The 56,229-nt window shown below is 69.9% G+C and carries 51 protein-coding genes and 1 pseudogene (1 of these 52 only partly in view); 21 read left to right on the plus strand and 31 right to left on the minus strand.

Going from position 1 to position 56,229, the window contains the following annotated elements; genetic code table 11:
* Positions 1-649 (plus strand): ABC transporter ATP-binding protein (locus MKK58_RS17245; protein ID WP_243913247.1); only part of this gene is annotated, 649 nt, incomplete at its 5' end.
* On the plus strand, positions 646-1,671 hold the full coding sequence (locus MKK58_RS17250) for an ABC transporter ATP-binding protein (RefSeq protein ID WP_243913249.1): 1,026 nt from the start codon (positions 646-648) through the stop codon (positions 1,669-1,671). The genes MKK58_RS17245 and MKK58_RS17250, both read left to right, overlap by 4 nt.
* Positions 1,672-1,815: 144 nt before the next feature.
* Here MKK58_RS17250 and MKK58_RS17255 read toward each other — a convergent pair whose 3' ends face one another.
* From MKK58_RS17255 to MKK58_RS17285, 7 genes are all read right to left on the minus strand, one after another.
* Positions 1,816-2,706, minus strand: coding sequence for an ABC transporter permease (locus MKK58_RS17255; protein ID WP_243913251.1), 891 nt, complete (start codon positions 2,704-2,706; stop codon positions 1,816-1,818).
* Between the two features lies 1 nt (position 2,707).
* Positions 2,708-3,655, minus strand: a complete 948-nt coding sequence (locus MKK58_RS17260; RefSeq protein ID WP_243913254.1) for an ABC transporter permease — start codon at positions 3,653-3,655, stop codon at positions 2,708-2,710.
* A gap of 244 nt (positions 3,656-3,899) precedes the next feature.
* A complete protein-coding gene (locus MKK58_RS17265) occupies positions 3,900-5,174 on the minus strand; it encodes a PotD/PotF family extracellular solute-binding protein (protein ID WP_243913256.1) in 1,275 nt (424 codons plus the stop codon).
* A gap of 29 nt (positions 5,175-5,203) precedes the next feature.
* On the minus strand, positions 5,204-6,196 hold the full coding sequence (locus tag MKK58_RS17270) for an ABC transporter ATP-binding protein (protein ID WP_243913258.1): 993 nt from the start codon (positions 6,194-6,196) through the stop codon (positions 5,204-5,206).
* A gap of 72 nt (positions 6,197-6,268) precedes the next feature.
* Positions 6,269-7,678: a dihydropyrimidinase gene (gene hydA / locus MKK58_RS17275; RefSeq protein WP_243913261.1), complete on the minus strand. Its 1,410-nt coding sequence runs from the start codon at positions 7,676-7,678 to the stop codon at positions 6,269-6,271.
* 4 nt (positions 7,679-7,682) lie between these two features.
* Entirely contained in the window at positions 7,683-8,789 is a 1,107-nt protein-coding gene (locus tag MKK58_RS17280; protein ID WP_243913263.1) for a ring-opening amidohydrolase, read from the minus strand.
* A 151-nt stretch (positions 8,790-8,940) separates the two neighbouring features.
* Positions 8,941-9,384 (minus strand): PACE efflux transporter, encoded by a 444-nt coding sequence (locus tag MKK58_RS17285; protein WP_243913265.1) that lies wholly within the window; start codon positions 9,382-9,384, stop codon positions 8,941-8,943.
* Between the two features lie 102 nt (positions 9,385-9,486).
* Here MKK58_RS17285 and MKK58_RS17290 point away from each other — a divergent pair.
* A pseudogene (locus MKK58_RS17290) lies at positions 9,487-10,395 on the plus strand (LysR family transcriptional regulator).
* A 40-nt stretch (positions 10,396-10,435) separates the two neighbouring features.
* Here the strand turns inward: MKK58_RS17290 and MKK58_RS17295 are convergent.
* From MKK58_RS17295 to urtA, 10 genes are all read right to left on the minus strand, one after another.
* On the minus strand, positions 10,436-13,357 hold the full coding sequence (locus MKK58_RS17295) for a hybrid sensor histidine kinase/response regulator (RefSeq protein ID WP_243913268.1): 2,922 nt from the start codon (positions 13,355-13,357) through the stop codon (positions 10,436-10,438).
* 177 nt (positions 13,358-13,534) lie between these two features.
* The gene (locus MKK58_RS17300) at positions 13,535-14,587 is read right to left on the minus strand and encodes an aliphatic amidase (RefSeq protein ID WP_243913271.1); all 1,053 of its coding nucleotides are present in this window, start codon (positions 14,585-14,587) and stop codon (positions 13,535-13,537) included.
* Positions 14,588-14,821: 234 nt separating this feature from the next.
* On the minus strand, positions 14,822-15,139 hold the full coding sequence (locus tag MKK58_RS17305; RefSeq protein WP_243913273.1) for an FmdB family zinc ribbon protein: 318 nt from the start codon (positions 15,137-15,139) through the stop codon (positions 14,822-14,824).
* Between the two features lie 2 nt (positions 15,140-15,141).
* A complete protein-coding gene (gene fmdA / locus MKK58_RS17310) occupies positions 15,142-16,371 on the minus strand; it encodes a formamidase (protein ID WP_243913274.1) in 1,230 nt (409 codons plus the stop codon).
* Positions 16,372-16,515: 144 nt separating this feature from the next.
* Positions 16,516-17,532 (minus strand): alpha/beta fold hydrolase, encoded by a 1,017-nt coding sequence (locus MKK58_RS17315; protein WP_243913275.1) that lies wholly within the window; start codon positions 17,530-17,532, stop codon positions 16,516-16,518.
* An 11-nt stretch (positions 17,533-17,543) separates the two neighbouring features.
* Positions 17,544-18,233 (minus strand): urea ABC transporter ATP-binding subunit UrtE, encoded by a 690-nt coding sequence (urtE, locus tag MKK58_RS17320; RefSeq protein ID WP_243913455.1) that lies wholly within the window; start codon positions 18,231-18,233, stop codon positions 17,544-17,546.
* 76 nt (positions 18,234-18,309) lie between these two features.
* Entirely contained in the window at positions 18,310-19,095 is a 786-nt protein-coding gene (urtD, locus tag MKK58_RS17325) for an urea ABC transporter ATP-binding protein UrtD (RefSeq protein ID WP_243913276.1), read from the minus strand.
* A gap of 8 nt (positions 19,096-19,103) precedes the next feature.
* Positions 19,104-20,216: an urea ABC transporter permease subunit UrtC gene (gene urtC / locus MKK58_RS17330; RefSeq protein WP_243913457.1), complete on the minus strand. Its 1,113-nt coding sequence runs from the start codon at positions 20,214-20,216 to the stop codon at positions 19,104-19,106.
* 55 nt (positions 20,217-20,271) lie between these two features.
* Positions 20,272-21,198: an urea ABC transporter permease subunit UrtB gene (urtB, locus tag MKK58_RS17335; RefSeq protein WP_243913277.1), complete on the minus strand. Its 927-nt coding sequence runs from the start codon at positions 21,196-21,198 to the stop codon at positions 20,272-20,274.
* A gap of 180 nt (positions 21,199-21,378) precedes the next feature.
* Positions 21,379-22,638, minus strand: coding sequence for an urea ABC transporter substrate-binding protein (urtA, locus tag MKK58_RS17340; RefSeq protein WP_243913278.1), 1,260 nt, complete (start codon positions 22,636-22,638; stop codon positions 21,379-21,381).
* Positions 22,639-22,950: 312 nt separating this feature from the next.
* Between urtA and MKK58_RS17345 the strand changes: the two genes are divergently transcribed.
* From MKK58_RS17345 to MKK58_RS17355, 3 genes are all read left to right on the plus strand, one after another.
* On the plus strand, positions 22,951-26,316 hold the full coding sequence (locus tag MKK58_RS17345) for an ATP-binding protein (protein ID WP_243913459.1): 3,366 nt from the start codon (positions 22,951-22,953) through the stop codon (positions 26,314-26,316).
* Positions 26,309-27,217 carry a response regulator transcription factor gene (locus MKK58_RS17350; protein WP_243913280.1) on the plus strand — a complete coding sequence of 303 codons (909 nt, stop codon included), beginning with the start codon at positions 26,309-26,311 and terminating at the stop codon, positions 27,215-27,217. Before MKK58_RS17345 ends, MKK58_RS17350 begins: the two co-directional genes overlap by 8 nt.
* Positions 27,218-27,339: 122 nt before the next feature.
* Entirely contained in the window at positions 27,340-27,510 is a 171-nt protein-coding gene (locus MKK58_RS17355; protein WP_243913282.1) for a hypothetical protein, read from the plus strand.
* A gap of 114 nt (positions 27,511-27,624) precedes the next feature.
* On the opposite strand, the gene MKK58_RS17360 is transcribed toward MKK58_RS17355, so the two are convergent.
* Complete coding sequence (locus MKK58_RS17360; RefSeq protein WP_279578429.1) at positions 27,625-29,094, minus strand: PAS domain-containing methyl-accepting chemotaxis protein; 1,470 nt, start codon at positions 29,092-29,094, stop codon at positions 27,625-27,627.
* Positions 29,095-29,569: 475 nt separating this feature from the next.
* Here MKK58_RS17360 and MKK58_RS17365 point away from each other — a divergent pair, with 475 nt between their 5' ends.
* The 3 genes from MKK58_RS17365 to MKK58_RS17375 all read left to right on the plus strand — a co-directional run bounded on the left by MKK58_RS17365 (position 29,570) and on the right by MKK58_RS17375 (position 33,064).
* Positions 29,570-30,805 (plus strand): major royal jelly family protein, encoded by a 1,236-nt coding sequence (locus tag MKK58_RS17365; RefSeq protein WP_243913461.1) that lies wholly within the window; start codon positions 29,570-29,572, stop codon positions 30,803-30,805.
* 61 nt (positions 30,806-30,866) lie between these two features.
* Complete coding sequence (locus MKK58_RS17370) at positions 30,867-31,853, plus strand: SMP-30/gluconolactonase/LRE family protein (RefSeq protein WP_243913286.1); 987 nt, start codon at positions 30,867-30,869, stop codon at positions 31,851-31,853.
* A 38-nt stretch (positions 31,854-31,891) separates the two neighbouring features.
* Complete coding sequence (locus tag MKK58_RS17375; protein WP_243913287.1) at positions 31,892-33,064, plus strand: SMP-30/gluconolactonase/LRE family protein; 1,173 nt, start codon at positions 31,892-31,894, stop codon at positions 33,062-33,064.
* A 4-nt stretch (positions 33,065-33,068) separates the two neighbouring features.
* Here the strand turns inward: MKK58_RS17375 and ccmB are convergent, their stop codons facing one another.
* From ccmB to MKK58_RS17395, 4 genes are read right to left on the minus strand one after another with little or no spacing between them, the layout of a single operon-like run.
* The gene (ccmB, locus tag MKK58_RS17380) at positions 33,069-33,734 is read right to left on the minus strand and encodes a heme exporter protein CcmB (protein WP_243913289.1); all 666 of its coding nucleotides are present in this window, start codon (positions 33,732-33,734) and stop codon (positions 33,069-33,071) included.
* Complete coding sequence (ccmA, locus tag MKK58_RS17385; protein ID WP_243913290.1) at positions 33,734-34,387, minus strand: heme ABC exporter ATP-binding protein CcmA; 654 nt, start codon at positions 34,385-34,387, stop codon at positions 33,734-33,736. The genes ccmB and ccmA overlap by 1 nt, the downstream gene beginning before the upstream one ends.
* 34 nt (positions 34,388-34,421) lie before the next feature.
* Positions 34,422-34,679 carry a type II toxin-antitoxin system RelE family toxin gene (locus MKK58_RS17390; protein ID WP_243913463.1) on the minus strand — a complete coding sequence of 86 codons (258 nt, stop codon included), beginning with the start codon at positions 34,677-34,679 and terminating at the stop codon, positions 34,422-34,424.
* Entirely contained in the window at positions 34,675-34,899 is a 225-nt protein-coding gene (locus MKK58_RS17395; RefSeq protein WP_243913292.1) for a TraY domain-containing protein, read from the minus strand. Before MKK58_RS17395 ends, MKK58_RS17390 begins: the two co-directional genes overlap by 5 nt.
* Before the next feature lie 301 nt (positions 34,900-35,200).
* Between MKK58_RS17395 and acnA the strand changes: the two genes are divergently transcribed.
* The 5 genes from acnA (at position 35,201) to MKK58_RS17420 (ending at position 43,217) form a co-directional block, all read left to right on the plus strand.
* Entirely contained in the window at positions 35,201-37,900 is a 2,700-nt protein-coding gene (gene acnA / locus MKK58_RS17400) for an aconitate hydratase AcnA (protein ID WP_243913294.1), read from the plus strand.
* A gap of 326 nt (positions 37,901-38,226) precedes the next feature.
* A complete protein-coding gene (locus MKK58_RS17405) occupies positions 38,227-39,540 on the plus strand; it encodes a dihydroorotase (protein ID WP_243913296.1) in 1,314 nt (437 codons plus the stop codon).
* The gene (gene plsY / locus MKK58_RS17410) at positions 39,537-40,145 is read left to right on the plus strand and encodes a glycerol-3-phosphate 1-O-acyltransferase PlsY (protein WP_409565264.1); all 609 of its coding nucleotides are present in this window, start codon (positions 39,537-39,539) and stop codon (positions 40,143-40,145) included. The genes MKK58_RS17405 and plsY overlap by 4 nt, the downstream gene beginning before the upstream one ends.
* A 33-nt stretch (positions 40,146-40,178) precedes the next feature.
* On the plus strand, positions 40,179-41,372 hold the full coding sequence (gene dprA, locus MKK58_RS17415) for a DNA-processing protein DprA (RefSeq protein WP_243913298.1): 1,194 nt from the start codon (positions 40,179-40,181) through the stop codon (positions 41,370-41,372).
* A 102-nt stretch (positions 41,373-41,474) separates the two neighbouring features.
* The gene (locus tag MKK58_RS17420; RefSeq protein ID WP_243913300.1) at positions 41,475-43,217 is read left to right on the plus strand and encodes a flagellin; all 1,743 of its coding nucleotides are present in this window, start codon (positions 41,475-41,477) and stop codon (positions 43,215-43,217) included.
* Between the two features lie 13 nt (positions 43,218-43,230).
* Here MKK58_RS17420 and ruvX read toward each other — a convergent pair whose 3' ends face one another.
* Positions 43,231-43,734, minus strand: a complete 504-nt coding sequence (ruvX, locus tag MKK58_RS17425; RefSeq protein ID WP_243913302.1) for a Holliday junction resolvase RuvX — start codon at positions 43,732-43,734, stop codon at positions 43,231-43,233.
* Between the two features lie 70 nt (positions 43,735-43,804).
* A complete protein-coding gene (locus tag MKK58_RS17430; RefSeq protein WP_243913304.1) occupies positions 43,805-44,350 on the minus strand; it encodes an SMI1/KNR4 family protein in 546 nt (181 codons plus the stop codon).
* Positions 44,351-44,463: 113 nt separating this feature from the next.
* Here MKK58_RS17430 and MKK58_RS17435 point away from each other — a divergent pair, with 113 nt between their 5' ends.
* From MKK58_RS17435 to MKK58_RS17465, 7 genes are all read left to right on the plus strand, one after another.
* The gene (locus tag MKK58_RS17435) at positions 44,464-44,637 is read left to right on the plus strand and encodes a hypothetical protein (protein ID WP_243913306.1); all 174 of its coding nucleotides are present in this window, start codon (positions 44,464-44,466) and stop codon (positions 44,635-44,637) included.
* A 133-nt stretch (positions 44,638-44,770) separates the two neighbouring features.
* Positions 44,771-45,058, plus strand: a complete 288-nt coding sequence (gatC, locus tag MKK58_RS17440) for an Asp-tRNA(Asn)/Glu-tRNA(Gln) amidotransferase subunit GatC (protein ID WP_243913308.1) — start codon at positions 44,771-44,773, stop codon at positions 45,056-45,058.
* Positions 45,059-45,177: 119 nt separating this feature from the next.
* Entirely contained in the window at positions 45,178-46,659 is a 1,482-nt protein-coding gene (gatA, locus tag MKK58_RS17445; protein WP_243913310.1) for an Asp-tRNA(Asn)/Glu-tRNA(Gln) amidotransferase subunit GatA, read from the plus strand.
* Positions 46,660-46,669: 10 nt separating this feature from the next.
* A complete protein-coding gene (locus MKK58_RS17450) occupies positions 46,670-46,969 on the plus strand; it encodes a hypothetical protein (RefSeq protein WP_243913312.1) in 300 nt (99 codons plus the stop codon).
* Between the two features lie 85 nt (positions 46,970-47,054).
* A complete protein-coding gene (gene gatB, locus MKK58_RS17455; RefSeq protein WP_243913314.1) occupies positions 47,055-48,527 on the plus strand; it encodes an Asp-tRNA(Asn)/Glu-tRNA(Gln) amidotransferase subunit GatB in 1,473 nt (490 codons plus the stop codon).
* Between the two features lie 63 nt (positions 48,528-48,590).
* Positions 48,591-49,067, plus strand: a complete 477-nt coding sequence (locus MKK58_RS17460) for a GrpB family protein (RefSeq protein WP_409565266.1) — start codon at positions 48,591-48,593, stop codon at positions 49,065-49,067.
* Between the two features lie 67 nt (positions 49,068-49,134).
* Positions 49,135-49,659 carry a GNAT family N-acetyltransferase gene (locus tag MKK58_RS17465; protein ID WP_243913318.1) on the plus strand — a complete coding sequence of 175 codons (525 nt, stop codon included), beginning with the start codon at positions 49,135-49,137 and terminating at the stop codon, positions 49,657-49,659.
* Between the two features lie 446 nt (positions 49,660-50,105).
* Here MKK58_RS17465 and MKK58_RS17470 read toward each other — a convergent pair whose 3' ends face one another.
* From MKK58_RS17470 to MKK58_RS17500, 7 genes are all read right to left on the minus strand, one after another.
* Entirely contained in the window at positions 50,106-50,879 is a 774-nt protein-coding gene (locus MKK58_RS17470; RefSeq protein ID WP_243913320.1) for a DUF1223 domain-containing protein, read from the minus strand.
* A 7-nt stretch (positions 50,880-50,886) separates the two neighbouring features.
* Entirely contained in the window at positions 50,887-51,894 is a 1,008-nt protein-coding gene (locus tag MKK58_RS17475) for a lipid A biosynthesis lauroyl acyltransferase (RefSeq protein ID WP_243913322.1), read from the minus strand.
* A gap of 91 nt (positions 51,895-51,985) precedes the next feature.
* On the minus strand, positions 51,986-53,008 hold the full coding sequence (locus MKK58_RS17480) for a zinc-binding dehydrogenase (RefSeq protein WP_243913324.1): 1,023 nt from the start codon (positions 53,006-53,008) through the stop codon (positions 51,986-51,988).
* A 109-nt stretch (positions 53,009-53,117) separates the two neighbouring features.
* The gene (locus MKK58_RS17485; protein WP_243913326.1) at positions 53,118-53,396 is read right to left on the minus strand and encodes an SH3 domain-containing protein; all 279 of its coding nucleotides are present in this window, start codon (positions 53,394-53,396) and stop codon (positions 53,118-53,120) included.
* Between the two features lie 14 nt (positions 53,397-53,410).
* Entirely contained in the window at positions 53,411-54,178 is a 768-nt protein-coding gene (locus MKK58_RS17490) for an SDR family oxidoreductase (RefSeq protein ID WP_243913328.1), read from the minus strand.
* Complete coding sequence (locus MKK58_RS17495) at positions 54,175-55,458, minus strand: beta-ketoacyl-ACP synthase (RefSeq protein ID WP_243913330.1); 1,284 nt, start codon at positions 55,456-55,458, stop codon at positions 54,175-54,177. The genes MKK58_RS17490 and MKK58_RS17495 overlap by 4 nt, the downstream gene beginning before the upstream one ends.
* 53 nt (positions 55,459-55,511) lie before the next feature.
* Positions 55,512-56,229 carry the 3' portion of a beta-ketoacyl-ACP synthase gene (locus tag MKK58_RS17500; RefSeq protein WP_243913332.1) on the minus strand. 422 nt of this gene lie beyond the right edge of the window, so 718 of the gene's 1,140 nt are visible here — the last part of the coding sequence; the start codon falls outside the window, past its right edge; its stop codon occupies positions 55,512-55,514.

Consider the following 56,229-nt stretch of genomic DNA (forward strand, 5'->3'; position numbering starts at 1 on the left):
GCACGGGGTCCCGAAGCGCCAGGCCATCGAGCGCGCCCGCTCCCTGCTCGCCCGGGTGGGGCTGGAGCCGGCGCGCTTCGCGGCGCGCTATCCGCACGAGCTGTCGGGCGGCCAGCGCCAGCGCGTCAACATCGCCCGGGCGCTGGCGCTCGAACCCCGTCTGGTGGTGCTCGACGAGGCGGTCTCGGCGCTGGACAAGTCGGTGGAGGCGCAGGTGCTGAACCTGCTCATGGACCTCAAGCAGGAGTTCAACCTCACCTACCTGTTCATCAGCCACGACCTCAACGTGGTGCGCTTCATCTGCGACCGGGTGGCGGTGATGTATCTCGGACAGGTGGTCGAGATCGGCCCCGCCGACACGGTCCTGGCCGCGCCGGCTCATCCCTACACGGCGGCCCTCCTGTCCTCGATGCCCTCGATGGACCCGGATGCGCGGACCGCGGTGGCGCCACTCGCCGGCGACCCGCCGAACCCGATCAACCCGCCCGCCGGCTGCCGCTTCCATCCGCGCTGCGCCCTGGTGGAGCCCGTCTGCCGGGACGCTGTCCCGCCCCTCGACGCCCTCGATGCGCACCACCGCGTCGCCTGCCTCGCCCGCCAGCCGGGCTCCGGCCATTCCCTGTCACCCAGCCTCACGGTGGCCGCATGAGCGCATCCGCACCCGAGCCGGCGGTCGCGATCCGGGGCCTGAGAGTCGTCTTCGGCGGCGTGGTCGAGGCCGTGGACGGGGTGGATCTCACCCTGGAGCGCGGTCAGGCGGTGGCGCTGATCGGCGAGTCCGGCTCCGGCAAGAGCGTCACCTTGCGGGCGATCATGCGCCTGAACCCGGAGCGCAAGACCCGGATCGGCGGCGAGATCCGGGTCGGCGGCGCGGACGTGATGGCGATGTCGCCCAAGGCCCTGCGGGCCCTGCGCGGCCGGGCCGTGGCGATGATCTTCCAGGAGCCGCTGCTCGCCCTCGATCCCGTCTACACCGTGGGCCGGCAGATCACCGAGGCGATCCGCCAGCACGAGCGGATCAGTGCCGGGGCGGCCCGCGAGCGCGCCCTGGCGCTGTTCGAGCGGGTGCGCATTCCGAGCCCGGAGCGGCGCCTCGACGCCTACCCGCACGAGATGTCGGGCGGCATGCGCCAGCGCGCCATGATCGCGCTGGCGCTGGCCTGCCGGCCGCAGGTGCTGCTCGCCGACGAGCCGACCACGGCGCTGGACGCCACGGTGCAGATCCAGATCCTGCTGCTGCTGCGCGAGTTGCAGGCCGAACTCGGCCTCTCGACCATCTTCGTCACCCACGATCTCGGCGCGGCGGTCGAGGTCGCCGACCGGATCGCGGTGATGTATGCCGGCCGCATCGTGGAGGAGGGCTCGGCCCGCGACGTGGTGCTCGACCCCCACCATCCCTACACGATCGGCCTCCTGCGCAGCCGCGCGGACGGGGCTCTGGCGAAGGGCACGCGGCTGAAGACGATTCCCGGCAGCCCCCCGGACCTCGCTAACCGCCCGCCGGGCTGCCCCTTCGCGCCGCGCTGCTTCCTGGCGGAGGAGCGCTGCCGGGTCGAGGCGCCGCCATACGTGGATGTCGCGCCCGGACACCGCGCCGCCTGCTGGCATACGGAAGCAGCGCATGCGGCGTTCCAGGCGGATAGGGCGCCAGTGATGGAAGCGGCCGTCTGAGCGCAGCGACCCTCCCCCCGCCGCGGGGGAGGGTGCCTGCGGAGCAGGCGGGAGAGGGGGAGACGCATCCGGATATGGCGCTCCCCTCATCCGACCCGCTGACGCGGGCCACCTTCTCCCGCAGAGGGGAGAAGGATTTCGGGCTCAGCCCAGCCGCAACCCGGCCTTCGCCTTGCGCTTCTGGAGATACAGGCTCGTCCCCAAAGCCAGCCCGATCACCGCGAGCGACATCCCCGTGGTGAGGGTGCCGAGCGCGTAGATCTCCGGCGTCGTGACGGTGGTGGTCAGGCCCTGCAATTCCAGCGGCAGGGTATTGCGGCCGCCGATGGCCTGGCTGGTGCGGGCGAGTTCGTCGAAGGACAGGGTGAAGCCGAACAGGGCGACGCCGACCAGCGACGGCCCGAGGATCGGCACCACCACGTGGCGCAGGGTCTGGGGCCCGGTGGCGCCGAGGTCGCGCGCGGCCTCCTCGTAGGCCGGATCGAACCGGTTGAAGACCGCGAACATGATGAGCAGGCCGAAGGGCAGGGTCCAGGTCAGGTGCGCGCCGAGCGCCGAGGTGTAGAGCCCCATCAGGGTGCCGTGCTCCTGCAGCCAGCCCCAGCCGGTCGCGGCGGCGGCCCAGTTCACGGCATCGTCAAGGAGCCGGAACTCCAGCCCAATGCCGAGGGAGACCACGATGGAGGGCACGATCAGGCTCGCGACCGCGATGGTGAACAGGGCGCCCTCGCCGCGGAAGCGCTTGCGGAAGGCCAATCCTGCGAAGAACGCGATGATGACGGTGAGGAGCATCACCACGAGGCCGAGGCGCAAGGATCGCCACAGCGCCCCCCAGATGTCGACGATGCCGAGGCCCGCCCAGAGCTTGCCGAACCAGTGCGTCGAGACCCCGTTCATCGGAAACGTCAGTCCGCCCTGCGGCCCCTGGAAGCTCAGCACCAGGATCGTCAGCGTCGGCCCGTACAGGAAGGCCACGAACAGGCAGAAGAACGCCGCGAGCGCGTAGAAGGCCGGGGAGCGGGGCCGGTCGCTCATCTCAGAGCTCCTTGCGCAGGTCGATGAGCCGGGTCATCGCCACGATCATCAGCATCACGGCGCCCAGCAGCACCACCGCGTTGGCGGCCGCCGCCGGGAGTTGCAGGGCCGACATCTGGACCTGGATGACCTTGCCGACCGAGGCGATCTGCTGGCCGCCCATGACGCCGACGGTGACGAAGTCGCCCATCACCAGGGTGATCACGAAGATCGACCCGATGGCGATGCCGGGTTTCGCCAGCGGCACCACCACGTTCCAGAGGGTCTGCCAGCCGGTGGCGCCGGAATCATAGGCCGCCTCGATCAGCGCACGGTCGATGCGCGCCATGCTGTTGAAGATCGGTACGATCATGAAGACCGTGTTCAGATGCACGAAGGCGAGCACCACCGAGAAGTCGGAATAGAGCAGGCCCTCGATCGGCGACTTGATCAGCCCCATCCCCATCAGGGTGTCGTTGACGAGGCCGTTGCGGCCGAGCAGCGGAATCCAGGAGATCATCCGGATCACGTTCGAGGTCCAGAACGGGATCGTGCAGACGAGGAACAGCGCCATCTGCATCGTGCGCGAACGGACGTGGAAGGCGACGAAATACGCCACCGTGAAGCCGATCACGAGGGTGAAGGCCCAGGTCAGCGCGCAGAACTTCAGGGTGGAGAGGTAGGTCCGCACGGTCGTGCAGGCGTCGGTCGTGTTCAGGCAGCCGTCGAACACGTCGATGTAGTTCTGCACCGTGAAGGACGGGATGATCTCGTACTCGTTGTACTCCCAGAAGCTGACGATCAGGGTCAGGCCCAGGGGCACCACGAAGAAGACGAGGAACACCAGCGCCATCGGCGCGGCCTGGAGATACGCGAGCGCCTGCCGGCGGCGGGTCTTGGCCGTGAGGCTGGCGGCGGGCGCCTTGACGGACGGTGCGTCCGCGATGGCAGGGAGAACGGCGTCGGTCATGGCTCACTCCGGCTGAGCGCAGAACCTCGCCCCGCTTGCGGGGAGAGGGGCGAGCCCCCCTTGCCGGGGGCGAGCCGAGCGGCAGCGAGGGTGAGGGGGCACCACCGGAGGCGGCACGACCGGAGATACCCCCTCACCATCGCCCTGCCGGGCTCGCCTCGCCTCCCGCCAAGGGGAGGACGAGGCCCTCTCCCCGCCGGGCGGGGAGAGGGGCACGCGCTCCGTGGGTGGCGCACCGCCCCGCTCACGCCGCGATGAACTCGTTCCATTTGCGGACCATGTAGGTGTTCTCGTCCATCACGGCGTTCCAGCAGGCGACCGCGCCCATGCGGGTCTCGAACGAGCCGCCGTCGCGGGTGGCGCCGGCCTTCTCCAGCACGCCGCCGTCGGGGCCCTTGATGTCCTTCTCGGCGGGCTTGCCCTCCATCCAGTAGGCCCACTCGTAGGGCTCCATGTGGGATTTCGCCGTCTCCAGCACCGCCGAGTAATAGCCCTGGCGGTTGAGGTAGGCGCCGGCCCAGCCGGAGAGGAACCAGTTGATGAAGTCATAGGCCGCATCGAGCTTGCGGCCCGTCAGGGTCTTGGGCAGGCCGAAGCCGGTGGCCCAGGCCCGGTAGCCCTCCTTGAGGGGCTGGTAGGTGCAGGCCACGCCCTGGCTGCGCACCTTGGTGACGGCGGGCGACCACATCGACTGGATCACGGTCTCACCGGACGCCATCAGGTTCACAGATTCGTTGAAGTCCTGCCAGAAGGCGCGGAACTGGCCGGCGCGCTTGGCCTCGATCAGGAGCTTGATGGTGCGGTCGATCTCCGCCTTCGTCATGTTGCCCTTGTCGGGATAGGTGTAGTCGCCGGTGGCCTCGATCACCATGGCGGCATCCATGATGCCGATGGAGGGGATGTTGAGGATCGAGGCCTTGCCCTTGAATTCGGGGTTCAGGAGCTCCTTCCAGCTCGTGATCGGGCGCTTGATCAGGTCCGGGCGGATGCCGAGCGTGTCGGCGTTGTAGGTGGTGGGGATCAGGGTGATCCACTCGGTGGCCGAACCGGCGAAGGTCTTCGAATTCTGTCCCTCGAGGTAGAAAACCTTCTTGGGCGCGGTGCCCTGGTCGCCGATCTTCTTGCCGGCGACCTCGCCCTTGGTGAAGACCGGGGTGATGTTGTCCGCCTGCTTGATCCGGCGCGCATCCATGCCCTGGATGTTGCCCGAGGGGATGAGCTTCTTGAGGCTGAAGAACTCGGTGTCGAGGAGGTCGAAGGAGTTCGGCTGGGTCACCACGCGCTTGGTCACCTCGTCGGTGACGACGGGGATGTACTCGATGGTGATGCCGAGATCCTCCTTCACCTTCCGGGCGATGTCGCCGGACTGGTTCACGGCGGTGCCGAGGTAGCGCAGGGTCACGGGCTCGGCGGCGATCACGTTGGGAAAGCCGGTGATCGGGCCGGCGCCCAGCGCCAGCCCGGTGGCACCCGCGCCCTGGAGCAGGGTGCGGCGGCTCAGCTTGATCGTGGTCGTCATACAGATTCCTCTACGCGGTCAAAAACGGATCAGGCGCTCAGGCGGTGGGCCGCGTCGGCATCCCAGCCGAGCGGCACGGTCTGGCCGAGGGCGAGGGGGGCGCCCGCATAGGCCGCGTCGTCGATCACCGCCGTCAGCGCGGTGGCGGGGCCTCCGCCGAGGCCGTCGGCCTCGAAGCCCACATGCACGCTGGTGCCCTGGTACTCGACGGAGACGACGCGGGCCGGCACCGCGCCGGACCCGGCCTGCGGGCCGAGGCGCATCCGATCGGCGCGCACGGCGATCTCGCTGGAATCTGGCAGGCGGATGATGTTGTGCCCGCCGATGAAGCGGGCGACGAAGGCGGTGGCGGGGCGCTCGAAGATCGTGCGGGGGTCGGCCGCCTGCTCGATGCGGCCCCCGTTCATCACCACCACGAGGTCGGAGAGCGCCATCGCCTCCTCCTGGCTGTGGGTGACGTGGATGAAGGTGATGCCGAGCTCGGACTGGAGCCGCTTCAGTTCGGTCCGCATCCGCACCCGCAGGAACGGATCGAGGGCGGAGAGCGGCTCGTCGAGGAGCAGGACCTTGGGTCCGGTGACCAGCGCGCGGGCGAGCGCCACGCGCTGCTGCTGGCCACCGGAGAGCTGCGCCGGCAAGCGCTCCGCCAGATGGGCCATCTGCACGAGGTCGAGCATGGCCAGCGCCTTGGCGCGGCGCTCGGCCTTCGGGATGCCCCGCATCTTCAGGCTGAAGGCGACGTTGTCGCGGCAATTCAGGTGGGGGAACAGGGCGTAGCTCTGGAACATCATCGCCGTGCCGCGCTCGGCCGGCGTGGCGTCGCCCACGGCGCGCGGGCCGATGACCACGTCGCCGGAGGACACCGTCTCGTGCCCGCCGATCATCCGGAGCGTCGTGGTCTTGCCGCAGCCCGAGGGGCCGAGCAGGCAGCAATAGGCGCCCGAGCGGACCTTGAGGTCGATGCCGTCCACGGCCGTGGTGTGGCCGTAGCGCTTGGTCAGGCGGATCAGCTCGACGTCCATGATTGTCTCCCTCCGGGGGACCAGCAAGGGCTGGGCCAGACGATATCCGATTCGCGCCGGAAATCCGCGTTCCTACGGGCTCACGGACCGGTCGATGACCTGTCCGTGGCCGAGCGGACCGACCACCCGGCCATCCTCGGCGACGGTCGCGCCCCGCGCGATCGTCATCACCGGCCAGCCCGTCACCGAAAACCCCTCCCAGGGCGTGTAATCCGCCCCGTGATGGAGGCCGGCCTGCCGGATGGTCTCGCGGCGGTTCGGGTCCCACAGCGTTAGGTCGGCGTCGAAGCCGATCCCGATCGAGCCCTTGCGCGGGTAGAGCCCGTAGAGCTTGGCGTGGTTCGTGGCGGTGAGTTCCACGAAGCGGTTGAGGGAGATGCGCCCCGCCGAGACGCCCTCCGAGAACAGGATCGGCAGACGGGTCTCGATGCCCGGGATGCCGTTGGGCACCCAGCGGAAGGAGGTCCGGCCCTTTGGGTTCAGCTTGCCGGCCGGATCGTCGTAGCGGAACGGGCAATGGTCCGAGGAGACCACGTCGAACAACCCGGTCTGGATGCCGCGCCAGATCGCGGCCTGGTTCGCGGCCTCGCGCGGCGGCGGCGAGCAGACGTACTTCGCCCCCGCCATCGGGTCGTCGGAGCCAAGGCCCTTCATGTGGTCGGCGGTGAGCGTCAGGTATTGCGGGCAGGTCTCGGCGTGGATCTTGAGACCGCGCTCCCGGCCCCAGGCGATCTGCTCCATGGCCTGCTCGCCCGAGACGTGGACGATGACGATCGGCAGGTCGACGAGTTCGGCGTGGCTGATCGCCCGGTGCGCCGCCTCGCGCTCGACCACCTGAGGCCGGGACAGGGCGTGGCCGAAGGGGCGGGTCTCGCCGGCCTTCTCGAGCTTCTCGGTCATGTACCGGATCGCGTCGTAGCCCTCCGCATGGACCATGACGCGGGCGCCTTCGCGGCGGGCGAGGTCGAACACGTCGAGGATCTGGCGGTCGTTCAGGACAAGATCGTCGTAGGTCATGAAGACCTTGAAGGACGTGTAGCCCTCGGCGATCAGGGCCGGCAGTTCCTGGCCGAGCACGGCCGGCGTCGGGTCGGAGACGATGAGGTGGATGGCGACATCGACGTGGCACTGCCCTTCCGCCAGCGCCCGGTAGGCATGCGTGGCTTCCCGCAGGGAGGCGCCGCGGGGCTGGAGCGCGAAGGGCATCACGCAGGTGTTGCCGCCGGCCGCCGCCGCCCGGGTCGCGGAGGCGAAGTCGTCCGCCATGACGATGCCGGGGCCCGAGGCCTGGGCGATGTGGACGTGGCTGTCGATCCCGCCGGGCAGCACTAGCAAGCCGGAGGCATCGAGGGTGCGGGCGGCATCGGTGATCCGCGCGCCGATGGCCGCGATGCGCCCGTCGCGGATGCCGAGATCGGCGGGAAACGTGTCGGTGGCGGTGACCAGGGTGCCGCCCCGGACGGCGAGGTCGAACTCCGGCATGCCGTCAATCCCTCACGCGGGCGATGATCGCCACGGGGCCGCCGCCGTCCGGCCCCTGATGCTCGGCGCCGCCGGAGACGAACAGGTCGGTGCGCCCGATCGCGGCGGCGGCGACCCCGCCCACGAGGGCGCGGGCGTGCCGGGTGGCGTTGATGTCGCTGTCGTCGTTCATGATGTGGCGCCGCCCTCGGATCAGCCCGTCATGCGAGGGCTCGGCCTTGGCGAGCAGCGCGACCACGCGCTCGGACGCCTCGGGGGCCAGCTGGCCGGAGCCGGGGAACCTGAGATCCGCCAGGGCCCCCTGGATCGCGAAAAAGTCGATGCCGTCGCGCATGACCCGGTGGGCGATGGCGAGCGGACCGGACCAGCCGGGCGCGTTGCCCAGCACGATGACCTCGTTGCGCATGAGTTCGATGCCCGCCGAGGCGCTGGCCCGCCCGGAATAGAGGTCGCGCCGTGCGCCGATGGCGGCGTCCGAGAGGTCCGCCTCCGCCACCTCGCCGAGCGCCAGGGCGATGCCGAGCGCCGAGGCCCCGCGCGACAGGCCCATGGAAGCGTAGGTGTCGTGGGTGGCCACAGGCTGTCCACGCTCGGCCGCCTCCTGGATGCGGGCGCTGGTGAGGAGGGGGCACTTCACCTGCACGAAATGGACGTCCGCGGAATCGTCGATGCCGGCCCGGGCCATAGCCTCGGCCACAGCCGCGGCGGTGGCTCGCACCTGTGCCATCCGGCCGATCGCCTCGGGCGGAAAATCGGCGGTGAAGGCGGTGCCGACCGCGAGCGCGGTTCCGCCCGGTGCGTCCGGACCGTCGCGGCGCGCCAGGACGAGGAGGTGGGGGGAGAGGCCGCCCTCGGTGCCGCCGGACATGACGAGGGCCACCCGTGCGCCGACCGAAGCCGGCGTGCAGCCCATCGCGCCCGCGAGCGCCGTCTCCAGCGCCATCACGGCGAGCTGGCGGGTGAAATCGTTGACGCAGCCGTTGCCCTCGGTCTTGCCGAAGATCGCCACGATCTCGTCGGCCGCCACGGCGCCGCCCGCGATGAGCGCCATCACCCCCGAGACGTCGGCGGGGTGCCGGGTCGGCACGCGGAAGGCGAGGCATTCGGGCATCGGGCTCTCGAACCAGGCGGGTCGGCGGGGAGGCGCACGCCCAGGCTTAGGCCGGGCGGGGGCCCCGCGCGAGTGCTGGATTCTGCACGCCGCGCTCCCGAACCGGCAACAGGGCCGCCCGACATGGAGGGCCGGAGGTCAAGCGCCCCGCTCAGCGGGACGCCTCCGCGGTGGCCACGCTCCAGCTCGGAAGGGGAAAGGTTCGGTCGTAGGCCAGATTGAACACGAAGGCGTAGGCCACGTAGAAGCCGGCGATCGCGAGATCCATGACGAAGGCCTCGACGAGGCCGATGCCGAGGAACCAGGCGATCGGCGGCAGCAGGATCACGAGCAGCCCGGCCTCGAAAAGCACGGCGTGCCCCACGCGCAGGAGGAGGCTCTTGCGCGTGTGCCCGGCCAGTCGCTGCATCGCTCGATCGAAGCCGAGGTTGTAGACGTAGTTCCAGACCGTCGCGACCAGGGCGCTCCCGACGCCGATCACGCCCATGTCGGAGGCAGGCAGCCCGAACAGCAGGCCCCCCAGTGGGATGATGAGCGCGAGCCCGATCAGCTCGAACAGGATGGCGTGGCGGATACGGTCGCGGGTGCTGCGCATGGTCTTGTCTCGGAACCTTGCCTGGGAACGTCAGAATGATCCGCGGCTTTCTATCTGCGATAACCGGGTCGGCAAGTTAGGAAGCATCTGGAATTCCGATAGATGGCCGTGTCACTCGACCAACTCCAGGCATTCGTCGCGGCTGCCGAAGCCGGCTCTTTCTCCGGTGCGGCCCGCAATCTGCGGAAGGCGCAGTCGGCCATCAGCACGCAGGTCGCAAATCTCGAGGCCGATCTCGGGCTGGCACTGTTCAGCCGGGAGGGCAGGAACCCGGTCCTCACCGCAGCGGGGGAGCGGCTCCTGCTGGAGGCGCGTGTCGTGCTCGACCGGCGGGAGCACCTGATCGGGGTAGCGAGCAGCCTCCAGCGGGGGATCGAGAACCGGCTCGTGGTGGCGATCGACGAACTCTACCCCGAGCATGCCCTCGGCGCCCTCTTCGCCGACTTCGCGAAGGCCTTCCCCTCCGTCGAGCTGGAACTGCTGTTCCCCTTGATGGAAGACGTCAGCCGCATGGTGCAGTCCGGAGCCGCCCATCTCGGCGTGATGTGGCGCCAGGAGGTCCTGCCGACCGAACTCGGTTTCCAGACCATCGGCTGGGTGCCCCTCAAGCTCGTTTGCGCGCGCGACCACCCGCTGGCGAAGGCCCGCGTGGCGTGGGAGGAGCTGAAGCGCCACCGCCAGATCCTCGTGGCGGCGCGCGGCGACGGGCCGGAGAAGCGGCGTCTGCGGGTGGCCGCCGAGGTGTGGTAGGTCGAGAGCCACTGGGTCATCCTGGAGATGGTGAAGCACGGGATCGGCTGGGCTTTCGTCACCGATCACGTGATCGCCGCGTCCCTCACGGCGCCCTACCTCGTCACGCCGGATCTTCAGTTCGATCAGGGCGACTGGCCCATCGCCCTCGAACTGGTCTGGCACAAGCAGCGGCCCTGCGGCCCCGCCGCGGCCTGGCTCCGCGAGCGCTTCGCGGCGGAGCGGATCGGCAACTTCCGGAGCGAGGATCGGCCGCGCTGAGGGGACACGCTTCGCGCGAGCGCCGCGCGGGCCGGCCGCCTCAGTCGGCGCCCTCGATCAGGCCGCGGATGCGGGTGGCGAGGGCCTCCAGCGCGAAGGGCTTGACCAGCACCTGCATGCCGGGGGCGAGGTGGCCGTGGTTGAGGGCGGCGTTCTCGGCGTAGCCGGTGATGAACAAAACCTTCAGGCCGGGCCGCGAGACCAGGGCCGCCTCCGCCATCTGCCGGCCGTTCATGCCGCCGGGCAGGCCGACATCGGTGACGAGGAGGTCGATCCGCACGTCCGATTGCAGCACCTTGAGGCCCGAGGCCCCGTCGGCCGCCTCGATGGCGGCGTAACCGAGATCCTCCAGCACCTCGGTGACGAGCATCCGCACCGTGGGCTCGTCGTCCACCACCAGCACGGTCTCGCCGAGCTTGGCCCGGGCCGCCTCCGACAGGTCCGGTACCGCCTCTGCGCCCTCCGCCTCACCGAGGTGGCGCGGCAGGTAGAGGCACACCATCGTGCCCTCGCCGGGCTCGGAATAGATCCGCACCTGGCCGTCCGACTGCTTGGCGAAGCCGTAGATCATGCTGAGGCCGAGACCCGTGCCTTCCCCGATGGGTTTCGTCGTGAAGAACGGATCGAAGGCCTTGGCGGCGACGTCCGGCGTCATGCCGGTTCCGTTGTCCGAGACGCAGAGGGAAACGTACTGGCCGGGCTCCAGGTCGCGCTCGCGGGCGCCGCGCGGGTCGAGCCAGCGGTTGCCGGTCTCCACCACGATGCGCCCGCCCTCCGGCATGGCGTCGCGGGCGTTGATGCAGAGGTTCAGGAGGGCGTTCTCGAGCTGGCTCGGGTCGACCAGGGTCGGCCACAGGCCGGCGGCACCCACCACCTCGACGGACACCGCCGGGCCGACCGTACGGCGCACCAGCTCCTCCATGCCCTCGACGAGGCGGTTCACGTCGGTGGGCTTCGGCGCCAGGGTCTGGCGGCGCGAGAAGGCGAGGAGCCGGTGCGTCAGGGCGGCGGCCCGGCGCGCCGCTCCCTGCGCCGCGCCGATGTAGCGTTCCAGGTCGCCGACCCGGCCCTGAAGCATCCGGGTCTGCATCAGTTCGAGGGATCCGACGATGCCCGCCAGCATGTTGTTGAAGTCGTGGGCGAGCCCGCCGGTCAGTTGCCCGACGGCCTCCATCTTCTGTGACTGGCGCAGGGCCTCCTCGGCCCGCATCAGCTCGGCCGTGCGCTCGGCGACGCGCTGCTCCAGGGTCTCGTTGAGGCTGCGCAACTGCTCGGTGACGCGCGCGCGCTCGGCCTCGCCGGCGCGGCGCTCCTCGATGTCGATGAGCACGCCGGGGAAGCGCAGGGGCGTGCCGTCCGGGCCGTGCTCGACCCGGCCGTTGGCCTCCAGCCAGTAGTAGCGGCCGTCGGCGCGACGGGTCCGGTACTGGTGCGCGTAGGCGCCCCCCCGGGCGATCGCGGCCTCGATCGCCGAAGCGAGGCCGGCGCGGTCGTCCGGATGCACGGTCTCCACCACCTGGGCGAGGCTCAGGCCCTCGCGCCCGGCCGCCGGATCGAGTCCGAAGCTGCGGGCGAAGGCCTCGTCGACGCTGAAGCGGTCGTTCTGCAGGTCCCAGATCCAGGTGCCGATGATGGCTCCGGCCGAAAGGGCGAGCTGCACGCGCTCGATGTTCTCCCGGGCCAGAGCCTCGCTGGCGCGTAAGGCGTCCTCCGCCCGGCGGCGGGCCGAGATATCCCGGAAGAGCACGGAGACCTGGCGCCGGCTCGCCGGTTCGATCCGGGCAGCGGAGACCTCGATGTACCGCCCGGCCAGCGGGAAGGCCCGCTCGAAGCGGATCGAGGTGCCCGTGCGCAGGACGCCGCCGTAGAGTTCGAGCCAGCCCTCGGCCTCCGCCGGCGCGAGGTCGCGCAGGGTGCGACCGACGATGCCCGGGATGCCGGTGTGGCGCTCGTAGCCGGGATTCGCCTCGACATGGACGTAGTCGCTCGCCGGTCCGTGCGGCCCGTCGAAGAACTCGATGATGCAGAAGCCGTCGTCGACGGCCTCGAACAGGGCGCGGTAGCGCGCCTCGCTGGTGGCCAGGGCGTCGCGGGCGGAGCGCTGCTCGGTGACGTCGCGGGCGATGCCGGAGAACCGGACGGGACGCCCCGCCCCGTCGCGCTCGATCTCGCCCCTCCGGGCGATCCAGCGCAACTCGCCCGTATCGGGGCGGCGGATGCGGTACTCGACGTCCCGCGGCGGCTCGCCCTGCCGTCGGCTCTCCGCGGTGGAGACGAGGTGCGCGTCCTCGGCGACGACCAGCCCCTCGAAGGCCGTGGCCGGGTAGGCGGCGGCCTCGGGGAGCCCGTAAAGGCGGCAGAACTCCGGCGTCGGATGGAGGACGCCGTCGTCGATGCCCACCGAGAACACGCCGATGCCGCCGGCCTCCTGGGCCCGTCGCAGGCGCATCTCCGCCTCCCGCAGGGCATCCCCGGCCCGGTGCTCCTCGGTGCGGTCGCTCAGGACCTTGACGTAGCCGATGTGGCCGCCCTCGCAATCCCGCAGGGGCATCATCTCGCCCGAGGCCCAGAACCGGGAGCCGTCCGCCCGCAGGTGCCAGCGCTCGTCCTCGGCGCGGCCCTGCGCCAGGGCCAGGCGCATCTCGGTGGCGGGCCGATCGATGGCGCGGTCCTCGGGGGTGAACAAAGCGGCGATGCTCCGTCCCCGGATCGCCGCGGCGGACCAGCCGAAGATGCGCTCCGCACCGGCATTCCAGTCGGTCACCGCCCCGTCGCGATCGGTCCCCACGATGGCAAAGCGCGTCGTGGCATCAAAGATCGCCTGCCGGTGCGGCACGGACTCATGTCGTGGCCCGCCCTCGCGCTCGCCGCCGGTCCGGTGGGCCTCGGCCCGCAGACGCGCGGCCTCCCGCTCCAGATCCTCGGCGCGGCGCAGGAGCGCGTCGGTCTCGGGTTGGCTCATGCCGTGACGTCCATCCTTTCCGGAGTCCGATCCGGGGCTGCGGGTCTCGCCATGTGCGGTAGAGGTGCCGCCTGCCCGGGTCAAACGAAGGATGGGGGGAGGGCGCGCCACAACGGCGAAGGCCGGCCCCGCCTTCACGGGACCGGCCTTCGACACGATAGCAGGGCCGACGCGCAGTCACCTCGGGTCGGGCGGCCCCTCGCCCTTGCCGACGAAGGGGATGCCCTCGATCGGGCATTCCTCGGTGCCGACGCCAGGCCGCGTGATGGCCCGCACGGCGTCGCGGGTGGCGTCGGGGTCCTCGATCCAGCGGCGGTAGAAGTCGTAGGGGCATTCCGACAGGCCGTGCCGGTTCTCCTTCGAAGCGATCATGCCGGTGTAGCCGCGGTGGAGCAGCTTGAAGAGGTGGTTCTCCGATTGCCCGTGGGCGCGCGCATCGCGGATCAGGAACTTCGACAGGGCGGCGTACTGGATCCCCATCTCTTCCTCGCCGCACTCGCCGAGGGTGCGCCCGTCGAAGCCGACGATGGCCGAGTGGCCGAAGTAGGAATAGACGCCGTCGAACCCCGCCGCGTTGGCCACCGCCACATAGGTGTTGTTGGCGAAGGCCATCGCCTTCGACATCAGGATCTGCTGCTCCTTGGCCGGATACATGTAGCCCTGGCAGCGGATGATCAGCTCGGCGCCCCGCATGGCGCAGTCGCGCCAGATCTCGGGATAGTTGCCGTCGTCGCAGATGATGAGGCTGATCTTCAGGCCCTTGGGGCCGTCGGAGACGTAGGTGCGGTCACCGGGGTACCAGCCCTCGATCGGGGTCCAGGGCATGATCTTGCGGTACTTCTGCACGATCTCGCCCTGGTCGTTCATCAGGATGAGGGTGTTGTAGGGCGCCTTGTTCGGGTGCTCCTCGTGGCGCTCGCCGGTGAGGGAGAACACGCCCCAGACCTTGGCCTTCCGGCAGGCGGCGGCGAAGATGTCGGTCTCAGCCCCGGGCACGGTAGAGGCGGTCTCGTACATCTCGGCCGCGTCGTACATGATCCCGTGGGTCGAGTATTCGGGGAAGATGACGAGGTCCATGCCGGGCAGGCCGGACTTCATGCCCACCACCATGTCGGCGATTCTCTGGGCGTTCTCCAGCACCTCCGCCTTCGTGTGGAGGCGCGGCATCTTGTAGTTCACCACCGCGACGCCGACGCTGTCGGCGCTGGACGAGATGTCTCCGTGCATCATGGCGTGATTCCTCCGGGTTTGTGTGGGTCCCCTCGCCCCGCCTGCGGGGAGAGGGCCGCGTCTCCCCCTCGTCGGGGAGCGCGGCGAGGCGGCAGCCGAAGGTGAGGGGGCGCCACCGAGGGAGTCTCATCGGTTCGCGCCCCCTCACCCTCGCTGCGGCTTCGCCTCCGCTTGCCACGGACCCGGCAAGGGGTCCGTGGCCCTCTCCCCGCAAGCGGGGAGAGGGGAAGTGGATCAGTGGCTGATCATCCACGGCCGCGCATTGGGAAAGCTCTTGGCGGCCCCGGGGTTGGATTTCGCCTTGGCGCCCGAGCAGCAACCGCAGCCGGCCCCGTGCGCGGACGACTTGCGGGGCGCGTGCTGGCTCCGCTCGTTCGTGGCGAAGGCCTTGCGCCGCCCCGCATCCATGGAGGCGAAGTTGGGCGCGGTGAGGAAGGCGCGCCCGCATTCCGACCCGCAACCGGGGCAGTCGTGCGGATCGCGGAACTGCGCCATGGGGCGCAAGACCGTGAACGGCCCGCAGGCCTCGCAAGCGTAATCGTAGACGGGCATGCTCAAAGGTCCGGAGAGAGCGGCATCTGGATCGAGCCGTCGATGAACTTCGTCGGCCCATCCGCTCCGGGATTGATGTCGAACTCGAAGATCTTCGTCGGAATCCAGAGGGTGGCGCAGGCGTTCGGGATGTCGACGACGCCGGAGATGTGGCCCTGGACCGGGGCCGTGCCGAGGATCGAGTAGGCCTGGGCGCCCGAGTAGCCGAACTTCTTCAGGTACTCGATGGCGTTGAGACAGGCCTGGCGGTAGGCCACCGTGACGTCGAGGTAATGCTGCTTGCCGTACTCGTCGACGGAGACGCCCTCGAAGATGAGGTGATCGTCGAACTTCGGCGTCACCGGCGACGGCTTGAAGATCGGATTCTTGATCCCGTACTTCGACATACCGTCCTTGATCAGGCTGACCTTGAGGTGGACCCAGCCCGCCATCTCGATGGCGCCGCAGAAGGTGATCTCGCCGTCGCCCTGGCTGAAATGCAGGTCGCCCATGGAGAGGCCCGCACCCGGCACGTAGACCGGGAAGTAGATCTTCGAGCCGCGCGACAGGTCCTTGATGTCGCAATTGCCGCCGTGCTCGCGCCCGGGCACCGTGCGGGCGCCCGTCGCGGCCGCCGCGTCACGCCCCTCGCCCTTGAGCCGGCCCATATGGGCGGTCGGCGCGAAGGGGAGGGTCGCGAGCGCCGGCACCCGGTTCGGGTCGGTGTCGAACAGCGCCTTCTCGCGGGTGTTCCAGGTCTCCAGCATCTTCGGATCGGGCAGGCAGCCGATCAGGCCGGGATGGATCAGGCCGGGGAAGCGCACACCGGGGATGTGGCGGGACTTGGTGAACATGCCCTCGAAGTCCCAGATCGACTTCTGGGCCAGGGGGAAGTGCTCGTCGAGGAAGCCGCCGCCGTTCTTCTTGGAGAAGAAGCCGTTGAAGCCCCACTGGCTCTCGGGCTTGGCGCCGATGTCGAGGAGGTCGACCACGAGGAGGTCGCCGGGCTCGGCGCCCTCGACGCCGATCGGGCCGGAGAGGAAGTGCACGATCGACAGGTCGATGTCGCGGACATCGTCGGCCGAGTCGTTGTTCTTGATGAAGCCGCCGGTCCAGTCGTAAGTCTCGACGATGAAGTCGTCGCCGGGCTTGACCATGGCCACCATCGGGATGTCGGGGTGCCAGCGGTTGTGCACCATGTCGTTGTCGTAGGCCGACTGCGTGAGATCGACCTTGATCAGGGTCTCTGCCATGGGTCTCTGCTCCCTTCCCTAGTTTCGGGACTTGCCCTGGACGTGAGGACGTCCGTCCCCGTTCGCGCCGACGGTCGGATCCGTCTGCGTGTGACGTGCCGGTGATGTGCGGGCCGAGCGCGGTGCGACCGGCCCGGGTCGCCGTCAGCTTGCGAGCAGCTCCTTCAGGGCCGCGTCGAGTGTGGCGATGTCGTCCGGGCTCGTGCCCGGGCCGCCCGCGAAGTGGCCCCACCAAGTGTCGATGACGCGCAACTCCGCATTCGGCATGGCCGCCGCCTCGATGGCGTTGTCCTCGGGGGGAAAATAAAGGTCGGTGGAGGCCGGCATCAGGATAGCCTTGGCGGTGATCGCGCCGAAGGCGGCCTTGAGGTCACCCTTGAAGACGTCGTTGGCGCTGATGTCGCCGTTCTGCCAGGTCCACAGCATCGCCAGGAGGTCGTTGGCGTCGCGGGTGTAGAACAGGCCTTCCCAGAACCCGACGAGGAAATCCTCGAGCGAGGCGTAGCCCATGTGGGTCTTGTCGGCCTCGATCCGGTAGAACGTCTGCGACAAACCCCAGCCGGCATAGACCCGGCCGAAGGCGCGCAGGCCCCGGTTCGGCGGGCTCGTGTACCAGCCCTCCGCGTAGGCGGCGTCGGCCTGAAGCGCGGCCTTGGCGCCCTCGAGAAAGACGAAGTTGTGCCGCGAGCACTTGGCCGAGCCCTGAAACGGGAGGATGCGGGGGACCATGTCGGGATAGAGTGCGCCCCAGTGGTAGGTCTGGAGGGCCCCCATCGACCAGCCGGTGACGAGCACCAGCTTCTCGATTCCGAAATGCTCGGTGACGAGGCGATGCTGGGCCGTGACATTGTCGTAGGCGGTGACGTTGGGAAAACGCGGCCCATTCCAGGGGGCCGGCGTGTTGCTCGGCGAGGACGAGAGCCCGTTGCCGAACATGTTCGGGATGATGATGAAGTACCGCTCCGGGTCGAGGGCCTTGCCGGGGCCGATCAGCCACTCGTTCTCGGTGTGCTGACCCGAGTACCAGGTCGGGTAGAGAATCGCGTTGTCTTTCGCCGCGTTGAGGGTGCCGAAGGTCTTGAAGGCGAGCTTGGCGCTCCGTAACGTCTTGCCGCACTGAAGAACGAAGTCGCCGAGTTCGAAGATCTCGTAGTCGACCATGTCGGACTCCATCAGACCGAGAGGAAGCGGGCGACCTGGGCCTCGTCGATGTCGGCGCGCAGCGACTCGTGCACGATGTGGCCGTTCTCGATGACGAGCACCCGATCGGCGACGTCGAGGGCGAAGCTCAGCACCTGTTCGGAGACCACGATGGACAGCCCGCGCGCGTCGCGGATTTTCTTGAGCGTTCGCCCCATCTCACGGATGATCGAGGGCTGGATGCCTTCCGTCGGCTCGTCCAGCAGCAGGACCTTGGGGCTGCTCGCCAGCGCCCGGGCGATGGCGAGCTGCTGCTGCTGGCCGCCGGACAGGTTGCCGCCGCGCCGTCCCTTCATCTCCAGCAGCACCGGGAACATCTCGTAGAGCTCCTGGGGCACCCGGCGCTCGTTGGTGACGGTCAGCCCGGTCTCGATGTTCTCCTGCACGGTCATGGCGGAGAAGATCATCCGGCCCTGCGGCACGTAGGCGAGGCCCTTGGCCACGCGCTGGTGGCTCTTCAGGGCCCCGACTTCGGTGCCGTCGACCCGGATCGAACCGGATTTAACCGGCACGATGCCCATGAGGGTCTTCATCAGCGTGGTCTTGCCCATGCCGTTGCGGCCCATGACGGCCACGATCTCGCCGGGCGCCACCGCGATGTCGAGGCCGTGCAGCACCTCGCTCTGGCCGTAGGCCGCGTGCAGGTCGGTGATCGCCAGCATCGGCGGGAGTCCGGCCTGGATGGGCGGCATGGAGGAGGGGGCAAGCGTGGTCTGGAGCATGGCGCCGTTCCCTCTTTCAGTGGCCGAGATAGACTTCGATGACCTTCGGATCGTTCTTGACCCGTTCCATCGAGCCCTCCGACAGGACCTTGCCCTGGTGCAGCACGGTGACCCGGTGGGCGATGTCCTCGACGAACTTCATGTCGTGCTCGATGACGAGCACCGAGCGGCCCTTGATGATCTCGTTGAGAAGTTCGGCGGTCTTGACGCGCTCCCCGACGCTCATGCCCGCCACCGGCTCGTCGAGCATGAGGAGCTCCGGGTCCTGGATCAGCAACATGCCGATCTCCAGCCATTGCTTCTGGCCGTGGCTGAGGAACTCGGCCCGCTCCAGCAGCTGGTCCTTGAGGAAGATCATGCTGGCGACCTCCTCGATGCGGTCGCGGACCTGGGCGTCGCGCTTGAAGGTCAGGGCCCCGAAGACCGAGCGGCCGCGGGGATAGGAGATCTCCAGGTTCTCGAACACGGTGAGATCGTCGTAGATCGACGGCGTCTGGAACTTGCGCCCGACGCCTGCCAGCACGATCGCGCTCTCGGAAAGCTTGGTCAGTTCCTGGCCCTTGTACTTGATCGAACCGGCGCTGGCCTTGGTGCGCCCGCAGATGAGATCGAGCACCGTGGTCTTGCCGGCCCCGTTGGGGCCGATGATCACCCGGATCTCGTTGGGGTCGACGTAGAACGAGACGTCGTTGACCGCCTTGAAGCCGTCGAATGAGACGGTGAGAGCCTCCACCGCCAGGAGAAAGTTCTTCTCGGCCGGATCGGCGCCGATGATGTGCGAGGGGAGGATTGCGGCGTTCATCGGGAATCCTACTCGGCCGGAGTGCCGTGGGGCAGGGCGACGGCGGGGGCGGGCTCCAGGGCCTTCACACGCCGGGTCAGGCGGGGCTCGACGTAGCTCCGGTAGATGCCGGCGAGACCGTTGGGGAAGGCAAGCACCACGGCGATGAAGAGTGCACCGAGGCCGAAGAGCCAGAGTTCCGGAAAGCTCTCGGAGAAGCTGGTCTTGGCCCAGTTGACCAGCAGCGTGCCCCAGACGGCGCCGAACAGCGACAGGCGCCCGCCCACGGCCGCGTAGATCACCATCTCGATGGACGGCACGATGCCCACGAAGGAGGGCGACATGAACCCGACCTGCAGGGTGAACATCGCGCCCCCGATGGCGGCGAACACGGCCGCCAAGCAGAACGCGAAGGTCTTGAAGCTCGCGACCTGGTAGCCGGAGAAGCGGACCCGGTCCTCCTTGTCGCGCATGGCCACGAGGATGCGCCCGAGCTTCGAGCGCTTCACGTACTGCGCGAACAGAATGCAGGCGACGAGCAGGCCGCCGTTGACGAAGTAGAGGATGTTGTGGGCGCGGTCGGTGCGGATGTCCCAGCCGTGGAGCGTACGCAGATCCGTGATGCCGTTGATGCCGCCGGTATAGCCCTGCTGGCCGACGATGAGGATCGTCAGGATGGCGGCGATGGCCTGGGTGATGATGGCGAAGTAGGTGCCGCCGACGCGGCGGCGGAACATCGCGGTGCCGATGACGAAGGCGAAGAAGGCCGGCACCACGATCACCGCGATCAGGGTGAAGGGCAGGCTGGTGAACGGCTTCCAGAACCAGGGCAGTTCGGTGATCTGGTTCCAGTCCATGAAGTCGGGGATGCCCGGCGTCGACTGGATCTTCGTGTTCTCGACGCTGGAGGCCTCCAGCTTCAGGTACATGGCCATGAGGTAGCCGCCGAGACCGAAGAACACGCCCTGGCCGAGGGACAGGATGCCGCCGAAGCCCCAGCAGATGACGAGGCCCAAAGCCACGAACGAGTAGGTGAGGTACTTGCCCACCAGATTGAGCCGGAAGGCGTCGAGCAGCATCGGCAGCACGAGGAAGATCACGGCGACGAGCAGCGCGAGGCTGATCCACTCCATGGGCTTCATGAACGGGTTGTCGTGGACGGTCGAGGATGGGGCGCGGGTCATGACGGGGGGCTCCTCAGCGCCGGACCTTGAGGGTGAAGAGGCCCTGAGGCCGCAGCATCAGGATGCCGACGACGGCCAGCAGCGTGATCACCTTGGCGGTGGAGCCCGACAGGAAGAATTCGAGGGTCGACTGGGTCTGCGAGATCGAGAAAGCCGAGGCGATGGTGCCCAGAAGCGAAGCGGCGCCACCGAAGACCACGATGAGGAAGGTGTCGACGATGTAGAGCTGGCCCGAAGTCGGCCCCGTCGAGCCCACCATGGTGAAGGCGGAGCCCGCGATGCCCGCGATGCCGCAGCCGAGGCCGAAGGTGAGGCGGTCGACCTTCTCGGTGTCGATGCCCACCGCCCCAGCCATGGGCCGGTTCTGCACCACGGCGCGGACCTGGGCGCCGAAGCGCGAGCGGTACATCAGGAGCGCGACGCCAGCGGTGATGAGGAGGGTGACGGCCATCACGAACATGCCGTTGATGGGGATCTCGATGGTGTCGGTGACCTGCACCGAGCCGATGAGCCAGGCGGGGAGCTCGACGCCGACCTCGCGGGGCCCGAAGATCGTCCGGTAGGCCTGCTGCAGGATCAGCGACAGGCCCCAGGTGGCGAGCAGCGTGTCGAGGGGCCGCTTGTAGAGGTGGCGGATCAGCGCCCATTCCACCAGCATTCCCAGTGCGCCGGAGGCCACGAAGGCCAGCGCCATGGCGACGAAGAAGTAGGCCGGGAACAGGGCCGGCAGATGGGTCTGGAAGAAGCCCGAGCACAGGTAGGTCATGTAGGCGCCGAGGATCATGAACTCCCCGTGGGCCATGTTGATCACGCCCATCTGGCCGAAGATGATCGCCAGCCCGAGGGCCATGAGCGTGTAGACCGAGAACAGGATCAACCCGGCGAAGCCCTGCATCACGAAGATCGAGCTGAGGTCCGTGAGGGAATAGTCGCCGAGCATTTTTTTTCGACCTTCCGAAGGATGCGATTGGAGCTCTGCAAGCATCAGGCCGCAGGCATCCCCCTCCCCCTTGCGGGGAGGGGTCAGGGGTGGGGGGTGGCTCCGCTGGCCTCCGCAGGTCGAGGGTCGCCCGACCACCCCCTCCCTCGATCCCTCCCCGCAAGGGGGAGGGAGGCGATCCTACTGGTAGCCCTTCGGGAAGGGGTTCGGCTCGATGAGGTCCTTGCTCTCGTAGACCACCTCGAACTGGCCGGACGGCAGCGCCTTGGCGACGCGGGTCTTCGACCAGAGGTGATGGTTCGGGTGGATCTTGACGTAGCCCTCCGGAGCCTCCTTGAACTCGATGCCCGGCGAGGCGGCGACGACCTTGTCGACGTCGAAGGAGCCGGCCTTCTCGCAGGCCATCTTCCACAGGAAGGGGCCGAGATAGGCGGCCTGGGTCACGTCGCCGATGACGGTCTTCTCGCCCCACATCTTGTGGAAAGCGGCGACGAACTTCTCGTTGTTCGGGTTCTTCAGGGATTGGAAGTACTTCATGCAGGAATAGGCGCCCGCGATGTTGTCGCCGCCGATGCCGTCGATCTCGTCCTCGGTCACCGAGATGGTCAGCAGGGTCTGCTTCGACAGGTCGATGCCGGCGGCCTTGAGCTGCTTGTAGAACGCCACGTTCGAGCCGCCGACGACGTCGGTGAAGATCACGTCGGGCTTCGTCAGCTTCAGCTTGTTGATCACCGAGTTGAACTGCGTGTGGCCGAGCGGGAAGTATTCCTCACCCACGACCTTGGTCTTCAGCACGTTCTCGATGTGCTTGCGGGCGATCTTGTTCGAGGTGCGGGGCCAGATGTAGTCCGAGCCGATGAAGAAGAACGTCTTGGCGCCCTTCTCCTTGGCAACCCAGTTCAGCGATTCGAGGATCTGCTGCGTGGCCTCCTGGCCGGTGTAGATCACGTTCTTCGACTGCTCCAGGCCCTCGTAGAAGGTCGGATAGTAGAGAAGACCGTTGTACTGCTCGAAGACCGGGAGCGCGGCCTTGCGGGAGGCGGAGGTCCAGCAGCCCATCACGGCGGCGCAATGGTCATTGACGAGGAGCTTCTTCGCCTTCTCCGCGAAGGTCGGCCAGTCGGAGGCGCCGTCCTCCTGGATGATCTTGATCTTGCGGCCGAGCACGCCGCCGGCCTCGTTGATCTGGGAGATCGCGAGCTTCTCCGCCTGGATCGAGCCGGTCTCGGAGATCGCCATGGTGCCGGTGGCGGAATGCAGGATGCCGACCGTGACCTCGGTGTCGGTCACCGCGAGGCCGGTGGTGTTCACCGCCGAGGTCGGGGGTGCGGCCGCGAAGCTCATGCGCGGCATCAGCGCGATCGCCGGAGCGCCGGCGAGCCCCATGAGAAGCCTGCGCCGCAGCGCCGATTGCAGGCCGTTGCCCTTGTCCTCTGCCATCGTGCCCAAAACCCCTGTCCGTCGTCGCACGGCGCATCGGACGGCCGCGGATCGACGGAGCGGAGGCTAGGCCGCGTTGTGCAGTGCGGCCCATACGCTGTTTTGCGTATGTCGGAGGCCGGCGCACAGGCTCATGCTGGCGAACTGCCCGCGCGTCCCGGGCCCGGTCGCCGCTCCGCCCGCCGGGCCGGGGCGCGCTGCCGCGCGAGGCACAATCCTTGCGACGCCCGGGCGGCGGAGCGTCACGGTCTCGGACGCGCCGGGATGCCGCGCCAGATCCCGCGCCGCATGGTATCGTCCGTCCCGAACACGATGACCGAGCACCAGCGTATCCTGCCGATTCGGCGCGACTACAACCGCCTCGTGGCCGACGAGACGCTGGAGGACTACGCGCTTCGCTTCACAGCCAAGAAGGCGCGACGCTGGTCGGGCTTCCGGGTCGCCCAGACGGCGTTGGGCTCGCTCTCGTTCCTGGCGCTCGAGGCGATCGGCGGCACCCTGGTGCTCACCGTCGGCTTCACCAACACCCTGGCGGCCCTCCTCGTGGTGAGCGCGATCATCTTCGCCACCGCGACGCCGATCAGCCTCTACGCCGCCCGCTACGGCGTCGACATCGACCTCCTCACCCGCGGGGCCGGCTTCGGCTATATCGGCTCGACGGTGACCTCGCTGATCTACGCGAGCTTCACCTTCCTGTTCCTCGCCATCGAGGCGGCGATCATGGCGCTGGCCCTGGAGCTCTGCTTCGGGTTGCCCCCGAGCATCGGCTACCTCGTCAGCGCGCTCGCGGTGATCCCGCTGGTCATCTACGGCATCGCGATGATCAGCCGCTTCCAGCTCTGGACGCAGCCGGTCTGGATCGTCCTCAACCTGGTGCCCCTGGCCTGCATCGCCTGGGCCGGGGACGCGCCGGTCTCGGCTTGGCTCGGCCATCCGGCCGCCGACGGGTCGGGCGGGTTCGATTGGGCGAAGTTCGGCCTCGCCACCGGCATCCTCCTGGCGCTGCTGGCGCAGGTCGGCGAGCAGGTCGACTTCCTGCGCTTCGTGCCGGCACGCGAACCCGGCCGCGAGGGCCGCTGGTGGGCGGCGGTGCTGGGCGCCGGGGGCGGCTGGATCCTGCCCGGCATGCTCAAGATCCTGCTCGGCTCGTTCCTGGCCGTGCTGGCGCTGGCCCACGGCGTGCCCGCCGAGCACGCGGCCGAGCCGACACGGATGTACGCCGTGGCCTTCGGCTACGTGCTGCCCTCAGGTGCCGGCGCGGTGGCGCTGATGACGCTGTTCGTCGTGGTCTCGCAGCTCAAGATCAACGTCACCAACGCCTATGCGGGCTCCATCGCCTGGTCGAACTTCTTCTCCCGCCTGACGCACAGCCATCCGGGCCGCGTGGTCTGGCTCGTCTTCAACGTCGCCATCGCGCTCCTGCTGATGGAGCTCGGCATCGACAAGACCATCGTCAGCACCCTGTCGCTCTATGCCGTGGTGGTCTCGGCCTGGGTCGGGGCGCTGGCGGCGGATCTGGCCATCAACAAGCCCTTCGGCCTGTCGCCGCCCGGCATCGAGTTCAAGCGCGCCCACCTCTACGCCATCAACCCCGTCGGCACGGGCGCCATGGCCCTGGCGATCCTGACCGGGTTCGCCGCCCATGCGGGCTGGCTCGGGGAGGGCGCCGTGCCCTTCGCGCCCCTGCTGGCGCTCGCCGTCGCGTGCGTGGGCGCCCCCGCCATCGCACTGGCCACGGGCGGGCGCTACTACCTCGCCCGGACCCCGCGGACCGACTGGCAGGGGGCCTCCGAGATCACCTGCCGGGTCTGCGAACATCCGTTCGAGCCCGAGGACATGGCCCAGTGCCCGGCCTATGCGGGGCCGATCTGCTCGCTCTGCTGCTCGCTGGATGCCCGCTGCAACGACCTCTGCAAGCCGCACGGGCGTCTGGAGGCGCAGGCGCAGGACCTGCTCGCCCGCGTCGCCCCCGCCCGCACCGCAGCCTGGATCGGCGCGCCCCTGGGGCGCTACCTCGCGCTGATGCTCACCCTGGTGGCGGCCATCGCCCTCATCCTCGGCATCGTGCATGCGGGGGCCAGCGCCGAGCATCCCGAACACCGCGAGGTCCTCGGCGCGGCGCTGACCAGCGTGTTCCTCATCCTCATCGTGATCCTGGGCATCGTCGCCTGGCTGTTCGTGCTGGCCCAGGAGAGCCGCCGTGTCGCCCTGGAGGAGACCGCCCGCCAGACCGGGCTCTACCAGGCCGAGATCGAGGCCCATAAGGTCACCGACGCCAAGCTCCAGCAGGCCAAGGAAATCGCCGAGGCGGCCAACCTCGCCAAGAGCCGCTACGTGGTCGGCATCAGCCACGAACTGCGCACGCCCCTGAACGCCGTGCTCGGCTACGCGCAGCTGCTGGAGGGCGATCCCTCGATCCCGGCCCCGCGCCAGAACGGCATCCGCGTCATCCGGCGCTCGGCTCAGCACCTGTCGGGGCTGATCGATGGCCTCCTCGACATCTCCCGGATGGAGGCCGGGCGCCTCCAGATCCACCGCAACGAGGTGCGGCTCACCGAATTTCTCGACCAGATCGTCGACATGATCCGGCTCCAGGCGCAGGGGGCGGCCCTCGATTTCCGCTTCACCCGGCCCGAGACCCTGCCCATGGTCGTCGCCACCGACGAGAAGCGCCTGCGCCAGATCCTGCTCAACCTCCTGTCGAACGCGATCAAGTTCACCCCCGCCGGGACGGTGACCCTGGACCTGACCTACCGCAGCCAGATCGCGGTCTTCACCATCAGCGACACGGGGCTGGGCATCCGTCCGGACGACCTGGAGCGCATCTTCGAGCCGTTCGAGCGCGGCTCGCTCGCCGCCGCCCGCTCCACGCCGGGCACCGGCCTCGGGCTGACCATCGCGCATCTGCTCGCCCAGGTGATGGGCGGTGAGATCACGGTGGAGAGCGAGGTCGGGCGCGGCACGCGCTTTCGCGTCCGCCTGATGCTCGCCTCGGTGGCACGCCCGAAGCCCGTGCTGGCCCAGGCCAGCGCCCCGGCCCGGAGCTACGCGGGCGCGCGGCGCACCATCCTGGTCGCCGACGACGATGCCGCCCATCGCGGCCTGATGCGCGACATCCTCGAACCCCTCGGCCTCGTCGTACTGGAGGCCGGCGACGGCCCGGCTTGCCTGGCGCTCGCCGCGACGCGCCCACCGGACCTGTTCCTCCTCGACATCGCCATGCCGGGCATGAGCGGCTGGGTGCTGGCCAAGGCTCTGCGGGAGGCCGGCCACGCGGCGCGCATCGCCATGATGTCCGCCAACCTGCACGAGATCAGCCCGGCGCGCGGCAGCGATGCGCCCCACGACGCGATCATCGCCAAGCCCTTCGACCTGCGCGACTTCCTCGAATGCGTCACCGGGCTCCTCGGCCTCGACTGGACGGCGACGGAGGCGCCCGCGCCGCAGAAGCCCGAGGCCGCCTCGCCGGACCCGCGCCCCGAGCACCTCGCCGACCTCCTGCGCCTCGTGCGCATCGGGCATGTCCGCGGCATGGAGGCGAAGCTCGCCGAGATGGAAGCCGGCAGCGGCGCGCCGACCGCCTTCATCGCGCAGATGCGGGGGCTCACCGCCGCCTTCGACCTGCGCCGCGCCCGGGCCGTGATCGAGGGCCTGATGGAGCCCGCCTCCGATGGCTGAGGCCCAGCGCGACATCGTCCTCGTGGTCGACGATTCCCCCGAGACCCTGAGCTTCCTCACCGAGGCGATCGAGCGCTCGGGCGCCACCGTACTGGTGGCGGTGGCCGGCGACCTCGCCCTGGCGCTCGTCGACGAGATCACCCCGGACGTGATCCTGCTCGACGCGATGATGCCCGGCATGGACGGCTTCGAGACCTGCCGCCGCCTCAAGGCCAAGGGCCACCTTGCCCACGTCCCCGTCATCTTCATGACGGGGCTGTCCGAGACCGAGCACATCGTGAAGGGCCTGGAGGCGGGGGGCGTCGACTACGTCACGAAGCCGATCGCGCCGGACGAGATCCTGGCCCGCATCCGGGTCCACCTTGCCGGCGCCCGCGCGGCCCAGAGCGCGCGCGCCGCCCTCGACACCACCGGCCGCACCCTGTTCGCGGTGGACCGCGACGGCACCGTCCTGTGGGGCACGCCCCAGGCCGCCCGCCTGCTCGGGGGCTTCACCGAGCCCGGCGCTCCCTTGAGCCTACCGCCGCAGGGCGCCGCCTGGCTGCGCACCTGCCTCGCCGCTGCCGCCGCGCCGGCCCTGACGCTCACGAATCGCGCCGGCACGGCCTACACCTTGAGCTTCATCGGCGGCACCGGCGACGAGATCCTGCTGCGCCTGTCCCGCGACAGCACGGAGGCGGGGCTGGAGCGCCTGCGCCTGCGCCTGCGGGTCACCGGCCGCGAGGCGGAGGTGCTGCTCTGGCTCTCGCGCGGCAAGTCGAGCCGCGACATCGGCGAGATTTTGGGGTTGAGCCCCCGCACGGTGACGAAGCACCTGGAGGGCATCTACGAGAAGCTCGGCGTCGAGAACCGCACTGCCGCGTCCGTCATCGCCGCCCGCCACCTGCAGGACCTCGACTGATCGGGTGCCCTTCGCACCGCCGCCGAGGCGACGCGGATATTTCCGGCCCGCCCCCTCGCTTTGTCCGCGCCAGACACGATCTACCCTGGAAGGTCTGGGTTGGGAGCTTGGCGATGAACTGGATGGCGTGGTTGGTCGGCCGCTGCGTGGACCTCACCGAGCGCGTGGTGCCCGGCATCGACCGGCGCGAGGCCGGACGGTCGGGCACGCCGCCGACGCTGCGCGGCCGGGTGCGCGGCTCAGGCTCCGAGCCCCTGGTGATGCAGCCCGACCCCGGCCACCGTCCGGACTGACCTTCATTCGCCGAAGCGGCCTTGGCTTCGGGAAAGAAACCGAGGCCGGAACCGGACGTCCGAGCGGCGTTGCGCGATGCAGCTCCGGTTCAGGGCGAGCGTGCCGCCCGAGCGTCAGGCGATGGCGCGGGCCGCTGCACCCACCTTGCGCACCGACGCATCGACGTCGGAGGCGGCGGCCGCGATCCCGTCCATGTTCTGGCGGACCCGCTCGACGCTCTGGGCGGCGGTCTGCATGTTGACCGACATGTCGCGGGTCACAGCGGCCTGCTCGGTCACCGCCGAGGAGACGCTCATCGAGATCTCGCTGAGGTGGGCGATCGTGCGGGCGATGCCCTTGATGGCGTCCACGGCCTGGTTGGTGGAATCCTGAACGGCCGAGATCTGCGTGCCGATCTCCTCCGTGGCCCGGGAGGACTGGTTGGCCAGCGCCTTCACCTCGGCCGCCACCACGGCGAAGCCCCGCCCCGCCTCGCCGGCCCGCGCCGCCTCGATGGTGGCGTTGAGCGCCAGCAGATTGGTCTGGTCGGCGATGGAGCGGATCACCGAGATCACCTCGCCGATCTTGTCGGCCGACGCGGTCAGGCCCGCGATGATGCCGGAGGCCTCCTCGGCCCGGACCACGGCCTCGTCGGAGGCGGCTTTCGCCTCGACGGCATGGCGGCTCAACTCCTCGATGGACGACGAGAACTCCTCGGCGCCGGCCGCCACCGCCTGGACGTTGCCGGAGGTCTGGGCCGCCGCTTCCGCCGTGAGGGTGGCCTGATGGCTCACATCGGAGATCGACCCCGTGATGACGCCGAGATCCTTGTCGATGGCCTGCTGGCCCTCGCGCCGACGCAGCCGCTCGGCCACCTGGGCGGTGACGTCGCTGGCGAACTTGACCACCGCGATCACGCGGCCGTCGGCGCTCAGGACCGGGTTGTAGGCCCCGTAGATCCAGACCTCGCGACCGCCCTTCGCCAGGCGGCGGAACTCGCCGGCCTGGTAGGCCCCCCCCGCAAGCCCCGTCCAGAACGCCGCATAGGCCGGCGTATCCCGCTCGGCCGGCGCCACGAACTGGCTGTGGTGGCGTCCCTTGATCTCGTCGAGGCGGTAGCCGAGGGCCTGGAGGAAGTTCGGGTTGGCGTCGGTGACGATCCCGTCGGGCGTGAAGTGGATCACCGCCTGCGAGCGGTTGATCGCCGCGATCTGGCCCTCGTAGGCGGCGTTGCGCTCGGTCTGGGCGGTGATGTCGGTGGCGAACTTGACCACCTTGAACGGCTTGCCGCGGCGGTCGAGGATCGGGTTGTAGCTCGCCTGGATCCAGATCCGGCGCCCGTCCTTGGTGACCCGGCAGAAGTCCCGGGCCTGGAACTCGCCGCGTCGCAGGCTGTCCCAGAACTGGCGGTAGGCGGGCGAATCGCGCTCCTCGGCGGTCACGAACTGGCTGTGCGGGCGGCCCCGGACCTCGTCGAGTGTATATCCGACAAGATCGAGAAAGATTCGGTTCGCGCTCTGGACGTTGCCATCCATACCGAACTCAATTCGGCCCTGCGACCGATCGAGAGCCTCAAGAGTTGCACGAAGACCTGAACCGAGCATTGTCGTTCTCGCACAAACACTGAAACGGAACACGGCCCGTTTCGATCGCCATGACCGGAACTTTCATAAATTTAATTTGTGAATCCGTGTTTAACGAAACGCGAAACCGATCCTGTATTGAAAACAACAAATGAAACTGAGGCGGGGGGTTCGGGCGATCACAAGCGCGTGTCCATCACGCCACCGCCGACGGTCACGCGAGCCAGGTTCGGCGATCCGCGACGCCTCGCCCCCCTCCCGGCCGGGCTTGGAGCGACGCTGCGACGGGCCTCCGGCACCGCCCCTGCGGGCGCACGGAACCGATGAACCTTGGCCGGCGGTTCGTGCGTTAGACCGTCAGCGGGGAATTGCGTTGGGCGAGGTGCCGTTCCGGCCCACGCCCAGGGCAATCTTCGATGTCTCAAAGCCAAGGTTTTCGATGTCGAGAGTGCCGATGATGCGACGCCAGCCCGCCCTGCCGGCGATCCCGGCTCCGATGCCGCCGCGCTTGGAGGCCCGTCCCCGCCAGCGGACCCGGACGATCGCGGCCGCCCTCCTGGGTGCGGTCCTCCTTCCCGGCGCGGCCGTCGCGCAGGGCGCCGCCCCCACGCCCGCAGCCGCGCCGACGGCGACGCTCACGAAGGTCGCGAGCTTCGACCATCAGGTGACCGGCGTCACCGTCGCCAAGGACGGGCGCATCTTCGTCAACTTCCCGCGCTGGACCGAGGACACCGAGGTCTCGGTGGCCGAACTGAAGGACGGCAAGCTGGTGCCGTTCCCGGACGCGGCCTGGAATTCCTGGCGCAACGCCCGCAAGGACGAGGTCACGGCCAAGGACCACTGGGTCTGCGTCCAGAGCGTCGTAGCCGGCCCGAACGGCAATCTCTGGGTGCTCGATCCCGCGGCTCCCGCCATGGCGACCCTGGTGCCCGGCGGCCCCAAGCTCGTCGAGATCGACCTCGCGACCAACCAGCCCGCGCGCACCATCGCCTTCGACGAGAGCGTCGCGCCGCAGGGCTCCTACCTGAACGACGTGCGCTTCTCCCCCGACGGCAAGACCGCCTACCTGACCGATTCCGGCGCCAGGGGCGCCCTGGTGGTGGTCGACCTCGACGGCGGCCGAGCCCACCGGGTGCTCGACGGCGACCCCTCGACGCAACCGGACAAGAGCGTCACCGTGACCTATGACGGCAAGCCCCTGCGCCGGCCGGACGGGCGCGGCGTCGAGTTCGCCGCCGACGGCATCGCCCTCTCGCCCGACGGCAAGACGCTGTACTGGCAAGCGATCAAGGGCAAGACGCTCTACAGCCTGCCCACCGAGACGCTGGCCGGGGGCATCACCACGGCGCTGATGCCCGCGACCCTGGCCGACAAGAGCGTGGCGGGCCGCATCGAGACCGTGGGCGAGAACGGCCCGGCCGACGGCCTGATCATCTCCCGCAAGGACGGCCGGATGTACGTGACCTCGCCGCAGGACGATTCGATCAAGGTCCGCGACCTCTCGGCCAAGGGGAATGCCCTCGCCACCGTGGTGCAGGACAAGCGCCTGCGCTGGCCCGACACCTTCGCCGAAGGCCCCGACGGGACGCTCTACGTCACCACCTCGCACATCCAGGATTCGGCCTTCTACAAGCCCGACGCCCCGGCAGCCCTGCCGACCGAGTTGTGGAGCTTCAAGCCAGGAACGGCGGACGCCACGGGCTCGACCGCGCCGCCCCCCGCAGCCCGCTGAGCCACGACGCGCCGCACCCGCGATGGGGCGGCGCGCTGCCACCTCCGAGGCCCATCGAGGAATGATGCCGACGATACGACGACGCGCGCTGCTCGCCGGCGCAGGGGCGACCCTCGCCCTGACGGCATGGCCGGCCGCAGCAACCCCGATCGTCCGGATCGACGACCCGCGGCTGCGCGACGTGCTCGATCCCGGCGCCACCCTGCACACGCTCTACGCGGGCGGGCGCTGGTGCGAGGGCCTGTGTTACGCGGGCCACCTCGGGGGCCTGATCGTCAGCGACGTCCGGGCCAACCGGATGATCCGGATCGCCGATGACGGCGGCACGCACGTGTTCCGCGATCCCTCGAACAACGCCAACGGCAACACCCTCGACGGCGAGGGCCGCCTCGTCACCTGCGAGCATCGCGGGCGCCGGGTGGTGCGGCGCGAGCCGGACGGCCGCCTCACGGTGCTGGCCGACGCCTTCGGGGGCCGACCGCTGAATTCGCCCAACGACGCCGCCCTGGCGCCGGACGGGGCGATCTGGTTCACCGATCCAGTGTTCGGCATCACCATGCCGGACGAGGGCCTGATGGCGAGGCCCGCGCAGGCGGCCCGGCGGGTCTACCGAATCGATCCGTCCGGCCGGGTCGAGGCCATGACCGACGCCGTCGGCCAGCCCAACGGCATCGCCTTCAGCCCGGACGGGACCCGCCTCTACGTCAGCGACACCAGCGCGGCCCTGAAGAACCCGGAGGGCGCCCGCACCATCCTGGCCTTCCCGGTGGTGGATGGCCGGAGGCTCGGCGCGCCGAAACCCTTCGTCACCGTGGAAGCCGGCGTGCCCGACGGCCTCACGGTGGATGCCGAGGGCCGGGTCTATGCCGCCTGCTTCGACGGCGTGCGGATCTACGCGCCCGACGGAACGCCCCTCGGGCGCATCGCCACCGCCACGGACGCCGCCAACGTCGCCTTCGGCGGCCCGGACGGCCGGCGCCTCTTCATCGGTGCGGGTGCGCACGTCCTCGCCATCGACCTCAAGGTGCGCGGCCCCGCCCGGGGCTGACCCGCCTTGATCCTTTCCTCGCTCGACTGGACCCCGCCATGACGCTCGCTCGCCGTGACCTCCTCGCTGCCGGCCTCGCCGGTGCGGCGGCCCTCTCCCTGCCCGGCGAGGGCGCTGCCGCGGCGCCCCCCGAGGTCACCACCCGCCGGGCGGCGGGCGGGCTCGAACTCGCCTTCACGGCGAACGCGCCCTCGACCCCCACCGGCCTTGCCATCTCGGCCGGCGGACGGCGCTTCGTGATGATGCCGCGCTTCGACGCGAAGGTGCCCTACACCCTCGGCGAGGTGCTGGCGGACGGCGCGGTCCGGCCCTACCCGGACATGGCGACGAACCAGCCCGATCCGGAGCAGCCGCAGGCGCGCCTGTTCCACGTGCCCAACGGCGTCTTCGACCGCGACGACACCCTGTGGTGCCTCGATGCCGGCCTGCCGGACGGCTCCGGCCCGCCGGTGAAGGGCGGGCCCAAGCTGGTGCAGATCGACCTCGCCGACAATCGCATCCGCCGCGTGGTGCCGCTGGAGGCCGGCATCACCCCGACCTCGTCGCTCAACGACCTGCGGGTGGACATCCGCGACGGCTATGCCCGCGCCTACATCACCGACCAGGGCCAGGACGGGGAGGGCGCCATCCTGGCCGTCGACCTCGCCAGCGGCCGGGTGGTGCGCCGCCTCGCCGGTCACGCCAGCACCAAGTCGCAGAAGGGCCTCCTTAAGATCGTGGAGGACCGCCCGGTGATGCAGCGCAAGGGGGAGGGGCCGCCGCGCCCGGTCCAGGGCGGCGCCAACGGCATCGCCCTGAGCCCGGACGGAAGGCGCCTCTACTACGCGCCCCTAATCGGTCGCCGCCTCTACGCGGTGGAGACCGCCGCACTCCTCGACCCAGAGGCCGGCGATGCGGCGGTGGCGGCCGGCGTCACGGATCTCGGCGAGAAGGGCATGACCGGCGGCCTCACCACCGACTCGAAGGACCGGGTCTACCTCGCCATGCAGGAATTCAACGCGGTGGGCCGGCGCGACCCCGACGGCACGGTGGAGATCATCGCCTCCGACCCGCGCCTGATCTGGGCCGACACGTTCTGGATCACCCCGGACCGCTGGCTCCACATCTCGTCCGCCCAGGTGAACCGGCGCCCGGAATACAACGGCGGCGAAGACCTGCAGAAGCCGCCCTACGCCATCCTGCGGATGCGGATCGACGCCGATCCGGCCTGAACCCCTATTCCGACCAGCGCAGGGCTGCCGCCGCCGCCAGGGTGCCGATCACCCCGGCGATCAGGCTGAGCGCGCACAGGATGGCGAGCGGCGTGGTGAACGGGATCGTGCCGCCCAGCGCCGCCTCGCTCGCCGAGACGCCGAAGATCAGCGTCGGGATCATCAGGGGCAGCACCACGACGGCCAGGATGAGCCCGCCACGGCGGATCGAGGCGGTGAGCGCCGCCCCCACCGCGCCCACGAAGGTCAGGGCCGGGGTGCCGACCAGCAGGGTGAGGGCGGTGGCCGCCATCGCCCGGCCGTCGAGGGCGACGAGGAGCCCGAACAGGGGCGAGGCCAGCGCCAGCGGCAGGCCGGTGGTGAGCCAGTGGGCCAGCACCTTGGCGAGCACGACTCCCTCCAGGGGAGCGGGCGAACCTGACATCAGGTCGAGGGAGCCATCCTCCTCGTCTGCCTGGAACAGGCGGTCGAGGCCGATCAGGGTCGAGAGCACGGCGGCGAGCCAGAGGATCGCGGGCCCGATCCGCGACAGCAGGTTGAGGTCCGGCCCCAGCGCGAAGGGCACCAGGGCGACGATCATCAGGAAGAACACGAGGGAGAGCGCTCCCGAGCCGCCGACGCGGGCGGCGAGGGCGAGGTCGCGGGCGACGAGGGCCCTGAGGGCGCGCATCACCACCAGACCTCGTCCGCCGATGCCTTCTGCGCCGGTGCGGCTCCGGCCTCCCTCGGGGCCTCGATCCGCAATTCCTGCGCGTCCTCCAGGCCGAGGGCCTGGTGGGTCGCCGCGATCACGAGGCCGCCCTCCGCCCGGTGGCGCGCCATCATGCCGGCCAGCACCGCCTGCGACGCCGTATCGAGGGCCGCCGTGGGTTCGTCGAGGAGCCAGAGCGGGCGCCGGCAGACCAGGAGCCGGGCCAGCGCCACCCGCCGCCGCTGGCCGGCGGAGAGGTAGGCCACGGGAAGCCGCAGGGCGTGGCCGAGGCCGAGTTCCTCCAGGGCCGCACGCGGGCTCGCCGTCGGCGCGCCGAGGAGGTCGCGGGCGAAGGCGAGGTTCTCCTCGGCCGTCAGCGGACTCTTCAGCCCGTCGCGATGGCCGACCACGTGCAGGCACTCGGACAGGGTCGCCTCGCCGATCCCGCTCGCCGTGACCGTCCCGGCCTCCGGCTTGAGCCGGCCCGCCAGCACAGCGAGCAGGGTCGACTTGCCGGCGCCGTTGCGCCCGGTGACCATCAGCGCCTCGCCCGGCCCGAGGGCGAAGGACAGGCCGGAGAAGATGCGGCGGCCGGAGCGGCGGACGGCGAGGTCTTGGGCGGTCAGCCGCACAGGGAATCCTGAATCATGAGCCTCGTCGAAGCGGCTATCGGTAGACGTCGCGGTGGTGCCCGATCTTGATCACGAGGATGCGCAGGGCGTCGTCCTCGATCGCGGCGATCACGCGAAAGTCACCGATCCGGTGTTTCCAGAAGTTGCCGAGCCGCGACCCCTTCAGGGCCTCGCCAATGGCACGCGGATCGTCCAGTGGCGAGACCCGGTCGCGCAGAACCCCCAGGATGCGCCTGACGGCCTCCCGATCGAGCCGGGCGAGTTCGCGTTCCGCGGAACGCTCGAATTCAATCCGCTACGCCATAGCGCGACAGCAGATCGTCGAGCGGAACGGTGTCGCTCTCGCCGCTGCGAACGGCCGCGAGGCGCTGCTCGGCGACATCGAGATCCTCCAGATTCTCGAAGTGTTCGAGGATCGCGTCGCGGGCGTGGTCGTCCTTGCTCCGGCCCGTGCGCCGGGCCAGCGCATCTAGGCGGTCTTCGATCTCGGGCGGCAGGCGCAGGGCGAGCATCGGGGTCTCCTTCGTGCTTTCGGACCCTAGCGCGCGGCCCACCTGCTGGCGAAGGTCCGACCGTACAGATGCCACGCGCTGTCAGGCCACCGGTAGCGGCCAGTTTCGAAGTGTTCTATAACGCGCACAGGCTGCGCCGCGCGAGTTTCAGGGCGTCCAAATCGCCCTTCGCGCATCATCCTCACCCGGGCACCCCCGGGGCGGCGCGCGCTTCATAGCGCTCCCAGCCGAACACGTGTTTTCGTGGCGCAGGTTATGCCTGCGCGTGTTCGACCAACCGCTCGCGAGGAAATATAACGCCGTGGCATCGATCGACAGCTTCCAGTCTCGCCAGACCCTCACCGTCGGCGACAAGTCCTACACCTATTACTCGATTCCCCACGCCGAGACGGCGGGCCTCGCCGACGCCACCGCGCTGCCCTTCTCCATGAAGGTGCTGCTCGAGAACCTGCTGCGCTTTGAGGACGACCGCTCGGTCAAGAAGGACGACATCTCGGCCACCGTCGCCTGGCTCGGCAACAAGGGCAAGACGGAGACCGAGATCGCCTTCCGCCCCTCCCGCGTGCTGATGCAGGATTTCACGGGCGTGCCCGCCGTCGTCGACCTCGCCGCGATGCGCGACGCCATGGTGGCGCTGGGCGGCGACCCGCAGAAGATCAACCCGCTGGTGCCGGTCGACCTCGTGATCGACCACTCGGTCATCGTCGACGAGTTCGGCACCCCCAAGGCGCTGGCCGACAACGTCGCGCTGGAATACTCGCGCAACGGCGAGCGCTACACCTTCCTCAAGTGGGGCCAGTCGGCCTTCGACAACTTCTCCGTCGTGCCGCCCGGCACCGGCATCTGCCACCAGGTGAACCTGGAATACCTGTCGCAGACGGTCTGGACGAAGTCGGAAGACGGCACCGAGCTCGCCTATCCGGACAGCCTCGTCGGCACCGATTCGCACACCACCATGGTCAACGGCCTCGCCGTGCTCGGCTGGGGCGTCGGCGGCATCGAGGCCGAGGCCGCGATGCTCGGCCAGCCCCTCTCGATGCTGATCCCCGAGGTCGTCGGTTTCAAGCTGTCGGGCAAGCTGCCCGAGGGCACCACGGCCACCGATCTCGTGCTCACCGTCACCCAGATGCTGCGCAAGAAGGGCGTGGTCGGCAAGTTCGTGGAATTCTACGGCCCCGGCCTCGACGACATGGCGGTGGCCGACCGCGCCACGATCTCCAACATGGCTCCCGAATACGGCGCCACCTGCGGCTTCTTCCCCATCGACCAGAAGACCATCGACTTCCTCACCGTCACCGGCCGCGCCGACGACCGCATCGCCCTGGTCGAGGCCTACGCCAAGGCGCAGGGCATGTGGCGCGATGCCCAGACCCCCGATCCCGTCTTCACCGACACGCTCGAACTCGACATGGGCGACGTGCGCCCCTCGCTCGCCGGCCCCAAGCGCCCGCAGGACCGGGTGCTCCTCGACGGCGCTAAGCCCGGCTTCGCGCAGTCCATGGAGACCGAGTTCAAGAAGGCGGCCGACATCGCCAAGCGCTATCCCGTGGAGGGCGCCAACTTCGACATCGGCCACGGTGACGTGGTGATCGCCGCCATCACGAGCTGCACCAACACCTCGAACCCGAGCGTGATGATCGGCGCCGGGCTCCTCGCCCGCAACGCGGTCGCCAGGGGTCTGCGCTCCAAGCCCTGGGTGAAGACCTCGCTCGCACCCGGCTCCCAGGTGGTGGCCGAGTACCTCGCGAGCGCCGGCCTGCAGGCGCCCCTCGACGCGCTCGGCTTCAACCTCGTCGGGTTCGGCTGCACCACCTGCATCGGCAATTCGGGCCCGCTGCCGGCTCCGATCTCGAAGGCGATCAACGACAACGACGTGGTCGCCGCCGCCGTGCTCTCGGGCAACCGCAACTTCGAGGGCCGGGTGAACCCGGATGTCCGGGCGAACTACCTCGCCTCGCCGCCGCTGGTGGTCGCCTACGCGCTCGCCGGCTCGATGCAGATCGACATCACCACCGAGCCGCTGGGCACCGGCTCGGACGGCCAGCCCGTCTACCTGAAGGACATCTGGCCCTCGTCCGCCGAGGTCCAGGAGTTCATCGAGGCCAACATCACCTCGACCCTGTTCAAGTCCCGCTACGCCGACGTGTTCGGCGGCGACGATTACTGGAAGGCCGTCGAGGTCACCGAGGCCGAGACCTTCAAGTGGGATTCGACCTCCACCTACGTGCAGAACCCGCCCTATTTCGAGGGCATGCAGAAGACCCCCGCCCCGGTGGAGGACGTGGTCGATGCCCGCATCCTCGGCCTGTTCCTCGACTCGATCACCACCGACCACATCTCGCCGGCGGGCAACATCCGGGCGAACTCCCCGGCGGGCGCCTACCTGCAGGAGCACCAGGTTAGGGTGCAGGACTTCAACCAGTACGGCACCCGGCGCGGCAACCACGAAGTCATGATGCGCGGCACCTTCGCCAACATCCGCATCAAGAACCAGATGGTCCGCGACGAATCCGGCAACGTGGTCGAGGGCGGCTGGACCCTGTTCCAGCCCTCGGGCGAGCGGATGTTCATCTACGACGCCGCGCAGAAGTATCAGGCCGAGGGCACGCCGCTCGTGGTCTTCGCCGGCAAGGAATACGGCACCGGCTCGTCGCGCGACTGGGCGGCCAAGGGCACCAAGCTGCTGGGCATCCGCGCCGTGGTGGCCGAGAGCTTCGAGCGCATCCACCGCTCGAACCTCGTCGGCATGGGCATCGTGCCCCTGGTCTTCCAGGGCGAGACCTCCTGGGCCTCGCTCGGCCTCAAGGGCGACGAGACGGTCTCGATCCGGGGCCTGTCGGGCGACCTGAAGCCCCGCCAGACCATGATCGCCGAGATCACCTCGGCGGACGGCACCAAGCGGGAGGTGCCGCTGACCTGCCGCATCGATACCCTCGACGAGCTTGAGTACTTCCGCAACGGCGGCATCCTGCCCTACGTTCTGCGCTCGCTGGCGGCGTAAGGGTCGGACCCACGGAAGACAACGAAGGCCTCGCCCGTCAGGGCGGGGCCTTTTCGTATCGGGCTCCCTGTGCTTGACGCCGCGCCGTGGGCGGCCGAAACGCGGTGAAACGATCCAAGACCGCGACAGAGCAAGGATTTTCAGGTGCCTCGCTTATCCGACGATCTCATGCTGTTTGCGCCGAACCTGAACCCTCCCCCCTCTGCGGGGGAGGGTGCTTGCGGAGCAGGCGGGAGAGGGGCAGCGCCGCTTGCTCCGGATAAACCTGAGCCGGCCCCTCTCCCGGTCGCTCCGCGACCACCCTCTCCCGCAGAGGGGAGAGGGTGATGAACGTTCGCCCCATCCTCCTGACCAACGCCACGCTCTGCGATCCAGCCACGGGCCGGCAGGCGCCCGGCCACGTCCTCGTGCGCGACGGGCTCATCCACGATGTCGGCTGGAGCCCCCTCGCCGGTGTGCCGGACGAGGCCGAGACCATCGATTGCGGCGGCCACGTCCTCAGCCCCGGCCTCATCGATCTGCGCGCGTTCGTGGGCGAGCCTGGGGCCGAGCATCGCGAGACCCTGGCCAGCGCCAGCGCGGCCGCCGCCGCCGGCGGCGTCACCACCCTGGTCTGCATGCCCGACACCAACCCGGTCATCGACGGGCCGGCCATCGTCGATTTCGTCCTGCGCCGGGCGCGGGACACCGCGAGCGTCAACGTCCTGCCGGCCGCCGCCATCACCAAGGGGCTGGCCGGCCACGAGATGACCGAGTTCGGCCTGCTTCAGGAAGCCGGGGCGGTCGCCTTCACGGACGGCCTCAAGGCGGTGCGCAACGCCCAGGTGATGCGGCGGGCGATGACCTATGCCCGCGATTTCGGCGCCCTGCTGATGCAGCACGTGGAGGAGCCGGACCTCGTCGGCGACGGCGTGATGAACGAGGGCGAGATGGCCACGCGGCTCGGGCTCCTCGGCATCCCGCGCGAGGCCGAGACCGTGATGCTGGAGCGCGACATCCGCCTCGTGCGCCTCACCGGCGCCCGCTACCACGCGGCGATGATCTCCTGTGCCGATTCGGTCGAGATCGTGCGCCGCGCCAAGGCGGACGGCCTGCCCGTCACCTGCGGCGCCTCGGTGAACAACCTCGTGCTCAACGAGGGCGACATCGGCCATTACCGCACCTTCTGCCGGCTCTCGCCGCCCCTGCGCCACGAGACCGACCGGCTCGCCCTGGTGGCGGCCCTCAACGAAGGCGTGATCGACGTCGTCGTCTCCGACCACAACCCGCAGGACGTCGAGACCAAGCGCCTGCCCTTCGCCGAGGCGGCAGACGGGGCGCTGGGCATCGAGACGCTGCTGGGCGCCGCCCTCCGGCTGGTCCATACCGGCGATATCAGCCTGCCGCGCCTGCTCGCGGCCCTGACCGCCAGCCCGGCGGATCTTCTCGGGCGGCGGGCCGGTCGCCTCGCGGCCGGAGCCGCCGCCGACCTCGTGCTGATCGATCCCGACCTGCCCTACGTCCTCGACAAGCGGACCCTGAAGTCCCGCTCGAAGAATTCGCCCTTCGACGAAGCCCGCCTGCAAGGGGCCGCGATCCTCACGATGGTGGCGGGACGCATCGTGTTCCGCGCGCCTGCCGAGAGCGAGGCCGCCGCGTGATCGCCCTCGACGCTCTGCCCTGGCCCCTCCTGCTGGCGTCGCTGGCGGGGGGCTACCTCCTCGGCTCGATCCCGTTCGGGCTGATCCTGACCCGCTTCGCCGGCCTCGGCGACGTGCGGGCGATCGGGTCGGGCAACATCGGCGCCACCAACGTGCTGCGCACCGGCCGCAAGGGCCTCGCGGCCGCCACCCTGCTGGGCGACGCGCTGAAGGGCACGCTCGCGGTCGTGATCGCCGGCCGTTTCGGAACCGAGACCGCGCTGGTCGCCGGCCTCGGCGCCTTCCTCGGGCACCTGTTTCCGGTCTGGCTCGGGTTCAAGGGCGGCAAGGGGGTGGCGACCTTCCTGGGCATCCTGCTCGCCCTGAGCCCGCCCGGCCTCCTGGCCTTCGCGGCCATCTGGCTCGGCCTCGCCTTCACGCTGAAATACTCGTCCCTCGCGGCCCTGGCGGCCTCGGCCCTGACGCCCCTGGTCCTGTGGACGCTGGGACAGCCTTCGGTTGCAATTTTGTTTCTCCTGCTCGCCGCCCTGCTATGGTGGAAGCACGCGCCCAACATCCGCCGGCTCATCGACGGAACCGAGGGGCGCATCGGGCAGAAGGGCTGAGGCCCGAGCGCCCGCTCCGGAGGGGGAGGGCGAATGCAGCTCACCGATGGCCAGCGCCTCGACTGGCTGCGCCTGATCCGCAGCGAGGGGGTCGGCCCGCGCACGTTCCGGACCCTCATCAACCGCTTCGGCGGGGCCGGCGCCGCCCTGGAGGCCCTGCCGACGCTCACCGGCCGCAGCGGTCGGCGCATCACCCCGCCGAGCCGGGCGGAGGCGGAAGGCGAGATCGCCGCCGCCGCCCGCCTCGGCGCCCGCCTCGTCGCGCTCGGGGAGGCGGCCTACCCGAGGCTGCTTCAGGCGGCCGATTCGGCGCCGCCGCTCATCGCCATCCGGGGCGAGGCCGCGATCCTGGACCGGCCCGCCATCGCCATCGTCGGCTCGCGCAACGCCTCCGCCGCCGGCCTCGCCTTCACCGAGCGCCTCGCCCGCGGGCTCGGGGAGGCGGGGCTCGTCGTGGTCTCCGGGCTGGCGCGCGGCATCGACGCCCGCGCCCACCGGGCCGCCCTGGTGCCCGGCACGGCGGCGGTGCTGGCGGGGGGACACGATCGGATCTACCCGGCCAACCACGCCGCCCTGGTGGAGGCGATCCTGGAAGCCGGCGGCGCCGTCCTCGCCGAGATGCCGATGGGTTGGGAGCCGCGCGGGCGCGACTTTCCCCGGCGCAATCGCATCATCTCGGGGCTGGCCTACGGCACCGTGGTGGTGGAGGCCGCCCGCCGCTCGGGCTCGCTGATCACCGCCCGCTTCGCCCTGGAGCAGGGCCGCGAGGTCTTCGCCGTGCCGGGCTCCCCCCTCGACCCGCGTGCGGAGGGCACCAACGACCTGATCCGCCAAGGTGCGACCCTGGTGGCGGAGGTGGCCCACGTCACGGAGGCGATCGCGCCGCTGCTGGAAGAGGGCACCCGGAAGCAAGGAGGCGGCTTCGAACAGGGGGCGGACACCCTGGCCCTCGATCGTCCGGACCTCGCCGAGGGATCGATCTTCTGGGACGAACTCGACGTCGACGGCCCCGGGCCGACCCTCTTCCCCGAGGCTCCGGAGGCGGCCGAACCGGCGGACGACCGGGCCCGCCTGATCGGCTTTCTCAGCCCGACGCCCATCGGGACCGACGAGCTCGCGCGGGCCGCCGGCCTCAGCGTCCGCGTCGTCCAGACCACGCTGCTCGAACTCGAACTCGACGGCCGCATCGAGCGGCACGGCAGCGGAACGGTCTCCCTGCTCGGCTGACGGTCGAGGCAGGGTCTCGTCATCCTTAACGGTGTCTTGAGACACAGGCGTTAACCAAGACGGGACGGTGGCCGAGAAGCCGCCCCAGAGGATGCGCGCTCCGTGACCAGCCTGCTGACCAACAACGCCGCCCTGACGGCGCTGACGACGCTGAAGGCGATCAACCAGCATCTGGACGTCACGAGCAAGCGTGTGTCCACCGGCCAGCGCGTCACGGACAGCGCCGACAACGCGGCCTATTGGTCGATCGCCACCAGCGTCCGCACGGACAACGCCGCGCTCGGGTCGATCAAGGATTCCCTCGGCCTCGGGGCCTCGGCGGTGGACACCGCCTATAACGGTCTCACCAGCGTCCTGTCGGACCTCCAGAACCTGCGCGCCAAGCTCCAGACCGCTCTCCAGCCGGGCGTCGACCGGGCCAAGGTGCAGACCGAGATCGCCGCGATCCAGGACAAGATGAAGGCCACCGCCAGTTCCTCCACGGCGAGCGGACAGAACTGGCTCGCGACGGATTCCTCGCCCGCCAACGCGGCCTATCGGCCGACGCAGAGCGTGGTCGCTGGGTTCTCCCGCGACAGGACCGGCACGGTGACGTTCTCGCGGGTCGACATCGACGTTGCGGCGATCCGGCTCTACGATTCCGGCGGCGCCAGCGTGACCCGGCCGGCCTCCGGCGCGCGTCAGACGGCGCAGATGGCCCTGGCCGGCTCGCCCGGCTTCGCCCCCGGCGGCACGGCGGATTTCAGCGGGACCAACGAGGTCGCGATCCGCCTCACCGGTTCGGCCGGCATCGGCACCCTGGTGCTGAACCGGACGAACCTCGCCGCCGCCGTCAAGGACCTCGCCAAGGTGACGACCGACGAGGTGGTGAGCGCCCTCAACAATCAGATCGCGGCCTCGCCCTCCCTGCGGGGCAACGTGACCGCATCCCTCGACGACGGGGGCAGGCTCCGCTTCGAGACGACGGCGACCGGTGCCGGCTCCGCCCTGAACATCCTGTCCGGAACCGCGGGCGGCACCTGGCTCGACCTCGGTCTGGGGGCGAACGGCGGCACCGCCCTCTACCGGCCGGCGGTCGTGGCGACGCCCTACGCGCCCATCGACCTGTCGGGCGCCGCGACGAAGTCGATCACGGTGAGCGACGGCGCAACCAGCCAGACGGTCACCCTGACCGCCGCGAGCTTACCGGCCCCGGCGAACCCAGCGGCCGTCAGCATCACGGAGATCCGCAACCTCCTCAATGCCAGCCTTGCGGCGCAGGGCAGCCCCCTCGCGTTCGGCCTCTCCGGCCCGGAGAACGCACCCGACCGCCTCATTCTCCTCGGAGCGAGCGGTGGCCCCACAGGCAGTGCGACGATCACGGGCCCCGACACGGCAGCCTTCGGCTTCACCAACGGTCAGACCGGACTCGGCGCCACGGGGCTCAACGGCAGCGCGCGCATCTCGGTCTACGGCAGCGATGCGGTGACGACCACGACCAAGGGCATCCTCGACACCACGAACCCCGCGGGTGTCTCGATCGGCACGATCAATATTTCGGCCCTCGCCGGCACCGCCGGCGACGCGACCCTGTCGGCCCTGATCACGCAGGTGGACAAGGCCATCTCCAGCGTCACCAACGCGGGCACGAAGCTCGGCGCCAACAAGACCCAGATCGACGGCCAGAAGAGTTTCGTGGACACGCTGATGAAGGCCAACGACCGGACCATCGGCATCCTGGTGGATTCCGACGTCGAAGAGGAGTCGACCAAGCTGAAGGCGCTCCAGACCCAGCAGCAGCTGGCCGTTCAGGCCCTCGGCATCGCCAACGGCGCCTCGGCGGGCGTCCTCTCGCTGTTCCGCTGAACGGGATCGCGGATCAGGCTTCGCTCTCGTCGTCGTCCTCCGCCGCCTCGCCGAGGGCGCGCCGCATCTGGTCCAGGCAGCCCTGGAGGATGTAGGCGGCGGCCAGCATGTCCACCACCTCGCCGCGCTTGGCCCGCGAGGCATCCGCCGCGATCAGCGCGCGGGTGACGGCGGCGGTGGAGAGGCGCTCGTCGCAATAGAGGACGGGCAGAGGCAGCAGCGGCTTCATGTTGCGCACGAAGGAGCGGGTCGACTGGACCCGCACGCCCTCGCTGCCGTCCATGTTCAGGGGCAGGCCGATGACGAGGCCGCCGACCCCGTGCATTTCGCACAGGGTCCGCAGACGCGCCACGTCGGGGGTGAACTTGACCCGCCGGATCGTCTCCAGGGGCGAAGCGATCTGGCGGCCGACATCCGACAGGGCGAGACCGATCGTCTTCGTGCCGAGATCGATCCCGATCAGGCGGGGGCCGCCCCGCGAGGCCTCCGCGAAGGCCCGCATCTCGGCCTCGTCCATGTCCGTCCCGCTCCCGTGATGGCACCCCTCCTGCGCGATCCGCCTCCGGCCGGCAAGGGGCTGCGTCCCGTCAGTGCAGCCCGGCCGAGCCCGCGGTGCCGTCGCCCACGAAGGAAGCGGGCAGGGGCTCGGCGCCCATGCCGAGGATGCCGCGTACCGCCGGGCCCCGGCTGCGCCGCATGAGGTCGACGAGGTCGGCGCCACCGAAGCGGATCGATTCGAGGTCGGCGCCCAGCACCCAGATCTCGTACTCGTCGCGCCCCGGCACCACGTCCCAGAACAGGAATTCGCCGGCCTCCGTCTGGCCGAAGAAGCAGGCGCGCTCGATCACGCTCGGGTCGTCGCCCTCCACCTCGAAGCGGTGTCCCTCGCGCCCCTCCAGCACCGCCGCGATGCTGTGGGCGATCAACTCGGAGCGCCCGACGAGGTCGGTCTCCGGATCCGCGCCCGGGATCGCCACGCGGAAATGGCCGTTCGCGAGCCCGGCCCCGAGGGTCCGGCAAAAGGCGCGGTAGCTCTCCGGCAGCGCGAAGCCGAGTTCGGCCTCGGCGCGGTCGAGGTCGGCCGCCCCCGCGAGGGGGCCCGGCGCGCAGGGCTCGAAGACCGTCTCCCACATCTGAATCGCTCCCTCCGGCCCGTTAACGTTACCAAAGCGTATCCTTACCCTTGCGCGGACCCCATCGGCCAGAGCATCGTTAATCGTTCGTTAACGTCTCGGATGCCGTCCGCATGAGCCCGCCCGATTCCCGCCCCGCGCGCCGCAAGATGCCGCTGCGGCACAAGCTGATGCTGGCGCTGGCCTGCGAGATCCTGCTCGTCGGCTTCCAGCAGGCGGACCTGCGGTCGCGCCAGACCGGGATCCTCATCGAGGTGCCGGCCGTGGCGCACCACCGCATCGCCTGAGCCTCGCCGGCCCGCGCGAAAGGCCGGCCGGCGTTGCGAGCGCGCGAGGGCGGGTGCTATAGCCCGGCGCGACGCCCCATCGCCCGCCAACCCCGCCGGGCTGCGGATGGGTGCCCGAGGAACTGAAGACAGCATGTCGGTCGACGCAACGACGGTGAGGCGCATCGCGCACCTGGCGCGCATCGCGGTGAGCGAGGACGAGGTCGCCCCCCTGCAGGGCGAACTCAACGCGATCCTGGCCTTCGTCGAGCAACTCGGTGCCGTCGACGTGACGGGGGTCGAGCCCATGACCTCGGTCACCCCGATGGCGATGAAGAAGCGGGCCGACGTGGTCACCGACGGGGCCAAGGCCGACGCCATCGTGGCCAACGCGCCCGAGACCGAGGACCACTACTTCCTCGTGCCCAAGGTCGTCGAGTAGGCGCACGCCGCCGACCCCGAACCCGGCCGCCCCGCGGGACGGTCCGCCCGGCGCCCACGCGATGGCGACGGCGGAGCACCCGGGACCCATCAGGACGAGCGCCCAGGACTCTCCCGCACATGACCACGCTGAACGAACTCACCCTGGCGGAGGCCCGCGACGGGCTCAAGGCCAAGAATTTCTCCGCCGCCGACCTGACCCGCGCGCATCTCGACGCCATGGAAAAGGCCCGGGCCCTGAACGCCTACCTCGTCGAGACCCCCGACCGGGCCCTGGCCATGGCCGAGGCGGCGGATGCGCGGATCGCCGCTGGCGAGGCTCGTCCGCTGGACGGCATCCCGCTGGGGATCAAGGACCTGTTCTGCACGGAGGGCGTGGCGACCACCGCCGGCTCGAAGATCCTCGAAGGGTTCACGCCCGCCTACGAATCCGCCGTGACCGCCAACCTCTGGCGCGACGGCGCCGTGATGCTCGGCAAGCTCAACCTCGACGAGTTCGCCATGGGCTCGTCCAACGAGACCTCCGCCTACGGCGACGCCGTCTCGCCCTGGCGGCGGGCCGGGTCGGAGACGAAGCTGGTGCCCGGCGGCTCCTCCGGCGGCTCGGCGGCGGCGGTGGCGGCCCATCTCTGCCTCGGCGCCACCGCGACGGACACGGGCGGCTCGATCCGCCAGCCCGCCGCCTTCACCGGCACGGTCGGCATCAAGCCGACCTACGGCCGCTGCTCGCGCTGGGGCACGGTGGCGTACGCCTCGTCCCTGGACCAGGCCGGCCCGATCGCCCGCACGGTGCGCGACTGCGCCATCCTGCTCGGCTCGATGGCGGGCCAGGATTCGCGCGACACCACCTGCGCCGACCTGCCCGTGCCCGACTTCGAGGCGGCGGTGGCGCGGGGCGTGAAGGGGCTGACCATCGGCATTCCGAAGGAGTACCGGGTCGAGGGCATGTCCGCCGAGATCCAGGCGCTCTGGGACCGGGGCGCCGAGATGCTCCGGGATGCCGGCGCCACGATCCGCGAGATCTCGCTGCCGCACACGCAATACGCGCTGCCGGCCTACTACATCGTCGCTCCCGCCGAGGCCTCCTCGAACCTCGCCCGCTACGACGGCGTGCGCTACGGCCTGCGCGTGCCCGGCAAGGACATCGCGGGCCTCTACGAGAACACCCGTGCGGCGGGCTTCGGCCGCGAGGTGAAGCGCCGCATCATGATCGGCACCTACGTGCTCTCGGCGGGCTACTACGATGCCTATTACGTCCGCGCGCAGCGCATCCGCACCCTGATCAAGCGCGACTTCGAAGAGGCCTACGCCTCCGGCATCGACGCGATCCTGACGCCCGCCACCCCGTCGGCCGCCTTCGGCATCGGCGAGAAGGGCTCGGGCGACCCCGTGGAGATGTACCTGCAGGACGTCTTCACCATCACGGTAAACATGGCGGGCCTGCCCGGCATCTCGGTGCCGGCCGGTCTCGACGCGCAGGGCCTGCCTCTCGGGCTCCAGCTCATCGGCCGGCCCTTCGACGAGGAGACGCTGTTCGCCGCCGCCCAGGTGATCGAGGAGGCCGCCGGACGGACCAAGCTGCCCGCCGCGTGGTGGGCATGAGGCGCGCCCGATGACCGTCCCGGTCTATCCCTTCGACGTCTGGATCTGGGCCGCCTTCGATCCGGTGCTGATCGCCATCGCCCTGGTGATGGGCTGGAAGTCGGACCAGTTCGTGAAGGTCATCCTCGTGTCGCTGATGGCCTTCGCGGTCTCGGTGCTGGTGTCGTGGGCCGTCACGGCCATCGGCATTCCCTGGCCGGCGCCGGTGAGCCACGACGGGCCGACCTTCTTCCCCATCCGCTGGATCGCCGGCTTCCTCTGGGGCGCCCTGGGGTTCCTGGCGCACCAGCTCTACCGCCTGCGCGCTTGACCGCGCCGGCCGGTCCTTACACCTTCGATGACTTGCACCCTTCCGGCGCTCACTCGCGCCCCGCAGCACTGATTTTCGGGCCATCATGACCGCAGCCGTGAACCCCAAAAAGCTCATCAAGGGCGGCCTGCATGACTGGGAGGTCGTGATCGGCATGGAGATCCACGCCCAGGTCACGAGCCGCTCCAAGCTGTTCTCTGGCGCCTCGACGGAATTCGGCGGCGAGCCGAACGACCATGTCTCCCTGGTGGACGCGGCCATGCCCGGCATGCTGCCGGTCATCAACGAGGCGTGCGTGGCCCAGGCGGTGCGCACGGGCCTCGGCCTGAAGGCGCAGATCAACCACCGCTCGGTGTTCGACCGGAAGAACTACTTCTACCCGGACCTGCCGCAGGGCTACCAGATCAGCCAGTTCAAGGACCCGATCGTCGGCGAGGGCGAGGTGCTGGTCGATTTGCCCGAGGGCGAGACCATCACGGTGGGCATCGAGCGGCTGCATCTCGAACAGGATGCCGGCAAGTCCCTGCACGACCAGAACCCGACCCAGAGCTTCGTCGACCTCAACCGCTCGGGCGTCGCCCTGATGGAGATCGTCTCGCGGCCGGATCTCCGCTCGTCGGAGGAGGCGCGCGCCTACGTGACCAAGCTGCGCACCATCCTGCGCTACCTCGGCACCTGCGACGGCGACATGGAGAAGGGCTCGCTCCGGGCCGACGTGAACGTCTCGGTGCGCAAGCCCGGGGACCCGCTCGGCACCCGCTGCGAGATCAAGAACGTCAACTCGATCCGCTTCATCGGCCAGGCCATCGAAACCGAAGCCCGGCGCCAGATCGCCATCATCGAGGATGGCGGCACGATCTCCCAGGAGACCCGCCTGTTCGATCCGGGCAAGGGCGAGACCCGCTCCATGCGCTCCAAGGAAGAGGCGCACGATTACCGCTACTTCCCCGACCCGGACCTGCTGCCGCTCGAATTCGACCAGGCCTACGTGGACGCGCTGGCCGCCGGCCTGCCGGAACTGCCCGACGCCAAGAAGGCGCGCTTCATCGAGACCTATGGCCTCAGCGCCTACGATGCCGGCGTGCTCATCGCCGAGCGCGCCTCGGCCGACTACTTCGAGGCGGTGGCCAAGGGCCGCGACGGCAAGGCCGCGGCGAACTGGGTCATCAACGAGCTGTTCGGCCGCCTCAACAAGGAAGGCCACAGCATCGAGACGAGCCCGGTCTCGGCGACCCAACTCGGCGCCATCGTCGACCTCATCGGAGAGGGCGTCATCTCCGGCAAGATCGCCAAGGACCTGTTCGAGATCGTCTGGTCCGAGGGCGGTGACCCGCGCGGGATCGTCGAATCGCGCGGCATGAAGCAGGTCACCGACACCGGCGCCATCGAGGCCGCCGTGGACGACATCATCGCCAAGAACCCCGACAAGGTCGCCCAGGCGAAGGAGAAGCCGACCCTGCTCGGCTGGTTCGTCGGCCAGACCATGAAGGCCACCGGCGGCAAGGCCAACCCGGCGGCGGTGAACGCCCTGCTGAAGGCCAAGCTCGGGATCGATTAAGGGACGGCGGGACCCGTCCCCCCTCGCCGGGAGGGCAGGATTTCGGACGCGGATCACCTTCGCCTGGTCGCGGAGACCGAGGGCACGGCCGCCCTTGCGGACGCGCTCTACGCCCGCATCCGGAGCGTGCTTCGCCCCGCGCTGCCCCCTTCGGCCGACATTCGGCATGTGGGCGCGACCGCCATTCCGGGATGCCTGACGAAGGGCGACCTCGACCTCGTGGTGCGGGTCGACGCGGCGGATTTTCCCACGGCCGAGGCCTGCCTCGCGGCGCGGTTCGCCCGCAATGCCGGCTCGATTCGAACGGCGGATTTCGCCGCGTTCGCGGATGACGGGCAGCCCCTTCCCCTCGGCATCCAATTGACCGTCAAGGGCGGCCCCTTCGACGTCTTCCACCACTTCGCCGACGCCCTGCGCGGGGACGCCCGGCTGCTGGAGCGCTACAACACCCTCAAGACACGCTGCGACGGATTGCCGATGGACGCCTATCGCGCCGAGAAAGCGCGCTTCATCGCAGGGGTTCTGGATCGATTACGTTGAAGGTCCTGCTGGAGGCGATGCCGGAGATCCAACCTGCTCCTGCCACTCTCACGACGAGGATGGTGTCTTGAATCCCCGGTCTACTGATACGATCCGCCGGCTACGACCGACCGATGCGGCAGCTTTCCGAACGCTGCGTCTCGACGGCCTCGCTCGCCATCCGGAGGCCTTCGGCGCATCTTGGGAGGCCGAAGTCGAACAACCGCTCGCTTGGTTTGCCGCTACCCTAGAGAACCATGCTGTATTCGGCGCTTGGCGCACCGGCGATGGACTCGTCGGCATAGCTGGTCTGTATATCCCAGACGCCATGAAGCTTCGGCATAAAGGTACGCTCTGGGGTGTCTTCGTGAGACCAGACGCGCGCCGATCCGGCATCGCAACGTCGCTCATCAGGGCCGTGATCGACCATGCGGCGACCTGCGTTGAAGACGTCAGTCTGTCTGTTGGAGCAACCAATGCAACCGCGCTCCGGTGCTACGAAGCCGCGGGTTTCGTATCGTACGGCCTTGAGCCGCGTGCCCTGAAGATTGCCAACACATACTATGCGGAAGTCTTGATGGTCTTACCCATCAAACAATCCGATCAGGGTTGACGATTCGGCGGCGGAAGCGGCCGAGGTGGGGCTGGTGCATGTCCGAAGGCGTGCCGTATGGCCGCTTCTGCGCCCCGAGAGACCGCTTCCGTCCCGTAATTCGCGTGTGCGCTGCTCAACGTCCGGGTCGAATCAGCCCCGGATGATCGTCGCAGCCGCCTGCTGGGGTGGCGTCATTCCCAAATCTCCTGCGTCTCGTCGGTCGTGATCGTCAGACGATCAAGGCCTCCTCGTTGCTTGAGCTGTGCTTTGCCGTCGAAGCACCACATCAAGGTGCGACCCAATCGGGGATACGTCAAGGGCTGTTTTTACGATTCGGCGACTGTATTCATTCCTGCCGAAATACGCTTAAAAGTTCGTTCCGGGACAGGCGCTTGAGGGCATGGCCGCTCCGCCGGCAGGCTTCTTGTCCTGGCGGGCACGATCTCGGCAGCTCGGCGTGCCGCTCAGAAACCCGGGGCCTTGGCGGCGCCGAGGATACGGCTCGGGCGCCCATCATTTCCACCCTGGAGGACCACCACGTAGGAATCCGCCTCCGGCACCCGCGCGGCGTGGCGCGGGATCTCGAAATGCTCCGGCCGTCCGGTCCAAGTGCCGATGCGCTGCATGCCGCGGACGACGTTGATGTAGTCGAAGACCTGCCCCTTGTTCTCGCCGCCCCCGATGGAGACCCGGCGACGCCGCATCACCGGCAGCAGCCAGAGGTCGGCCTGGGCCTCCGGACCGGTGCCGGTGCCGACATCGATGCAGATCCGGTCGCCTTCTTCCCAGCTCTTGACCGTCACTTGGCTCGCGCTGCTCGCCCGCGCCCGGCGCAGGGCCCGCTCCAGGGAAATCCGGTCCGAGCGGATCATCGAGGGCTCGCCGTTGACGATGGCCTGGGGCGTGAAGACCTGCCGCTCCCCGCGCAGGGACGCGTAGGCGCGCTGCCGCGCCGTGAATGCCGCCTGGCCGTAGGCGTCCTTCCAGCCGAGATAGTCCCAGTAGGTGATGGGGAAGGTGAGGGCGATGACACCGGGTTCCCGGGCGAAGTCGCCGAGCACCCGCGAGGCGGGCTGGCACGAGGCGCAGCCCTGGCTGGTGTAGAGCTCGATGACCACGGGGTGGCGCTCCCCCGCCTCCGCCGGCGTCGAGCCACCCGCGAGGGTCCCGAGCAGGAGGAGCGCGAGGCCCAGGGTCGCGGTGCGGCGGGAGCGAGGCTGCGGCGCGGGCCGGTTCATGATCGGGTCACGATACCGCCGCCGGGCCCGGCGTGGGGATCACGGTGCCTCGATCGTCCGGCGGCGCGGGGTCCGCCTTCGCCTTGGGCAGCATGTTGGGGCGCCAGCGGCGGTGCATCCAGAGCCACTGGCCTGGATTCTCGCGGATCCAGTCCTCGATCGTGCGCGTCATCATCTGCATCGCGCCCTGGACGTCGATGGCGCCTTGCGCGTCCCGCGGCAGGTCGAGGGGCGGGGTCAGTTCGAGATGGAAGCGGGTGCCCTCGCGGCGGATCACCCGCACTCCGTGAACGGGACACTCGTAGTGGCGGGCGAGCTTGGCCAGCAGCGGATTGACGAGGACCGGCCGGCCGAAGAACTCCACCACGACGCCGCGGGTGAAGTGCTGGTCGATGAGCTGGCCGAGATGGCCGCCACGGTCCACCACCCCCTGCATGGCGAAGACCGCGCCCTGGCCCGAGGCCGCCAGGCCGCCCATGGTCTGGCGCCGCACCTCCTGCACGAGGCGAGCAGCGGCGGCATCGTTGGGCGGCCGGAAGATCGCGGTGGCGTCGAGGCCGAACTTGGCGGCGCAGATCGCCGGCAGTTCCCAGTTGGCGAGGTGGGCGGAGAAGATCAGACCGGCCTTGCCGTCGTCGCGCAGGTCCGCGAAATGGCCCTCGCCCTCCACCGTGATGTGCCGGCTCCCCGCGAGGTCCGCCAGATCGAGGTCGAGCAGCGTGTGGAGGTGGGCGTATTCCGCGCCGGTACGGCCGAGATTGTCCCAGGCCTCACGCGCCAGGGCCCGGATCGTGGCCGCGTCGTGCTCGGGGAAGGCCGCCCGCAGGTTGTCCATCGCGGTGCGGTGGGCGGGCAGGAACGGCCCGACCGTGCGGACGAGGCGGCCGCCCACCGCGCTCGCGCGCTCACTCCCCAAGCGTCGGGCCAGCCAGAACAGGGACCGGATCAGCAGGACCATCGCGACCCCGGCAAGCCGGGGCAGCTGACGCTTCAGGACGAGGGCGAGGCGGAGCAAGTCGATTCCCGTGACGCGGGGCGTTCCGGCGACGCCCTCGGCCCCTGGCATAATTCATTTCGACCCGAAGGGCACCCGTGTGCACTGCAACTCAGAGCGTCACCAGGATTTTTCCGAACACCTTGCGAGATTCCAGGCGCTCCAGCCCCTGCGTGAAGTCCGCCAGCGGCAGCACCGTGTCGATCACCGGCGTGATGCCCTGCGCCATCTTGGCCATGGCGTCGCGGATATTGGCCATCGAGCAGCCGAACGAACCGGTGATGCGATATTGCTGCTGGAACAGCTGCATGAGGTTCATGCTGGTGGAGACGCCCGAGGTGGAGCCGCAGGTGACGAGGCGCCCGCCGCGCTTGAGGCACAGGAGCGAACCGTTCCAGGTGTCGGGCCCGACATGCTCGAAGACCACGTCGACGCCCTTGCGCTTGGTCAGACGGCGGACCTCGCCCTCGAAGCGCTCCTCGCGGTAGTTGATGACGTGGTCGGCGCCGAGCGCCCGCGCCTTTTCGCCCTTGGCGTCGTCGCCCACGGTGGTGAACACGGTGCAGCCGATGGCCTTGGCCATCTTGATCGCCGCCGTGCCGATGCCGGAGCCGCCGGCATGCACGAGGATGCTCTCGCCGGGCTCCAGGCGGGCGTTGTCGAACAGCATGTGCTGCACGGTCCCGAAAGCCACGGGCGCGCAGGCGGCGTCGGTGAAGCTGACGCCGTCCGGCATCTTCACCACGAGGCGGGCCTGCATGGTCACGCGCTCGCGGGCGAAGCCGTCGATGTGAAAGCCCATCACGCCGGAGACGTCTTCGCAGAGGTTGTCGCGGCCCTCCCGGCAGGCCTTGCATCGCCCGCAGGTCTGGGCGCCGTACATCGCCACCCGGTCGCCGGGCGCCAGCCCCTCGACGCCCTCGCCGACGCAGACGATCTCGCCCGAAGCCTCGGCCCCCACCGCGAGCGGGAGCTTGCGCTTGGCGAAGGCCATGCCGCGAAAGCCCCAGACGTCGATGAAGTTCAGGCCGACCGCGCGCACGCGGATCTGGACCTCGCCAGGGCCGGGGGCCGCAGGCTCCGCGACATCCTCAAGGCGCAGGTCGCGGTCACCGTGGAGCTGGAGGGCTTGCATGGGGCTCGTTTCTGTTCGCGGGGCACCGTCGACACCCCCGCAGGGGCCGGGCGTTCATGCGCCCCTCGCTATCCTCCGTGGGACGAGGCATCAACCCGCCGGGGCAGTCTCACTCCGGCGAGAGGTAGCGCCGCCGGGCCCAGCCGAGGATCGGGCCGGCCTTGACCCGGCACCAGGTCAGCCCGCTCGGGGTCTCGGCGGTGCAGCCGAAGCCGCGCAGGCGGGCCCCCACGGGGGCCTGACCCAGGGCGGGCGCACCGGCATCGGGCGTCTCGCGAATGCTCAGGGTCTCGCCGCGCGGCAGGCCGTCGACGCGGAACGCCTCGGCCGCGGCGGCGGGGCCGGCGACGAGGAGCACGAGGACCAGCGCGGCGGGAATCGGGACCATGGTCGGCTCGGGCCTCAGGAGCGGTGGACGCCCATCATCGCGGTCAGTCCGCCGTCGACGGGCAGGACGGCGCCCGTGATGTAGGCCGCCCCGTCGCCCATCAGGAAGGCGGCGAGCGCGGCGACATCCTCGGGCCTGGCGAAGCGGCCGGCGGGGATCTGGCGCTCCATCGTGGCGCGGTAGGCGGCGTAGGGGGCCATCATGCCGGTGTCGATGAAGCCCGGCGCGATCACGTTCACGGTGACGCCGCGTTTGGCCGACTCCACCGCCAGGGTGCGGCAATAGGCAATGAGGGCGCCCTTGGTGGCGGCATAGGCCGCGTTGCCGGGATTGGCCTGAAGGGCGGCCACCGAGCCGATGGCGACGATGCGCCCCGAACGCGCGCGGATCATGCCCCGGATGAGCGACTTCGCGAGGCGGGTCAGCGACCAGAAGTTCACCTGCATGGCCGCCTCGGCCCGGTCCTGGTCCAGCATCGCCGCGAGCGCGTCGTAGGACTGGCCGGCATTGTGGACGAAGCCGTGGAAGCCCTCGCCGGCCTCGAGCCCCTCGCAGAACGCCTCGACGGCGGCGCGGTCGGCGAGGTCGAGGCGTTCTGCGGCGATCGCGCGGCCGGGATGCGCCGCCGAGAGTTCCGCCACCAGGTCCTCGGCCGCCGCGGCGGAGGAGCGGTAGGTGAAGACGACGTCGTGGCCGGCGGCGGCGAGCGCCCGCACGATCGCCGCGCCGAGGCCGGAGGCGCCCCCGGTGACGAGGACGCGCCCGTCGCGTTCCGCGCTCATGCGGGCTCGTCCGCGAGAACGAGGCAGGTGTTCTGGCCGCCGAAACCGAACGAGTTCGACAGCACCCGTCGCACGGGCACGTCGCGCGCCTGCGCCACGATGTCGAGGGGGATGGCGGGGTCGGGCACCGCGTAGTTGATCGTCGGCGGGATGCGTCCGTGCGCGATGGTGAGGAGCGCGATCACCGCCTCGACCGCACCGGCGGCCGTCAGCGTATGCCCGATCATCGACTTGTTGGACGAGACCGGCAGGGTGCGGATGCGGTCGCCGAACACGGCGGCGCAGCTCATCGCCTCCATCTTGTCGTTCTCCGGCGTCGAGGTGCCGTGGGCGTTCACGGTGTCGATGGCGTCCGGCTCGGTGCCGGCGTCGTCCAGGGCCGCGCGGATCGCCGCGATGCCGGGGGCGCCGTCGGGGCTCGACCGGGTGCGGTGGAAGCCGTCGCCCTTCTCGCCGCAGCCGAGCACGTAGCCGAGGATCTTCGCGCCCCGGGCGCGGGCGGCTTCCGCATCCTCCAGCACGAGGGCGCCCGCGCCCTCGCCCATGACGAAGCCGTCGCGGTTCTTCGAGAACGGCTTCGAGGCGGCCTCCGGCGGGTCGTTCTGGGTGGAGAGGGCCGAGAGCAGCGAGAAGCGGATCAGGGATTCGGGGTTCACCGAGCCGTCGGTGCCGATGCAGAGGGCGGCGGTGACCTCGCCGCGCCGGATCGCCTCGACGCCGAGCTGGATCGCGGTAGCGCCGGACGAGCAGGCGGTGGAGAGGGAGATCGGCGACCCCTTGGTGCCGAACCGGTCGGCGATGTGATCGGCCACCGTGCCGAAGATGAACAGGTCGTGCCAGGGGTCGAAGCGCCGGCTCGCGGCGGCGCGCTGCAGGTCGGTGTAGGTGATCGGGCCGCTCTGGCCGGAAGCCTCCGCCAGGGCCTGGCGCTGCGGCCACTCGATCTCCACCGGGGGCACAGCGATGAACAGAGCGCCGGGGAAGTCGCCGGGACGGCCGATGCCGGACTGCGCGATCGCCTCGTCGGCGGCGGCTTCCGCGAAGCGCTGCGACAGGGCGGGCGCCACGAGGGGGTCGGTGTCGAGGAAATCGACGGTGCCGGCGATGCGGGTGCGCAGGCCCTCCGTGGGGAAGCGCCGGATGGCGTGGATGCCGGAGCGGCCGGCCGTCAGCGCGGCCCAGTTGTCGGTCTGCCCCTGTCCCAGGGAGGTGACGATGCCGAGGCCGGTGACCGCCACCAGCGGCCGGCCCTTCGCGTCGCGGAGAGGTTGGTTCGTCATCGCACCGTCTTACACTCTTTTCTCGGCGACCGGAGCCCGGCCCTCTTCCCGGTTCAAGCCGCCGTCACCCGGATCACGCCTTCGCCGCGGCGATGGCCCACCACCGTCACCGCCACTTCCGCCAGGCCCTTCTCGGCCACGAGGGCCGCCGCCAGGGCGGTCCCGAAGGGCGCCACGGTCTCGAGGGAGTGGCCGGTGAGATCGCCGAGCGCCGTCACGGCCACGCCCGGCGCGAGGCGCGCCAGGGCCGCGGCCTCCTCGGCGGTGACCGGGGCGACACCGGTGGCACCGGCGATCACCGCCTCCGGGGCCTCGACGCCCGCCGCCGCCCAGAGGGCCGCGAGGCTGGCCTCGGTGCTGCCCGGCGCGCGCTTCGTGCGGTCGCTGCCCACCGGGCCGAGGCGGGCGAGCGCCCGCGCGCCGCGTGACGCGGCGTGCTCGGCCGCCTCCAACACCAGGAAGGCGGCGGCGCTGCCGAGGATGAAGCCGGCCTCGTCCTCCGGCATCCGGTCGAAGACCGGGCGGAAATCGCGGGCGCGCAGGTAGCCGCCCATCTCGTGGATCACCATCACGTCGGGCCGCTCGGCACTGTAGGAGCCGCCGACCAGCATGCAGTCGACCTGGCCGGAGGCGATCCGCGCCTGGGCGATGCGCAGGGCGTCGGTGCCGGCGGCCTCCTCGCCCATGAAGGTGCGCGAGGCGCCCGTGACCCCGTGAACGATGCCGATATTCCCGGCGAGCAGGTTCGAGAGCTGGGCCAGGAACAGGGTC

The organism is Methylobacterium sp. J-078 (genome assembly GCF_022829285.1).
Classification (GTDB): Bacteria; Pseudomonadota; Alphaproteobacteria; order Rhizobiales; family Beijerinckiaceae; genus Methylobacterium.

Bases quoted from the DNA above. Each gene is read 5' to 3' on its own strand.
- MKK58_RS17250 (WP_243913249.1), top strand. From the start codon at position 646: ATGAGCGCATCCGCACCCGAGCCGGCGGTCGCGATCCGGGGCCTGAGA.
- MKK58_RS17255 (WP_243913251.1), bottom strand. From the start codon at position 2,706: ATGAGCGACCGGCCCCGCTCCCCGGCCTTCTACGCGCTCGCGGCGTTC.
- MKK58_RS17260 (WP_243913254.1), bottom strand. From the start codon at position 3,655: ATGACCGACGCCGTTCTCCCTGCCATCGCGGACGCACCGTCCGTCAAG.
- MKK58_RS17265 (WP_243913256.1), bottom strand. From the start codon at position 5,174: ATGACGACCACGATCAAGCTGAGCCGCCGCACCCTGCTCCAGGGCGCG.
- MKK58_RS17270 (WP_243913258.1), bottom strand. From the start codon at position 6,196: ATGGACGTCGAGCTGATCCGCCTGACCAAGCGCTACGGCCACACCACG.
- hydA (WP_243913261.1), bottom strand. From the start codon at position 7,678: ATGCCGGAGTTCGACCTCGCCGTCCGGGGCGGCACCCTGGTCACCGCC.
- MKK58_RS17280 (WP_243913263.1), bottom strand. From the start codon at position 8,789: ATGCCCGAATGCCTCGCCTTCCGCGTGCCGACCCGGCACCCCGCCGAC.
- MKK58_RS17285 (WP_243913265.1), bottom strand. From the start codon at position 9,384: ATGCGCAGCACCCGCGACCGTATCCGCCACGCCATCCTGTTCGAGCTG.
- MKK58_RS17295 (WP_243913268.1), bottom strand. From the start codon at position 13,357: ATGAGCCAACCCGAGACCGACGCGCTCCTGCGCCGCGCCGAGGATCTG.
- MKK58_RS17300 (WP_243913271.1), bottom strand. From the start codon at position 14,587: ATGATGCACGGAGACATCTCGTCCAGCGCCGACAGCGTCGGCGTCGCG.
- MKK58_RS17305 (WP_243913273.1), bottom strand. From the start codon at position 15,139: ATGCCCGTCTACGATTACGCTTGCGAGGCCTGCGGGCCGTTCACGGTC.
- fmdA (WP_243913274.1), bottom strand. From the start codon at position 16,371: ATGGCAGAGACCCTGATCAAGGTCGATCTCACGCAGTCGGCCTACGAC.
- MKK58_RS17315 (WP_243913275.1), bottom strand. From the start codon at position 17,532: ATGGTCGACTACGAGATCTTCGAACTCGGCGACTTCGTTCTTCAGTGC.
- urtE (WP_243913455.1), bottom strand. From the start codon at position 18,233: ATGCTGGCGATCACCGACCTGCACGCGGCCTACGGCCAGAGCGAGGTG.
- urtD (WP_243913276.1), bottom strand. From the start codon at position 19,095: ATGAACGCCGCAATCCTCCCCTCGCACATCATCGGCGCCGATCCGGCC.
- urtC (WP_243913457.1), bottom strand. From the start codon at position 20,216: ATGAAGCCCATGGAGTGGATCAGCCTCGCGCTGCTCGTCGCCGTGATC.
- urtB (WP_243913277.1), bottom strand. From the start codon at position 21,198: ATGCTCGGCGACTATTCCCTCACGGACCTCAGCTCGATCTTCGTGATG.
- urtA (WP_243913278.1), bottom strand. From the start codon at position 22,638: ATGGCAGAGGACAAGGGCAACGGCCTGCAATCGGCGCTGCGGCGCAGG.
- MKK58_RS17345 (WP_243913459.1), top strand. From the start codon at position 22,951: ATGACCGAGCACCAGCGTATCCTGCCGATTCGGCGCGACTACAACCGC.
- MKK58_RS17350 (WP_243913280.1), top strand. From the start codon at position 26,309: ATGGCTGAGGCCCAGCGCGACATCGTCCTCGTGGTCGACGATTCCCCC.
- MKK58_RS17355 (WP_243913282.1), top strand. From the start codon at position 27,340: ATGGCGTGGTTGGTCGGCCGCTGCGTGGACCTCACCGAGCGCGTGGTG.
- MKK58_RS17360 (WP_279578429.1), bottom strand. From the start codon at position 29,094: ATGCTCGGTTCAGGTCTTCGTGCAACTCTTGAGGCTCTCGATCGGTCG.
- MKK58_RS17365 (WP_243913461.1), top strand. From the start codon at position 29,570: ATGCCGCCGCGCTTGGAGGCCCGTCCCCGCCAGCGGACCCGGACGATC.
- MKK58_RS17370 (WP_243913286.1), top strand. From the start codon at position 30,867: ATGATGCCGACGATACGACGACGCGCGCTGCTCGCCGGCGCAGGGGCG.
- MKK58_RS17375 (WP_243913287.1), top strand. From the start codon at position 31,892: ATGACGCTCGCTCGCCGTGACCTCCTCGCTGCCGGCCTCGCCGGTGCG.
- ccmB (WP_243913289.1), bottom strand. From the start codon at position 33,734: ATGCGCGCCCTCAGGGCCCTCGTCGCCCGCGACCTCGCCCTCGCCGCC.
- MKK58_RS17395 (WP_243913292.1), bottom strand. From the start codon at position 34,899: ATGCTCGCCCTGCGCCTGCCGCCCGAGATCGAAGACCGCCTAGATGCG.
- MKK58_RS17405 (WP_243913296.1), top strand. From the start codon at position 38,227: ATGAACGTTCGCCCCATCCTCCTGACCAACGCCACGCTCTGCGATCCA.
- dprA (WP_243913298.1), top strand. From the start codon at position 40,179: ATGCAGCTCACCGATGGCCAGCGCCTCGACTGGCTGCGCCTGATCCGC.
- ruvX (WP_243913302.1), bottom strand. From the start codon at position 43,734: ATGGACGAGGCCGAGATGCGGGCCTTCGCGGAGGCCTCGCGGGGCGGC.
- MKK58_RS17430 (WP_243913304.1), bottom strand. From the start codon at position 44,350: ATGTGGGAGACGGTCTTCGAGCCCTGCGCGCCGGGCCCCCTCGCGGGG.
- MKK58_RS17435 (WP_243913306.1), top strand. From the start codon at position 44,464: ATGAGCCCGCCCGATTCCCGCCCCGCGCGCCGCAAGATGCCGCTGCGG.
- gatC (WP_243913308.1), top strand. From the start codon at position 44,771: ATGTCGGTCGACGCAACGACGGTGAGGCGCATCGCGCACCTGGCGCGC.
- gatA (WP_243913310.1), top strand. From the start codon at position 45,178: ATGACCACGCTGAACGAACTCACCCTGGCGGAGGCCCGCGACGGGCTC.
- MKK58_RS17450 (WP_243913312.1), top strand. From the start codon at position 46,670: ATGACCGTCCCGGTCTATCCCTTCGACGTCTGGATCTGGGCCGCCTTC.
- gatB (WP_243913314.1), top strand. From the start codon at position 47,055: ATGACCGCAGCCGTGAACCCCAAAAAGCTCATCAAGGGCGGCCTGCAT.
- MKK58_RS17470 (WP_243913320.1), bottom strand. From the start codon at position 50,879: ATGAACCGGCCCGCGCCGCAGCCTCGCTCCCGCCGCACCGCGACCCTG.
- MKK58_RS17480 (WP_243913324.1), bottom strand. From the start codon at position 53,008: ATGCAAGCCCTCCAGCTCCACGGTGACCGCGACCTGCGCCTTGAGGAT.
- MKK58_RS17485 (WP_243913326.1), bottom strand. From the start codon at position 53,396: ATGGTCCCGATTCCCGCCGCGCTGGTCCTCGTGCTCCTCGTCGCCGGC.
- MKK58_RS17490 (WP_243913328.1), bottom strand. From the start codon at position 54,178: ATGAGCGCGGAACGCGACGGGCGCGTCCTCGTCACCGGGGGCGCCTCC.
- MKK58_RS17495 (WP_243913330.1), bottom strand. From the start codon at position 55,458: ATGACGAACCAACCTCTCCGCGACGCGAAGGGCCGGCCGCTGGTGGCG.